Raw genomic sequence first — 57,671 nt, 5'->3', positions numbered from 1 at the left:
TAATCCGAGTCCACGCCGAACCCTCGAATACGCAGTCGCGATACATCGCGCAGATCCTGGCCGCTCTCACCCAAGCCGCCGTCGATCTGTTCCCAGCTTGGTTGCCCGAAGCGGAGAACGTGCAAGGCCACAGCTCACTCGACTACGCCGCGGTTCGGACACATGCACGACGCCTAGCGGCTCGGAGCGCTCACTACGGGCCGTTCCTAGCAGACCTCGCGCAGCGCTCGCTATCGGGCGATCCGACGTCACGCCATGGACGCTTCTCCGACGCCGAGGTAGCTGAAGGCGTGGCCGGTGTACTCGGCACTAGCTGGGAACGAGAGAAAGTGGCCCTGGTGATCAGCGCGGACGAGCTGACCACACCGCAACAGGGTGCCCTCGCGTCGGCCTCGGAATGGCTTGCGGCGCGCGGCTTTGCCGTCTGGCTCGTCGACAACCCGGTACCGACCGTGGAGCGAATGTCCGTCGTGTACGTGGCTTTACCCGAGTACCTGCAGGCCGTCGACGACACCGACGCCCGCAAACGGCCGGAATCGACCGTGGAGTTCCCGGCCGTTGCCGGAAGACCTCATCCCGGCAGCGCCATCGAAAAACAGGTCGAAAAGGAATTGTCCCGTCGCGCATGGGCCTCGGGCCGGCGGCTGAACCATCCGTTCCAGTTCAGCCTGATCGCGGAGAAATATTTTCTCGATATTGCCTGGCTCGACGACATGTTCGTCGTCGAGCTCGACGGGAACGAGCATTCGTCGCCGTGGCGTCGAGCGCGCGATCGGAGACGCGACGAGTTCCTGCGTGGTCTGGGCTACTACGTGCTCCGGATTCCGAACGAGCACGTGTTGGCAGACATGTGGCAAGTTATCGACGAGATAGAGGCCGCCCTCCACGAACATCGCTCCAACCGAACCTCCACGACGAACGCCCTCACCGCCGCGAAAGAAGGACAACACCCGTGACTACCGATCTGACATTCGTCGAACGGACCACACTGCTCGTACTGATGGCGGAATCCCGACCAGTAAAGAACACTGAGTTGTCCACATTGGGGTCTCGGCTCGAAGCAAAAGAACGTAAAAACCTGGTGTCACGTCAACTGATAACGGCTCCAAAGGTAGGCCGAGGGCTCGTCCTGGAGTTGACCGACGCAGGATGGCAACTCGCCGCCGAGGAATTCAAACGATTGTCCGTCACGTCCAAGTTGGGTGGTAAAGCATTTGCCACCCTTGTACTTGCCCTCATCCGTCATCTCGAACGCGTGGGCACAGAACCCAACGAAGTGTTCCTGCCCGTCGCGTCCGAGTCGATGCCGCCTGCGGGCGACTCCAAGCCCGTGATCACCGACCATGTCGAGCCCGAAGTGGTGGAGCCACCGGCACCGGCCGACGTCGAGACCCGCATCCGCTCCGCTTACCACCGGCTTGCTCGCGAGCCGAAGGCGTTCGTTTCGCTCACGCGACTTCGAGCCGATCTCGCCGGACTCGACCGACGCGCTGTCGATGACACTCTGAGCTCCCTTTACCGCGAACAGAAGATCAATTTGATTCCAGAAGCGAATCAGAAGACCCTCACCGACGAAGATCGTTCTGCTGCACTGCATATCGGCGGCCAGAACCGGCACATGGTGACAATCAAATGACGATGACTTCTGCAGAACACGACGCGCTGTCTTCGATTCAGCTGACGTGGGCACCCACACCCGACGATGTGTGGCGTACCAACGAGCTTCACGTCGACGGAATCAACGAGGCAGCCGTCGACAGCGTGATCAAGTCGTTCGACAGTGCGCGCACTCGCCCCGTGTCCAAGCCCTTGGGAGTCGTGATCCAGGGGGCTGCCGGGTCCGGAAAGACGCACATGCTCGGTCAGATTCGAGAGCGAGTTCAGCAGCGCGGCGGATACTTCTTTCTCATTGAATTGTTGGACGAGAAGGCATTCTGGGATTCGGTGCTGCACGGAATCCTGACCGACCTGGAGAGGCCCACACCGAACTTCGACAGCCAGCTCGAGAAGCTGCTGTGGGATCTCGGCACGTTGGCAGGCCTAGGTCGAGTCGAATGCCGGGCAATACAGGGCGAGCGAACGGTGACGCCCGATTTGATTGCGCAGTTCATCGAATCGCTACGTCGCAAGTACCCGAAAGTCAAAGATACACGCCACATTTTGCGGGCTCTGGTCCTGGCGGCCAGCGCGGATTTCGACCTCCAAGACCTCGGCGATGCATTCCTCAGATCGAACGACGCACTCGACCACCAGCAGCGCACGTATTGGGGACTGCCAAACGCGGTCCTGACCTCACAACAAGTAGCTCGAGACATTTCTTGGCTGCTGTCCCTGAGCGCGCCGACCATCGTTGCAGTCGATCAGATCGACACGCTGATTGCGCAGTCGCGCCAGCAGACCGACAGCGACACCGGCACATTCACCCCCGAGCAAGGAACGCAACTGGACAGTATTGCGCACGGACTCATGGGGTTACGTGAAAATCTGGTCAGCACTGTTCCGGTTGTCTCCTGCCTTCCCGCAGCGTGGACATTCATCGCAGACAACACCGTCGAGTCCGTGAAGGATCGATACCCCGTCAAGGAATCGCTGAGCCAAATTCCGACCAGGGAGATCGGCGTCGAAATCGTCGCAAAGCGGTTTGCTGCCCAGTATGCAGAAGCAAACTTCACTCCCCCGCATCCGACGTGGCCGATCGCGCCCGAGGCCTTCGACGACGTCATCACTTACAACCCTCGAACGCTCCTCCGGGCCGTAAACGACCACATACAATTCTGCCTCCGCAGCGACAAGATCACCGAGCTCTCCGATCTCTCGAAGAGCTCTGATGTACCCATTGGGCCGAAGCCAGGAACTACCGAAACGACCGACTTCGCAAAACTCGACGCCCGATTCGCCGATCTCAAGGCCGATGCGGATCTGGCCGCACTCGATGCAGATGACGAGGACGATGAGGTACCGGCGATTCTCGGTGCGGGGCTGGACGCCTGGATCGTCGAAGCGGGCACCGTCGAGCACAAGTTCACTCGCGATGCGGACCCCGGGCGTAAACCGGCCCTACACGGTCGAATCCGACGCATTCTCGATGACATCACGGACGATCAGGAACACTGGGGCTTTCGTGCGATCGCCGCAAGCCATCCAATTTCCGTTCAAAACCGTATTCAAAAGGCTTGCACTGCAGCAGGTTTAACTCAAGGAACCGAAAAGCGTCGGCTGGTGATTTTGAGGAATACGCCATGGCCGGGCGGGCCCAAGACAGCCAAAACGGTGAGCGCGTTCGAGGATGCAGGCGGGACCGTGGTCGAATTCAGCGAAACTGATCTTCGGGCCTTGTCCGCTCTGCGGACCATGAGGGACGAGAAGGATGAAAACCTACAGCAGTGGCTCGTCGCGCGACGACCCGCTCACCAGGTGGCGTTGTTGCGTGAGGTGCTGCCCGACCTGACCGACGATTCCAATCCGGCCGAACGTAAGGCGACGCGGCCGGCGACGACCGACCCCGGCCTCTTTCCCGTGAACGAGGTGGGGACGGCAAGCGCCGAGCCTGAGAAGGCATCCTCAGCTACACCAACGCGCACGCCCAACCTTTCGGACACCGCGATTCCTCTGGGCACCCCCGCAGGCGGTGGCGCAGAAGTGAGTGTCGAGTTGGAGACTCTACGCAAGCACACTGCGATCTTCGCCGGATCCGGCTCGGGCAAAACGGTTCTCATTCGCCGACTCCTCGAGGAATGCGCATTGAAGGGCGTTTCCGCCATCGTGCTCGACCCGAACAACGACCTGTCTCGATTAGGGGTCGAATGGCCCACCGGCGAACGAACGTGGCCCGATGGGGATGAGGCAAAGGCTCGCGACTACTTCGGCGGGAGTGAAGTAGTCGTGTGGACTCCGCGCCGAAATGCGGGTCGACCGTTGAGCTTTCAGCCACTGCCCAACTTTGCCGACGTCATCGACGACCCGGACGAGTTCGACTCGGCAGTCGAGAGCGCGCTTGCATCACTTGCACCTCAGGCAATGGCAATTGGCCGCACAGCCAAAGGACGGCAGATGATGGCCGTTCTGCGGCAGGCATTGGTCGACTTCGGCCGGCGATCACAAGGGAGCCTCGATGACTTCATCGACCTCCTCGAGAACTTCCCGGAGGATGCGAGCACGCTCAAAAACGGGGTCAAGATTGCCTCGGACCTGGCTGAGAACCTCAAGGCGTCCACGACGACGGACCCCCTGTTCGGCGGTGCAGGCGCATCGGCTGATCCGGGCATGCTGCTGACACCGAGCGCCGGTAAGAGGGCGCGGATTTCGGTGATCAACATGTCGGGATTGACCACGGCATCGCAGAAGGAGAACTTCGTCAACCAGCTTCAAATGGCGCTGTTTGCGTGGATCAAGAAGAACCCTGCCGGGGACAAGCCGCTGGGCGGACTCTTCGTTCTCGACGAGGCACAGAATTTTGCGCCATCCGACCGCACCACGATCTGCCTACACAGCACACTGGCGCTGGTGTCGCAGGCGCGGAAGTACGGCCTGGGAATGGTGTTCGCAACACAGGCTCCGAAGGGACTCAACAACAAGATCCCAGGTAATTGTGCGACGCAGTTCTACGGGCGACTGAACGCCCCTGTTCAGATCGAAGCCGCCAAAGAGGTAGCCCGAGTCAAGGGCGGGACCGTTCCTGATATCGGCAAACTTCCGGCCGGTGAGTTCTACACTGCCGTAGAGGAATCGGTGTTCGTTCGAACCAGGACACGGCTGTGCCTGTCGTACCACCCCAAGAGTCCTCCTACCGAGGAAGAAGTCATCGCCCTGGCCAAGCCTACGACTGGGGCTGGGGCTGGACGGATTCCAACGAACCCCAGGGACTGAGTTCAGCGACGGCGGCACGCGCGGCCGTCGCGGGATACACGTCATACGGACCATGTACGGTTTTCGTTGACAGGTTGCAGAGTCGAACGTCGCAACTTGGGGGCAATGATTGTGTCCGCTAGCGGCGGCCCACAGGCTGGTGGCGTACGTTCGAGCGCCTGTCGGACAACGGAGGGAGCTACTCATGGGCGACCGGCTTACCAACTCGGAGGCGGCTGTACTACTCGTGTTGATGGCAGAGGCGCGAGCCGTTTCCAACCCGGACCTCGCGCGCCTCGGACCACAACTCGGGAAAGCGTCTCGCGAGAAACTCGCGCATATGGGGCTCATCGAGGTCGGCGCGTCGAACAGACAGGTGAGCGTGGAGTTGACCGACCGAGGCTGGAAGTACTGCGCAGATCTCATGGGGACCGATCCGATCGATCGATCGAACGGATCCGATCGCGCGCTGTTCACCGTTCTTGCGGGCATACGGCGGTGGTTGGACCAGTCTGGGTCTCGGGCGTCCGAGATCTTCTCACCGCGGCCTGAGAACAAAGCAAGCGAGCAGGCCGAGAAGTCCGACGAGACCGTCGACATCGAAGCCTCGATTCGCACGGCTTACGCGCGGCTCGCACGTGAACCCGGCAGCACGGTTCGACTCTCACGACTGCGAAACGAGTTGCACGACATACCGAGAAGCGACCTCGACGACGCTCTCGCACGCCTGCGACGAGCGTCGGACGTTTCGTTGATCCCCGAAGAGAATCAGAAGACACTGACGGACGAGGACCGTGCTGCCGCCGTCGTCGTCGGTAATCAGCAGAACCACCTTCTCTCGATCGAAGCATGATGGGCGTTGAGTCGACGATGACGGACAACGAGCAGATCCGAGCCCTCGAATCGGTGCGTCTGAGCTGGGCACCGACACCCGACGACGTATGGCGTTCGCAATCGAACGTGCATGTGCCGGGGATGCACGAGCGGGTCTTCCTCGAGGTGATGAATGCGTACGACGACGCCGAAGTGTCCGATGACGCCAGCCCTCTCGGTGTCGTCGTGCGAGGGCCTGCCGGCTCGGGCAAGACGCACCTACTGGGCCAGGTGCGCGAGGAAGTACAGCTCAAGGGGGGTTACTTCTTTCTGATCCGGCTCCTCGACGCCGCCGGATTCTGGCGCTCGACCCTGATGGGAATGCTCGACGATCTGATGCGCCCGTCCGGTCGCGGATCCGACAGTCAGCTCGGTTTGCTGCTTCGACGCCTGTGCGAGATCGGCGACATGTCCGAGGATCAGCGCGCAAAGATCATGGGCGAGAACATGATCGATGCCGAGACGCTCGACGCCTTCGTCACCGCGGTGTACAAGGTGCATCCCCGCCATCGCCGGACGTCGCAGCACACACTGCGCGCGCTGGTGCTGTCCATTGCCCCGGACTCTGCGGTTCAGGACCTGGGCGATGCATACCTGCAGTCGATCGACGACGTCGATCCCGAGGAGTTCTCGGGGTGGGGAATTCGCCGCGCCGAGCTCGGCCATCAGGGCATCGCCGAGAACATTTCGCGACTGCTCGCGATCACCGGCCCGACGATTCTCGCGATCGACCAGATCGACACTCTCGTCGCCCAGTCGCGCACCGGATCCGATCAGGAGTTCGCCGACGCGCAGGAGGACAAGGTCGTCGAACAGCTGGCGCACGGGCTGATGTCTCTACGCGAGACACTCCCCCGCACCGCCTCGGTGCTGTCGGCTCTGTCGAGTGCGTGGGAACTGATCGCTGCCCGTGGAGTCGCTCCCATGCGAGACCGTTTCCGAGTCACTCAGTCGCTCAAGCCGATTCCGTCGTCGGACATCGGTCGGCTGCTGCTCGGACGACGCCTGGCAGCGTGCTTCCTCGAAGCGGGCTTCACTCCACCGCACCCAACGTGGCCGGTGGCCCCCGACGCGTTCGAGCAAGCCCCGGACTTCACTCCGCGCCAGCTGCTCATTGCCGTCGATCGCCACATCCGGCACTGCCTCGACACCGGCATCGCGTCGGAGCTGACGAGCTTCACCGACCGGTCCGGCCCGGCAGATGCGCCCGAACTCCCCACCGCGCGGGTCAACGAACTCGACATGCTCGACGATCGCTACAAGCAACTTCGCGAACAGGTGGACGTCTCCGTTCCGCTGCGTCCCGACAGTGAGGACTCGATCGTTCCCGCACTGCTGTCCGCGGGTCTGACGGCATGGATTCACGAACACCAGTCGTCCGATGACAGCCTCGCCCAGGACCCGCCCCCGAGCGGCAAGCCTGCCCTGCACGCCCGGCTACGCCACACCGTCGACACCGATACCGACGACGAGGAGCACTGGTGCTTCCGTGCGGTGACGTCCGGCAACGCTCGGGCCGCGCTGGCCCGGGTGGAGCGCGCAGTGACCACAGCGGGCCTCCGCGTCGACATGCCCAAACGGCGACTGATTCTGATCAGGAACGACCCGTGGCCCAACGGAGCGAAAACCGAGCAGACGATTGCAGCCCTGCGTCGCGCCGGAGGCGTCGTGGTGCCCTTGAGCGACGAGGACCGTCGGGCATTGGCAGCACTGTCGATCCTGCTGAGCGAGAACTCCCCCGCGCTCACCTCCTGGCTGCTCGCGCGCAAGCCGGCACACGACGTCGAACTGTTCGGCGCGGTGTTGCCTGCAGTGAGCGTCGTCGACGACGACACGGCGCTCATCGAACCCGAGACCCCGATCACCGCGGCCGCACCGGCCGCATCGCGTCGGCCGTCCATCGTGGTGGGTGCCGAATTGAGTACCGGTGCCGATGTCGCGGTTCCCCTCGAAGCGCTGCGCAAGCACACGGCGATCTTTGCCGGCTCCGGCTCGGGCAAGACGGTGCTGATCCGACGTTTGGTGGAAGAGTGTGCGCTGCAGGGTGTTTCGGCGATCGTACTCGACGTCAACAACGACCTGGCTCGGCTCGGCACTGCCTGGCCGGAGGACGAGCGAACCTGGCCGCCGGGTGACGAAGCCAAAGCAACGGCGTATCTGCGCGACACCGATGTCGTGGTCTGGACGCCGCGCAAGTCCGCCGGTCGGCCGCTGAGCTTTCAGCCCCTTCCCGATTTCGTCAGCGTCCTCGGTGACGCCGACGAGTTCGAGGCCTCCGTCGAGTCCGCACTGGCCTCGCTCGAACCGGCTGCGGGCGTTCTCGGTACCTCACAGAAGGCCAAACACGGTCGGGCCGTGCTGAAGTCGGCACTCGATCTGTTCGGTCGACGCCCGCACGGTGGCAATCTCACCGACTTCATCGACTTGCTCGAGGAATTCCCCGAGGACGCCAGCGAGATGCGCGACGCCGTCCGCATCGCCGCCGGCCTGGCCGAGAATCTCAAAGCCGCCGCCGCGAACGATCCGATGTTCGCCGGAGCAGGTACGCCGGTCGATCCGGCTGTTCTGCTGACGCCGGTCGAGGGCAAGAAGGCCAGGGTGTCGGTGATCAACCTCGCCGGCCTGACCACCGACGAGCAGAAGCAGAGCTTCGTCAACCAGCTGCAGATGGGGTTGTTCGCCTGGATAAAGAAGAATCCTGCGGGCGACCGGCCGTTGGGCGGACTGTTCGTCATGGACGAGGCGCAGAACTTCGCGCCGTCGGACAGGACGACCGCGGCGACCCACAGCACCCTGGCTCTGGCGTCGCAGGCACGCAAGTACGGGCTCGGTCTGGTGTTCGCCACCCAGGCTCCGAAGGGCCTGCACAACCGCATTGCCGGCAACGCGTCGACTCAGTTCTACGGTCTGTTGAACAGCCCGTCGCAGGTCGATGCGGCCAAGGAGATGGCGCGAGTCAAGGGCGGATCGGTTCCCGACGTAGGGCGCTTGCCCGCCGGTCAGTTCTATGCGGCCGTGGAAGGCGCAGAATTCCGGCGCACGGCCACTCCCCTGTGCCTGTCTTACCACCCCAAGAGTCCACCGACCGAGGAAGAAGTCATCGAACTCGCACGTTCCTGACGGCGGGCGACCAACCCTGGCACACTGGATTCGATGAAAAACCTCGCTCGCGGGGAGAACTGCCCCGCTCCGACCGGACCCCTGACGGTGACACTGGCCGCTTCGACCTCAGTCGACGTGTCCGCGCTGCTGTTGGGGCGGGACGGACGTGTGCGTTCGGACGCGGATCTGGTGTTCTACAACCAGCCCGCGGGTGCAGGCGTGGACTACCAACGCGCGCCGTCCGGCCATCTCGTCCGGGTGGATCCGTCTGCGATTCCGCCCGACATCGAGACCATTGCGATCGCAGCCTCGTTGGACGGAAGTGGTCCAGCAACATTTGCCGCCGCGGGCCCTACGTCGGTGACGGTCTCCGATGCGTCGGGCACGGCTCAGGTCGGGTTCGCTGCCGATGGTCTCGGGGACGAAAGCGCGCTGGTGTGCCTGGAGCTCTACCGGCGCGGTGAGCAGTGGAAGATCCGCGCTGTCGGCCAGGGATACGCGGACGGGTTGGCCGGTCTCGCCACCGCTTTCGGGATCAGCATCGACGACGACGAGCAGCCGCCCGCGGTCCCGACGGCAACCCCCTCACAAACGATCGAACCGCCCGTTGATTCACCTGTCCACCAAGGAGTTCTGGCCATGAGAAGCGAACTGTTCGCGCCTGCCCACGCCGAGGTTCCCGGGTCGGGCATTCAGAAGCAGGGCAGCAAGATGTGCCGCGTCGGCATGAACGGCGAGCTGATGGCCCGCGCGGGCTCGATGGTGGCGTACCAGGGAAACCTGCAGTTCGAGGCCAAGGGCTCAGGGGGTATCGGCCGGGCGTTGAAGCAGGCGCTGTCCGGCGAGGGTGTGCCACTGATGAAGGTCACCGGTCACGGTGACCTCTTCCTCGCCAATGCCGCACAGGACGTCCATCTGATCGACTTGGACGGCTCGGATGGACTGACCATCAACGGTGCCAACGTGCTGGCCTTCGAGTCCTCGCTGAGTTACGACGTCAAGCGAGTCCAGGGCGCGGCCGCAGGTGGAAACGCGGGCTTCTTCAACTGTGTGTTCACCGGGCGCGGGCGAATCGCCATCACGACCGACGGTGTGCCGGTGGTGTTGAACGTCGATCAGCCGACGTTCGCAGACCCGCAAGCTGCGGTCGCGTGGTCGTCGTCCCTGCAGACACGGGTGAAGAAGAACGATTCGTTCGGACTCGGGACCCTGATCGGCCGTTCGACCGGTGAGCGATTCACCCTCGAGTTCGCGGGTCAGGGATTCGTCGTCGTACAGCCGTCGGAACAACCGCCCGGCGGATTGATCGGTGGTGCCGGCAGCGGGGAGCAAGCCGGCGTCGGTGGGGCGCTCGGCGGCCTGCTGGGCAGGTGACCCCGGTCACAGGAACAGCGTGCGGTACCGGATCGATCCCTGGACATGACCGACGACCACAGCCACTGCTGCGATCCAGCGTTCTCGGGGCACCCGCGACACCCTCTGCGGCACCAGTGGATTGGTCACCAACAGTCGCAGCACATGCTTCGAGAAAACCCTGACCGACAGACCGGCGAACCCGTAGTCGCGATACGCGACATACAGCTGAACGTCGCCGACCGCGTATCGCCGCACCTGTGACCAGAACTCGCGCATCGTCGGTCTGAGGCGGTAGTCGACGGTCGCAGCTCCTGCATGAGCCATGCGGAACCCGGCCAGTTGTACACGCCAGGAGAAGTCGAGGTCCTCGCCGGCCTCGGTCATGGTCTCGTCGAAACCGCGCACGGCATGGAAGACATCGGCCCATACCGCGAAGTTGCAGCCTGGGGCGTACGGGAGAAAGTCGGTGTCGAGTCCCGTGGTCGAGGGGGTCATCGGGCGGCGACGGTACACCCTAGGAGAATTCACCCTCGACGTGTCCACCGAGCCACTCACCAGATCCGCCGTCGATGCGGCAGCCACCAGTTCGCTCAACCACTGGGGGCGGACGACGTCATCAGCGTCGCAGAACGCCAGCAGATCTGTTCGGGCAACTGATGCTCCCACATTGCGAGCGTGAGATACACCCGCGGAACCGGACGCATCGACGTACCGGACCTGTAGACCGTAGTCGTCAGGGCGCGTGCCGAGAAACTCCCGCAGCCCATCGGTCGACCCGTTGTCGCTGATGATCACCTCGAAGTCGATGCCGTGATCCTGTACCGCCAAGGCGTCCAGTTGGGCCCCCAGGGTCGCGACCGCATTGCGGACGGGGATGACGACAGTCACGCCCTTGCGTCTGTTCTCGTCCATCGAACGCTCTTCCTACCTCGGGTGAGAACACAGAAGAGCCCATCCCCGGTTGACCCGGGAATGGGCTCTTCCAGCACTCGGTGCTTACTTGGCCTTTTCGAGAACCTCGACCAGTCGCCAGTGCTTCGTGGCGGACAACGGACGGGTCTCCATGAGCTGAACGCGATCGCCTACGCCGGCGTCGCCCTTCTCGTCATGTGCCTTGACCTTGGTGGTACGACGGATGATCTTGCTGTAAAGGGGGTGCTTGACCCTGTCCTCTAGCTCGACCACGATCGTCTTTTCCATCTTGTCGGATACGACGTAGCCGATCCGGACCTTACGGTTGTTGCGCTCTTCAGTCACAGTGTTTTCCTCGCTCATGCTGCGTCACCTGCTGTGTCCTCGGAAGGACCAGAGGCCAAGCCGAGCTCACGTTCGCGGAGCACCGTGTAGATACGCGCGATCTCGTGGCGCACCACGCGCAGTCGACGGTTGTTGTCCAACTGGCCGGTAGCCATCTGGAAACGAAGGTTGAACAGCTCTTCCTTCGACTCACGCAGCTTGGTGACCAGCTCTTCACCGGTGAGCTCGCGGAGCTCTGCGGCTGGGGTTCCGGTAGCCATCAGAACTGCTCCTCCCTGGTGATGATGCGTGCCTTGATGGGCAGCTTGTGGATGGCGCGAGTCAGTGCCTCACGCGCGATGGTCTCGTCGGGGTACGACAGCTCGAAGAGCACGCGACCCGGCTTGACGTTCGCGATCCACCACTCGGGCGAACCCTTACCGGAACCCATGCGGGTCTCGGCAGGCTTCTTGGTGAGCGGGCGGTCCGGGAAGATGTTGATCCAGACCTTGCCGCCACGCTTGATGTGGCGAGTGATCGCGATACGAGCGGACTCGATCTGACGGTTGGTGATGTAGGCGGGCTCGAGAGCCTGGATGCCGTAGTCACCGAATGTCACCTGAGTTCCGCCCTTGGCGGCACCCGAACGCTTCGGGTGGTGCTGCTTGCGGTGCTTGACCCGGCGGGGGATCAACATGCGTCAGCCCTCCTGAGTGGGCTCGGTCGAGGCCGGAGCCTCGGTTGCGGATGCCGCGCGGCCGGCCTCGGTGCTGGTCGCCGTGGTGCCCGAGGCACCGCTGCGACGCGGACGAGTGGGACGCTCACGACGGGGACGGTCTGCACCGGCGGCCGGAGCCGCAGCGGCAGCGAGTTCACGCCGTCCGCCGACGATGTCGCCCTTGTAGATCCAGACCTTCACGCCGATGCGGCCGAAGGTGGTCTTGGCCTCGTACAGCCCGTAGTCGATGTCGGCGCGGAGCGTGTGCAGGGGAACGCGTCCCTCGCGGTAGAACTCCGAGCGAGACATTTCTGCGCCACCGAGACGGCCGGAGCACTGAACACGAATGCCCTTGACGTTCGGCTGACGCATGGCCGACTGGATGGCCTTACGCATTGCGCGACGGAATGCGACGCGGTTGCTGAGCTGCTCGGCAACACCCTGGGCCACGAGCTGAGCCTCGGACTCGGCGTTCTTGACCTCGAGGATGTTGAGCTGAACCTGCTTGCCGGTCAGCTTCTCGAGAGCTCCGCGGATGCGGTCGGCCTCGGCACCACGACGGCCGATGACGATGCCGGGACGTGCCGTGTGGATGTCCACGCGAACACGGTCACGGGTGCGCTCGATCTCGACCTTGGCGATACCCGCGCGCTCCATGCCGGTGGCAAGAAGCTTGCGGATCTCGACGTCTTCCTTGACGTACTCCGAGTACTGCTTGTCTGCGTACCAGCGCGACTTCCAGTCAGTGGTGATACCCAAGCGGAAGCCGTGCGGGTTGATTTTCTGACCCACTACTGAGCCCCTTCCTTGGACGCCTGGCCCTTACGACGGTTGCGAGACGTTCCGCCGGTCTTGGGCAGGCTTTCGACGATCACCGTGATGTGGCTGGTGCGCTTGCGGATCCGGAATGCCCGGCCCTGAGCGCGCGGCTGGAATCGCTTGAGGGTGGTGCCCTCGTCGACGAATGCAGTGGCGACGATCAGCGTGCTGGGATCGAGATCCAGGTTGTTCTCGGCGTTGGCGGCTGCGGACGCGATCACCTTGGCGACCGGCTCGCTCGCTGCCTGCGGCGCGAACTTGAGGATGTTGAGCGCGTCCTCGACGGAGCGCCCACGAACCAGATCCACGACGCGACGTGCCTTCATCGGCGTGACGCGAACGTGCTTCGCTACGGCCTTGGCAGTCGGATTGGCGGTGGGGGTGAAGTTGGTCATCGCCTCTTCGCCTTCCGGTCGTCCTTGATGTGACCCTTGAACGTGCGGGTCGGTGCGAACTCCCCGAGCTTGTGGCCGACCATGGAGTCGGACACGAACACCGGTACGTGCTTGCGACCGTCGTGGACGGCGAAAGTGTGACCGATGAAGTCGGGCAGGATTGTCGATCGACGGGACCAGGTCTTGATGACCTGCTTGGTTCCCTTGTCGTTCTGGACGTCAACCTTCGCGAGGAGGTGATCGTCTACGAACGGGCCTTTCTTCAGGCTGCGTGGCATTCTGAACTCCCTCCTAGCGCTTGTTCTTGCCGGTACGACGACGACGGACAATCAGCTTGTCGCTCGCCTTGTTCTTACGGGTACGGCCTTCCGGCTGTCCCCACGGGCTGACCGGGTGGCGTCCACCGGAGGTCTTGCCCTCGCCGCCACCGTGCGGGTGGTCGACCGGGTTCATCACGACACCACGAACGGTCGGGCGCTTGCCCTTCCAGCGCATGCGGCCGGCCTTGCCCCAGTTGATGTTCGACTGCTCGGCGTTGCCGACCTCGCCGACGGTTGCGCGGCAGCGCACGTCGACGCGACGGATCTCACCGGACGGCATACGCAGCGTGGCGTAGGGGCCTTCCTTGCCGAGCAGCTGAATGCTCGCTCCAGCGGAGCGGGCCATCTTCGCGCCACCACCCGGACGGAGTTCGACCGCGTGGATGGTCGTACCCGTCGGGATGTTGCGCAGGGGCAGGTTGTTGCCGGGCTTGATGTCGGCATTGGCACCCTGCTCGATCGGCGATCCCTGGGCGATGCCCTTGGGTGCGACGATGTAGCGCTTCTCGCCGTCTGCGAAGTGCAGCAGTGCGATGTTCGCGGTGCGGTTGGGGTCGTACTCGATGTGAGCGACCTTGGCCGGCACGCCGTCCTTGTCGTTGCGACGGAAATCGATGAGACGGTACGCACGCTTGTGACCGCCACCCTTGTGCCGGGTGGTGATGCGACCGTGTGCGTTACGTCCACCGCGACCGTGCAGCGGGCGGATCAGCGACTTCTCGGGGGTCGAACGCGTGATCTCAGCGAAATCGGACACGCTGGAGCCACGACGGCCCGGGGTTGTCGGCTTGTATTTACGGATTGCCATGAGTCTTCTCGTCCTCTATATCCGAAGAGTCCCAGTCGCTTACGCGACCGGACCTCCGAAGATCTCGATGGGCTTGCTGTCGGCGGAGAGCGTTACGAGCGCGCGCTTGGTGTCCTTGCGCTTGCCGTAACCGAACCGGGTCCGCTTACGCTTGCCCTGACGGTTCATCGTGTTGACGCTGGTCACGGTGACGTCGAAGATTTTCTCGACGGCAATCTTGATCTGCGTCTTGTTCGAGTCCGGGTGCACCAGGAACGTGTACGTGCCGTCTTCGATCAGTCCGTAGGACTTCTCGGAGATGACCGGTGCCAGCAAGATGTCGCGGGGATCGGCGATCGTGGTCACTTGCTTGCCTCCTCGTTCTTTGCAGGCCCAGCGATGAAGGTGTTCAGCGCTTCCACGCTGAAAACGACGTCATCGGCGTTGAGCACGTCGTACGTGTTGAGCTGGTCGGGTGCGATGGGGTGCACGCCGTCCAGGTTCTGGACGCTCTTCCACGCCGCGGTGTCTTCGCGTCCGACGACGAGCAGGACCTTCTTGCGGTCCGAGAGCTCGGCGAGGAATGTCTTCGCACCCTTGGTGGATGGAATCTGTCCGGCAACCAGTTCGGTGATCACGTGGATCCGCTCGCTGCGAGCCCGATCGGAGAGGGCACCGCGCAATGCGGCTGCCTTCATCTTCTTGGGAGTCCGCTGGCTGTAGTCGCGCGGCTGCGGACCGTGGACCGTGCCGCCGCCGACGAACTGAGGAGCGCGGGTCGAGCCCTGACGGGCGCGGCCGGTTCCCTTCTGGCGGTACGGCTTCTTGCCACCGCCGCGAACCTCGCCACGAGTCTTCGTGGAGTGCGTTCCCTGGCGTGCCGCTGCGAGCTGCGCAATGACGACCTGGTGGAGGAGCGCGATGTTCGCGGGTGCGTCGAAGATCGCCGACGGCAGATCGACGGTTCCGTTGGTCTTGCCACCGACCTCTTTGACGTCCAGCGTCAAGTTGGTTTCGGTCTTCTTGTCGAGGCTGGTCATGCCCGTGCACCACCCTTCAATGCAGACTTGACGATCACGACGTTGCCGCGACGGCCCGGGATAGCTCCCTTGATCAGCAGCAGACCGTTTTCGCTGTCCACCTTGTGGACCGAGAGGTTCTGCGTGGTTACGCGATCGCCACCCATACGTCCGGACATGCGCATTCCCTTGAACACGCGGCCCGGAGTTGCGCAGCCACCGATGGATCCGGGGCGACGGTGCACAGCCTGTGCACCGTGGCTCGCGCCCTGACCCTTGAAGCCGTGACGCTTCATGGTTCCGGCGAAGCCCTTGCCCTTGCTGGTGCCGGTGACGTCGACGTATGCGCCGTCCTCGAACACTGCAGCGGTGAGCTCCTGGCCGACCTCGAACTGCGAGGCGTCGGCAACGCGGATCTCCACGATGTGGCGACGCGGCGTGACACCTGCCTTCTCGAACTGGCCGGTGGTTGGCTTGTTCACCTTGCGCGGATCGATCGCACCGAATGCGACCTGGACGGCGCTGTAGCCGTCACGTTCCTGGGTGCGGATCTGGGTGACCACGTTGGGGCCTGCCTTGATCACGGTCACCGGAACGACGCGGTTGTTCTCGTCGAAGACCTGGGTCATTCCGAGCTTGGTGCCCAGAATTCCTGTCGCAGGCCGGTTCTTGTTATCAGTCATCGTTGTCTCCGCGCTCACTGGATGTTGACGTCGACACTGGCCGGGAGGTCGATGCGCATGAGCGCGTCCACCGTCTTCGGTGTCGGGTCGAGGATGTCAATGAGCCGCTTGTGAGTACGCATCTCGAAGTGTTCGCGCGAGTCCTTGTACTTGTGCGGCGAACGGATGACGCAGTACACGTTCTTTTCTGTCGGCAACGGCACCGGTCCGACGACGCGGGCACCCGTACGGGTGACCGTTTCGACGATCTTGCGCGCTGACGCGTCGATCGCCTCATGGTCGTAGGCCTTGAGCCTGATGCGGATCTTTTGTCCCGCCACGCTTAGTGTCCTTTTCTTGCCGCTTGGTCGTAGAACGGGCCGTTCGGCCTGCTCCACCTCGTCTGCACAGTCCCCGAGCCGGTGGAACCCACCGACCCGAACTGCCTTCGTGCACACACGACAGTGAAAAACGTTGACGACCCAGGCGTGGCCTGCATCCGTTGCCGCTCTTCATCTGTCATGGTTCTCCGGTCCACGCGGTCGGGCGTGTCGCGATTCCGCTCATTCGTCTGCGCTGAAACTTTCGCTTCAACCATCCGTACCGAACGAAACCCGCACCGATCGAGCTGGTGTTCCGGACGCGCTCACGTGGAGCGCTGGTCTCATGTCTTGCTCAGCCGGCTCTACAGCCGACTCACCTGGTTCAGGCCGCACGCAAGCGCGTCCCGTGTCCAGGCAACCCGACCAGTATGCCGCAGTCCGGGCGACAGATCAACTCGGGGTCCGTCGATCGTCGTCGCGCTACCTTACCGAGCAGTAAGGTAGCGCCATGACCTCAGTCCAGAGCACCACGGGCGCAACCTATCGCGCCTGGTCGAAGCTTCCCCACAACACTATCGGGTCCACCGTGTTCTCCGTCGGCATGTGTCTCCGGGTCCCCTACTTCGCTTCCGTGCTGCCGCGAGTGGTGGCCCTCGAACCGGGTCGCTGCGAGGTGACGGCTCCGAAATGGTTCGGAATTCGGAACCACCTGGGCACCTTCCACGCCATCGCCGCATGCAACCTCGCCGAGGTTGCGATGGGCATGCTCGCCGAGGCGACGGTGCCGACCTCGCACCGTTGGATCCCCAAATCGATGAACGTCCGATACCTGACGAAGGCAACCACCTCACTCCGTGCCGTCGCGCAACTCGATCCGATTCCCGACTTCTCCGCGGTGACCGACGGACTCGAAGTCGTCGTGCCCGTGTCGATCAGTGACACCGCAGGCGTCGAGGTGGTGCACGCAGACATCACGATCTGGGTGTCCGCCGCGGCCCGTTGACATACTCGAACGATGAACACGGTTCGGCAGTGGAAGTCCGATGACTCGGTGGTCGTGGTCGGCGGGTCAGGGGCTGTCGGCCGCCTGATCGTCGACCTGATGCGCGGCGATGGCGTACCCGTGACGGTCGTCGACGTGCACGAGAGCTCCGACGCCGCCTCGCCGGTCACGGTCGGAAACATCACCGCGCCCGACGCCCGGCTCACTTCGGTACTGACAGGTGCTGCGACGGTGATTCTGGCGGTGCCCGAATCCGTGGCGTTGGCAGCAGACCTCTCGGCCGTGCAGTCCGAAGCACTGGTGGTGGAGACCTTGTCGGTGAAATCCGGATTCGCGCGCCACGTGGATGCCACCGACCGCCTCGGTCCCACCGTCGGAATCAATCCGATGTTCGCCCCGTCGCTGGGAATGGCCGGCCGCCCGGTGGCCGCCGTCGTGCACCGCGAAGGCCCATCCGCGGACGCCTTTCTCGACACGGTCGCACGGTGGGGTGGCCGAGTCGTTCTGCTCGACGCCGCGCGCCACGATCGCCTCGCCGCCGCGACGCAGGCTCTGACGCACGCCAGTGTGCTGGCGTTCGGGTTGGCACTGGCAGAACTCGACCTGCCGTTCGGGGACATCGCTGCCGTTGCACCTCCCCCACACGCAACGATGCTGGCGGTGCTCGCTCGCATCACGGGCGGCGAACCCGAGGTCTATTGGGACGTACAAGCAGGCAATCCGCATGCCGCCGAGGCCAGAGCTGCACTGCGGCGCGCCACGCAAACACTGAACGAGGCGGTCGATTCCGGTTCCGAGGCCCAGTTCGCGCGACTGTTGACCGAGGCAGAGTCCGCGCTGGGCGGAAGCGGCGATCGCTATCGAGCTGTGTGTGCGGAGATGTTCGGTATCGTTCGAGGTAGCAGTGGGAACCGATGACCGCTGGTAACAGCGCGGAGGCGAGGCACGCAATGCTGGAACAGCCGTCGTTGCCGGAGTTCGACTCCGACGATGTCGTGGAGAGTGCGGTCGTCTCGCGGTTGGCCAAGAACTGGGCGCAGCGCGCGACAGTGAAAAAGCCCGAACCCGAGCTCGACGACCTGTTCGACACGTCCAAACAGGATTTTCCCGACGCCCTCATACCCTTCGGCGAGCACGACACCTTCACCGGTGCCACCCCCGAGCAGAAGGATCGCCTCCGAGCCTGGGGTTGGATCGCGTTCAACAAGAACGTGATGGATGTCGAGCAGCACGTCGTCCACCCAGGTTTCGCGCTTCTGGCGCAGGACGTGTTCGAGACCGGAATGGGCGACACCCTCGCGGTCGCGGTGACCCAGGCGATGGTGGACGAGCAGTACCACACGCTGATGCACCTGAACGCGAGCGCAGCGACGCGGCGAGGGCGTGGGTGGGCGCTGTCGGAGCGTTCCCTGCCCTTCAGCTCGACGGTGCGTCGGCAACGTACTGCGCAGGCAACCAGCGACGACTCGTGGTCCGCTGCGATCAGCTCACTGGCATTCATGACGGTTGCGGAGATCTCCATCACGTCCTACTTGGACCTGATCGAGGACGACGACGTCATCCAGCCCATCAATCGGGCGACCGTGAAACTGCACAATCGCGACGAGTACTGCCATGCGTCGATCGCCGACGACATGGCCGCGATCGTCTTCGATCGACTCGGAGCCAACGACCGACAGAAGTTCCTCGACGGTCTCGTCGACGGCATGGATGCGTTCTCGAGCAGCGATTTCTCCACCTGGCGACGCATTCTCGAGCTCGAGGGCATCCGCGGTGCCGACGAGATGCTGGCCGACGTCGAGCAGGACAAGAGTCGCCGCGCTCTGGTTCAGGACTACAGCGGGCTTCGATCTCTGTGCCGGAAGCTCGGCGTCGAAGACAGTATCGATATCGATTGGGGCTGACTGCGGAGGTCACCCGGTGTCGACCCGCAGGTAACATTCTCGGGGAATTCCGGTATCAAGTAGTGGCCCTCGACTCCACGGGGTCCTGCCCACCATTCACCCCGACAGCTCGGAGAATCGATGTCGTCAGCTCAACACGCAGCCGTACACGTGGAGGACGTACACAAGTCCTTCGGTGATGTGCATGCGCTGCGCGGCATCAGCTTCTCCGCCGAGCGCGGGACCGTCCTGGGCATTCTCGGTCCCAACGGTGCCGGAAAGACGACCACGGTCAAGGTGCTGTCGACCCTGATCGCACCGGACAGAGGCAGAGCTTTCGTCGCGGGACACGACGTTGCCGCGGACGCCCCGGCGGTACGACGCTCGATCATGATGACCGGACAGTATGCGGCCCTCGACGACACCCTGTCGGGCCGCGAGAACATAGAGTTGTTCGGCCGCCTGATGGGCCTGGACAAGAAGGCCGCCAAGGCGCGCGCCAAGGCTCTGCTCGACGAGTTCGACCTTTCGGATACCGGCAAGCGGCCCGTCCGTGGGTACTCCGGCGGCATGCGTCGCCGCATCGACATCGCGTGCGGATTGGTCGTGCGGCCGGAGGTCGTGTTCCTGGACGAGCCGACCACCGGACTCGACCCGCGCAGCCGCCAGGGCGTGTGGTCACTGGTCGAAGCACTCAAAGCACAGGGCATCACCGTGCTGTTGACGACGCAGTACCTCGAAGAAGCGGACGTCCTCAGCGACAACATCATCGTCATCGACAAGGGCACCGTGATCGCGGAGGGCACGTCCGATCAGCTCAAGGCCATGACCGGTGGCAGCTACTGCGAAGTGGTGCCGCTCGATCCCGGTCAGCTCCGAGCGGCCGCGCAGGCATTGGGGGACATGGTCCCTGCTGCGGTACACGCCGAGATCACCGCTACCTCCGACCGGCTCTCGGTGCCTGCACCCGACGGCGCAGCGACGCTGTCCGAGATCCTGCGCCGCGTCGACGCGGAGGGAATCGTGTTGGCCGACATCGCACTGCGACGACCCTCGCTGGACGACGTGTTCCTCACGCTCACCGGGCACTCGCAGACGAGCTCGAGCTCGTGACGGCCACGACGCGGGGCTTACCCAAAACACACTCGAGGTTTGTCGAGCGGACCGGTGCCGGCTCCACCACACAGCAGCCGAAGCGGCGGTCACGAACGCGGCCGTCCGGATTCGTCCAGTGGCAGGCGCTGACCGGACGTGCTCTGTGGACGATGCTCACCAAGGGCGAGTTGCTGATCGCGGTCATCGCTCCGCTGATCTTCACCATCGGCTTCTACCTGCCGTTGAAGTTCGTGATGGGCCTACAGGGCATCAACTACGCGCAGTTCCTGATGCCGATCATCGTGCTGCAGGCTATGGCCTTCACCGCAATTTCCGCCGCCCAGAGAGCCTCGACGGAGGCGATGAGCGGACTCAATTCTCGTTTGAAGACGATGCCCGTAGTACGTGGTGTCCCCTTGGTGGCACGGATCTCGAGCGGTGTGGTCCGTTCGTTGGTGTCGTTGGTATCGGCCCTCGGTTTCGGTTACGTCATAGGTTTTCGCTTCACTGCAGGATTCGGTCAGGCCCTGTTGTTCTGTGCACTTGCCATGCTGATCAGCACCACGTTGTCGATCGGTGCCGATGCGATCGGGACGCTGTCGAAAAGTCCGGAAGCCACCAGCCAGGTATTGACCCTCCCCCAGCTCATCCTCGGTATGGCCTCGTGCGGGTTCGTTCCGGAAAGTGGCTTCCCGGAACTCATCCGACCGTTCGTACGCAACCAGCCGATCTCGCAGTTCTCCTTCGCAATGCGCGACATGGCCGAAGGCGGAGTCAGCTTCCAGGTGTTGTGGCCGTCGCTCGCATGGGTGGCCGGCTTGATCGTGTTCTTCGTACCGCTCGCCATCTGGGCGAGCTCCAGGCCAGAGTGACGAGTCCGAGATGACAATGTCCGAAGCGTCGGTGAACACAACCCGCCGCGTGTCCAGCTTGACCTTCCCCGAACCCACTATGGTCCTGGGCGAAAGGTCTGTTCGTGCGCTCTGGACCCACAGTCTGATCCAGGCCAAGCGACTGTTGATGCGATGGATGCGCGATCCGTCGACGATGATTCAAGCGTTGCTGTACCCCGCGTTGATGTTGGTCATGTTCCGTGTCGTACTCGGTAACTCGATTTCCGCGGCCACCGGAGCGCCGGCGATCTACGGTCAGGTGCCGATGATCGCTCTTGTCGGAGCCATGTTCGGGTCCATCGTCAGCGCTGTCGGCCTCAAGGGCGAGCGGAAATCAGGCTTGTTGTCCAGGTTCTGGACGACACCCACTCACCGCGCCGCCGGCCTGCTGGGCAGAATGATCGCCGAAGCAGTTCGAGTGCTCGTCACCACCTCCGTCATCATCTGTGCGGGTGTCGCGATGGGATTCAGATTCTCCCAGGGAATTCAGGCCGGCATCTTGTTGATCCTGATTCCGGTTGTGTTCGGTATCGGGTTCGCGGTGATGGTGACATTCCTGGCCACGGTCGCCGGAGACGCACCACTGGTCGAACTGGTATCGATCTTCTGCACCCTGTTGATGTTCTTCAATGCGGGATTCGTCCCTGTGCTCGCCTATCCGCTCTGGCTGCAACCGGTGGTTGCGGCGCAGCCTATGTCCGTTGCAGTCAATGCGATGCGGAATCTGGCTATGGGTGGTCCAGTCCTGACCCCGGTGTTGCAAACTCTGGCGTGGTCACTCGGAATGGCAGTCGTGTTTCTGATACCGGCAATCCGCGGTTACAAGAAGGCATCTTCGGACGGCTGACGAACAGGCGCACGACCGCATTCGGACCGGCCCCTTCCGCTCGAGCCACGTCCTTGCGTACCGTGAACCGCCGTGACCTCTTCGAGCGTGCCCACCGTATCGGTGATCATTCCTGTCGGCTCGTTCGATCGACATCTCGAGGCACAGCTGAGGGCTCTAGCAACGCAGGATTTTGCCAATGAGTTCCAGGTCGTCATTGCAGACAATTCCGACTGCGCCGAGCTTCGGAAGTACCTCGACACATGCGAAGTCCGTGAGGGCGTGTCGATCCTGTACGTCGACGCATCCCAGGCGACGGGGGCCGCGCATGCTCGCAATCGTGGAGCCGAAGCGGCGACCGGTGAGCTGCTCGCCTTTTGCGACGCCGATGACGTGGTGCATCCCGACTGGTTGAACAGCCTCGCCCGGCTGGCGACGAATTACGATGTGGTCGGTACCGCAGTCGAGACGTCGACGCTCAACGACGAACGGGCGTTGTCGTGGACGACCGGCCCTGCTCCGGAACAACAAGGGCGAACTTCGTTTCGCCCGTTCGCAATCGGTGCCAGCATGGCGTGCCGCGCGGAGGTCTATCGCGCTCTCGGCGGCATGGACAACCAGTTCGCAGCCAGCCAGGACGTGGAGTTCAGTTGGCGCGCACAGCTGGCGGGTCACAGTTTTTGCTTCGATCCACAGCCTAAGGTCTCGTACCGTCTTCGCGACCGACTCCGACCGCTCCTGCGCCAGTCGTACCGGGCCGGTTACGGCACCACGAAGCTCATCGGTGTGTACCGCCCACTCGGTTGCCCTCCCCTGAGCATTCGGACCGTACTGCTCAGATGGGGCGTGTTGATCCTGCGCAATCCACTGTTCCCAACATCGCTGACGAAACTGTCGCGAGGGCACTGGTTGCGTGCCCTGTACATCCGCGTCGGGGAACTGCGCGCCGGTATCGAACACCGAGCGTTCAGCTGGTAGCAAATCGGGCTTACCTGTGAGCATCGTCACAGTGGGGATCGAGCACAACCCGCGGACCAGTAGTTCTGCAATTGCCCAAAAGGGTACTCGCACTATGAATGTTACGGTTGTGTCACCCACATGCTATCGCCGACGTCGTCCGACGCGGTGAGCTGAACCCGAAAGAGGCCATGGCGATTACAACACGAGCCGCGCGAATTCTCTGTGCGCTCGCGGCAATCTTCGCCGTGACCCTCTCCGGACAAGCCACCGCCTCCGCCGATCCTGCCCCCACGCAGTTTCCTACCGTGGAGGGGACCAACGACTTCGGCTGCGTTCCCAGCCCCGAACATCCACGACCTGTCGTGTTGATCCACGGCACCAAGATGGATGCCACGACGTGGACCGTTCTGGCTCCGCAGCTCATCGAACAGGGCTACTGCGTGTTCGCACCCAATTACGGTGCAGTCGGCCTGCTGTTCGAGCCTGGCAAGGTCGTGTGGGGCTCGGGCGACATTCCCGAATCGGCGCGTGAGATCGGCGGTTTCATCGATCGAGTTCTCACCGGGACCGGTGCCTCGCAGGTCGACATCGTCGGACACTCGCAGGGCGGAATCGTAGCTCGGCAGTACATGAAGTTCGACGGTGGTACCGATCCCGCCGACCCCCCACGAAACAAGGTCCACAGCCTCGTCACCCTGGGTGCCACCAACCACGGCACAACATTCGGTGGACTGCAGGAATTGGCGAAGCTGGTCGCCTCGTTGGGGCTTCCCGGTGACGCGATCACACCGTTGACCTGGAACATGGCCGGAGCCCAGCAATTGGTGGGTTCGCCGGTACTGGTCAATCTCAATGCCGGCGGTGACGCCCTTCCCGGCGTCGACTACACGGTGATCGCCACTCGGGACGACACGATCTCTACGCCCCCGGAGCAGACCTTTCTTCGTACCGGTGACACGGAGTCGGTGCACAACGTATGGGTCCAGGACGTCTGCCCTGCCGCAACCACTACTCACGTCGGGCTCGTCACGGATCCGGGCCCGAATTACATGGTGCTCTCCGCACTCGATCCCGAATACGCCTCGACTCACACCGCACCCTGCTGACCTGACGGTCCGGTCTCTCGGACCGAGCGGTCCTACGGCGCTGGTCGACTCCGGGGCCGCCCATCACGGCCTCCGGCTCGACCGACATTCACCCTTCGGCGGCGTCCATCGCTGTGTCGAGTGCCCGCCCGACCACCACCAGCGACTCCGCTGAAGTCATGTTCGCGTGCGTGGTCTCGACATCGACGTTCTCGATGGTCCCGCCCACGTACGGCGACCAGAGCAGCGCCGCATCGCCTGCGGACGGGTGATCTCGAGCTGCAGAGAAGAACAGCAGATCTCCCTCGAGTGCCACCGGCGAGTAGCCGTTGATCTTCGTCGCGCTCGCGAGAGCGTCCTCGTACAGCGTCGACACCTGTGACTCGTCGAACATGTCCAGTTCGGCCAGCACGAGATCGACGACCTGCCGGCGAGTGGCCTCGCTGCGCAAGTCGGTGAACTCCCCCGCCCCACCGATCCCGAGCGCGCGCAGATTGTCCGCGAACTCTTCGGCGAACACCGCCTCGTCGACGGTGGGGAGACTGTCGAGCATCGCTACGACGCCGACTTCGTGACCTGCAGCTCGCAGTGCAACAGCGACCGCGTGAGCAAGGACGCCACCGAAGGACCACCCCAGAAGATGGATGGGTCCGGTCGGCTGCACGCGAACGATCTCCCGTGCGTACAGCTCGGCCTGCTCCACCATGGTGCGCATCGAGTCCGATGCGTCGCGCAACTGCGGAAGCTGCACGCCGTAGATGGGGCGTCCCGGTGCAGTGGTCTCGGCCAACGCGGCATAGTTCCACGCCAGCCCGATCATCGGATGAATACAGAACAACGCCGCACGGTCGCCACCGGCTCGGATGGGAAGTATCGCCGCCAGCGAATCTGCGGCAGCACCGCCCGCCGCCGAACCCGCCGCCTCGTGGATCCGACGCGCGAGCAGCTCGACGGTGGGCTCGGTCAAGACCCACTGCACCTGCACCGCCGACCCGCACCGCGATCGGATCCGAGCCGCGAGCTTCGCAGCGAGCAACGAATTACCGCCCAGCTCGAAGAATCTGTCGTCGAGCCCGACGTCGTCGAGCCCGAGCACGTCGGCCACCGAGGCAGCCACATCGGCTTCGAGATCTGTTGTCGGCGCACGAAACTCGATCCGGCGCACCTGCGGGTCCGGTAGTGCGCGACGATCGAGCTTGCCGTTGACCGTCAACGGCAACGACTCGAGGACCATCAGGGCGTCGGGAACCATGTACGACGCCAGGCTCCGCGCCGCGTGCCCGCGCACATGATCGAGATCCACGGACCCGTTGTCGGGCACCACGTATCCGACGAGCCGGGATCCGAGGTGCTCGTCCTCGCGGACGATGGCGACAGCCTGCGCCACACCGGGTGCGGACCGAAGCGCTGCTTCGACCTCGCCGAGCTCGATCCTGAAGCCTCGCAACTGCACCTGCGAGTCCGCCCGGCCGACGTAGTCGAGGGCGCCCTGCGGCGTCCACTGCGCCAGGTCGCCGGTGCGGTACATACGCGCGCCGCCGCCCTGGAACGGATTCGCGACGAAGCGTCCCACCGTCAGTCCTGCACGTCCGAGGTACCCGCGCGCGAGCTGCACACCGAAGACGTAGACCTCGCCCACCACTCCGACGGGGACCGGGCGCAGACCTTGATCGAGGACGTACGTCCCGAGGCCGTCGATCGCGGTACCGATCGGGTGTCGGACGCTCTCGTCGACACCACGGACCTCGTGATGTGTCACGTGCACCGTGGTCTCGGTGATCCCGTACATGTTGCTCAGCAGCGGCGCATCGACTCCGTGCGCGTCGAACCATCCGGTGAGCTTGCTCGGATCGAGGGCCTCGCCGCCGAACACGATGTGCCGCAACGACGTCGGAGACGAGGACGCGACCCGCTCGGCGTCGACGAACTGATAGAACGCCGATGGCGTCTGGCTGAGCATCGTCACGCCCTCGCGCGCCACGAGCTCGACGAACTCCCGAGGCGACCGGGACGTGGCATGATCCACCACCACCAGAGTGCCGCCGTGCAGCAACGGTCCCCAGATCTCCCACACGGAGAAGTCGAACGCGAACGAGTGGAACATCGTCCACACGTCACTCGGTCCGAAGTCGAATATCCGATCGGTGTTGCGGAACAGCCTCACGACGTTCTCGTTGGGTATCGCAACGCCCTTCGGCGTGCCGGTGGACCCGGAGGTGTAGATGACGTACGCGAGATCGGCACCACTGCGCGCCGTATCGGTTCGGGTCACCGAACCCTGCTCGGTCGCACCCGCACCCTCCCACGCGATGACCGGCACACCGAATTCGGCGTACGACGCCCCGCCGTCGCGGTCCGTCAGTACACACGTCGGACGTGCATCCTCGATCATGAAACGCGCCCGGTCGAGCGGCAGCGACGTGTCGACGGGGAGGTAGCCGGCACCGGACTTCAGCACGGCCAGCAAGCCGACGATCAGCTCGATACCGCGGGGAAGCGCTATGGCAACCAAGGTTTCCCGTCCCGCACCGGCGTCCACGAGCGTGCCGACCAGCTTCTCGGCTCGTACGTCGAGCTCGCGGTAGGTCACGCGTTCGTCACCGAAGACCACGGCGACAGCGTCGGGTGCGGCCGATACCTGCTTCTCGAACAGGGAGATCAGCGACTCGTCCTCCGCCTCGGAATCGAGCTCGGCTGCAACGGTTTCCGTCACACCGTTCCAGGTCTGCAGCACCTGCGCCCGCTCGGCACCGTCGAGGATGTCGACGGAACCTGCCTTGTCGGCTCCGTTCGATCCGTCGGCGACGGAGTCCAGTACCCGAGCAAATCTCGTCGTCATCGATTCCGCGGCGTCGGCGTCGACCAGATCGGCCCGATACTTCAGCGTGAAGGTGATCTCGGCGTCGGCTACGACCACCAGGGTCAACGGGTAGTGAGTTGCGTCCTTGGTGTCGACACCGAGGACGCTCATCCCGTCGATCGAGCTCGCCGCGGACAAACCCGACTTGTCGATCGGGTACGACTCGAACACCACCAGGGTGTCGAACACCGCTCCCGAGCCGACCGCCTGCTGGATGTCGGTCAGACCCACGTAATGATGATCGAGAAGTTCCGCCTGCTCCCTCTGCGTGCGGTGCACCAGATCCTCGATGCTCGAGTTCGCGTCCTGGGTGAATCGGACCGGAACGGTGTTGATGAACAGACCGACCATCGATTCGATGCCGTCGAGCTCGGCCGGACGACCGGACACCGTGGTTCCGAACACGACATCGTCGCGAGTCAGCAAGCGCGAGAGCAGAACTCCCCACGCCACCTGAACCAGAGTGTTCATCGTGACGCCCAGTTCCGACGCGCGGTCCGACAACCGAGCGGCGTCCGCACCGCTGAGGACGAATCTCTTCTCGGCGATAGCAGGAGAGTCGGAATCCGCGGAGCCGTGCTGCGAGATCAGCGTCGGGTCGTCCAGTCCTGCGAACGCCCGTCGCCACGCGTCCAGCGAGTCGTCGAGGTCACGCGTGGACAGCCACGCGAGGAAATTGCGGTATGGACGGACCCTCGGCAGAACGGATGTCTCACCACGGGTCGCGTACAGGACCAGGAGATCCTTCATCAAGATGGGCATCGACCAGCCGTCGAGCAGAATGTGGTGGCTGGTCACGCCGAGCGTCCACCGATCGGCGGCCGTGCGGATCAACAGGAACCTGATCAGCGGCGGCGCGGTCATATCGAATCCGAGCGCCTGTTCAGTGGTCAGCAACTCGTCCGCAGACGTCGAATCATGTTCGGCAACAGTGAGATCGATGGTTCGCCACGGCACGCGAACCGACTCGACGACGACCTGTACGGCATTGCCGGTCTCGTCGCGCAGGTATGCGGTGCGCAGGTTGGAATACCGTTCGAGAATCCGATCCGCCGCTCCGTGCAGCCTCTCCGCGTCGACGTCGCCGCCGAGGTGCAGCTGGATCTGCGTGGTGTACACGTCGGTCGTGGCCTCGGAGATCGACGCGTGGAACAGCAGTCCGTTCTGCAGCGGCGACAGCGGCCAGATGTCGCGCACCGACGGCAGCTGTGCCTCTACCCGCTCGATGTCGCGCTGAGTCAGCTGCACGAGCGGCAGATCCGACGGGGTCAGACCTCCGGCACCGTCGTGTCGGCCGTGCTCGACGATGGACGTCAGCGCATCTCGCCAGTGCTCGGCCAAGGCGCGAACGTCCGACTCCGACAACAGGGTCGTCGGGAAGCCGAAGTCTGCGGTGAGGCGTCCACCGACCACAACGGCGTTGATGTCGATCGGAGCCATCGCGGGGGCGTCCACGTCCGGCGTCCCGGTGAGGTCACCGAGGTCGCCGGCCGGAATCCACCCGACCTTCTCCATGCCCTCGGGTATGTCGGCCGCCGACACTCGGCCCAGGTAGTTGAAGCTGATCTGCGCGTGCGCTGCCGAGGGTGGTGCGAACGCCGGGTCGCCCATGTACCGCAGCAATCCGTAGCCCAGCCCCTTGTCCGGAATCGATCGCAGCTGCTCCTTGACCGACTTCACGACGGCACCGGCAGCGATGCCACCCGAGTAGGCGTCGCCCACGTCGATGGTCTCGAGTTCGAGTCGAACGGGGTAGATGCCGGTGAACCAGCCGACCGTACGGGACAGATCGGCCCCTGGGGCCAGCGACTCCTCGCGCCCGTGACCCTCGAGTCTGATCAGAACCGACGAAGACTGCACACCCCGCTCGTCACGCCAGCGGGCCACCGCGAGCGAGAGCGCGGCGAGGAGAACATCGTCCACACCGGCGTTGAAGGCAGTCGGGATCGCCGTCGTCACGGCCTCGGTCGTGGCTTCGTCCACCTCGATGCGCACCTTGCGCACAGTCGATGCCAAGTCCACCGCGGGGTCGAAGTGGCGCGTACCGACGGGCAGCTCGATCCGGTCCAGAACCGAAGTCCAGTAGGGCAATTCGGCTCGACGATTGTCGGAACTCGCATTGTCGACCAGCGCGTGCGCCCACCGCCGGAACGACGTGCCGACCGCATCGAGTGTCGGTACCGACCCCGCAGACACCTGCAGCCAGGCAGAAATCAGATCGGGAACGATGATGCGCCAGGACACGCCGTCGACGACGAGGTGGTGGGCCGCGACGATGAGCCTGCCCGTGACGTCGGTTCGTTCTCCGGAGGGTGACGTCGGATCGAGCCACGCGAACTCGACGACTCGTCCGGCCGCTGGGTCCAGACGACTCAGCGCACCCTCGAGTGCCGACGCAGCGAGGGTCAGACGACCATCGTCATCAAGGGCCGGATCGACGGCCGTGCGCGTGACGGCCGCCGCGACATCGACACCGCCCTGCTCGCGCGTGCGCAACACCCACGCACCGTCGACGTCGCGTTGCAGCACCGCACGCAACATGTCGTGGCGATCGATCACGGCGGTGAGGGTGGCGACTATCTGGCTCTCGGTGATGCCGGCAGGGAGCTCGAGAGCGAGGTTCTGGGTGAACCGATCGAAGCCACCGGCGCGCTCGACCATGAAGCCGACGGCCGGGGTCAGCGGAATCGTCCCCACTCCGCCGCCGGGAAGTTCCTCGAGTACCTCGGCGGCACCGGATTCCACGATCTCGGCCAGTGCGGCAACGGTTCTGAGCTCGAACACGTCCCGCGGTCCGAAGTTCAGGCCGCGAGCCCGGGCGCGCGAGACCAGCTGGATGGACACGATGCTGTCACCGCCGAGGGCGAAGAACGAGTCGTCCACGCCCACGGTGTCGACACCGAGTACCTCCGCGAACACCTCGCTCAGGGCGCGCTCGGTGTCGGTGGTCGGTTCGCGACCTGCAGTGGTCTCGAACACCGGTTCCGGCAACGCGTTTCGGTCGAGTTTGCCCACCGGGGTCAGCGGCACTTCGTCCACCACGACGACGGCCGAGGGCACCATGTGTGCAGGAAGCGATTTCCCGACGTGCTCACGAACGTCGGCGGCATCGATGTGAGCTCCCGGCTGCAAGCGCACGTAGGACACGAGGGCGGTGCCGCCGGAGGCAAGCGTCCGCCCGAGGGTGGCCACGAAGTCGACGCCAGGGTAGGTCGCGACGACGGAGTCGATCTCACCGAGCTCGATGCGGAATCCGCGGATCTTGACCTGGAAGTCCGAGCGGCCCACGTACTCGATCACGTTGCTGCCGTTGCTCTTTCGCCAGCGTACGACGTCACCCGTTCGGTACATCCGGTCTCCGGCGTCGCCGAACGGATTCGCGACGAAACGCTCGGCCGTCAGCCCGTGCCGCCGAAGGTATCCCCGAGAGAGCTGCACACCGGCGAGGTAGAGCTCGCCGGTGACGCCGAGCGGTACCGGACGCAGGCGCGAATCCAGGACGTACGACGCCATTCCCCGGATGGGCCCGCCGATCGACAACAGGTCGCCGGGGCTCAGAGCGTCGCTGATGTTGGTCATGATGGTGGTCTCGGTCGGGCCGTAGCCGTTGAAGAACCGAACGTGAGTGGACCAGCGCTGCACCAGCTCCGGCGAGCACTGCTCGCCGCCTGCGATCACGACCTCGAGACCGGTCACCGCGTCGGGATCGATCGAGGCCAGAACCGTCGGAGTCAGGAACGTGTGCGTTACCGACTCCCGCGTGATCAGTGCCTCCAGCTCGCCGCCGCCGTATGTGCGCGGTGGCGCGATCACCAGGGTGGACGCGGAGGCAACCGCGAGAAGCAGTTCGAGAACCGACGCGTCGAAACTGGGCGACGCGAAGTGCAACGCGCGGGATTGCTCTGTCAGCCTGTATCGCGCTCTCTGCTCGGCCGCGAAGTTGGCCAAGCCGCGATGCGTGACGACCACGCCCTTGGGCTTTCCGGTGGAGCCGGAGGTGTAGATCACGTACGCGGCGTCGTCGGCCTTCGCACGGTCGATCGAATCAGGCTGCACCACTGTCGTATTCGACTGCACGACGGCATCGACGACGATCCAGTCCACCTCGGTCGGCAGTGACTCGACGACATCCGATGTCGTCAGCCCGATCCGTACGCCGGAGTCGCTGAGCATGAAGCGAACTCGATCGTCCGGGTAGTCGGGATCGACGGGCACGAAGGCCGCGCCGGATGCAGTCACAGCCCACACCGCGGTCACCGACGAGATGCCGCGGCGGGTGGCGACAGCCACCGTGGTGCCCGGTCCGACACCGCGACCCCGCAGAATCTCCGCGATCGCGGCGGACGTCTCGTCGAGCTCGCGATAGGTCACCTGGTTGCTGCCCTGCGCCAGCGCAGTTCCGTCCGGGTTCGCCGCGACGGCATCGGCCATCAGATCCGCGAGGGTTCGTGGGGCGACGGTTCCCACCGGCCCGCGCAGCAGATCCTGCACCTCGCTGGGTGCCGACAACTCGATATCTCCCACCACCGTCTCGGGATCGGCCGCAACGGCGGCCAGCACCCGTACGAGCCGCGCCGAGATCTCGTCGACGGTGTCGGCATCGAACAAGTCTGTGGCGTAGGTGATCACGCCTGCCATGCCGTCGGCGGTGCCGTCGGGTCGGGCTTGTTCGGACAGCGTGAACTGCATGTCGAACTTTGCGCTCGTGTCCTCGATGTCGACACCGGCGATCGTCAGTTCGGGCAGCGTCAGAGAACTCGTAGCCGGGTTCTGGAACGAGAGCGCAATCTGGAACAGGGGATGCCGGGACTGCGAACGTTCGGGGTTCAGCTGTTCCACCAGACGCTCGAACGGCACATCGGCGTGCGCGAAGGCCTCGAGGTCCGCGTGCCGCACGGTGTTCAGAACGGTCGCGAACCGGCTGCTCGGCTGCACGTCGGTCCGCAGCACGAGCGTGTTGACGAACATCCCGACGAGGTCGTCGAGGGCGGCGTCCCCGCGGCCTGCGATCGGCGTACCGATCACGACGTCGTCGGTGGCTGCCAATCGTGCCAACAGCACGGCGAGCGCTGCGTGGACCACCATGAACAGCGTCGAACCACTCTCGCGTGCGACCCGGCCGAGGGAGGCGTGCAGGGAGGCGTCGATCTCGAAACGAGCCGCCGCTCCCCTGTTGCTGATCACCGGTGGACGAGGTCGGTCCGTGGGTAGATCCACTCGATCGGGAATTCCGGCCAGCGTCCGAGTCCAGAAGTCCAACTGCTTCGAGAGCACCGACTCCGGGTCGGTCTCCTCGCCCAGTACGCGACGCTGCCACAGGGTGTAGTCCGCGTACTGCACGGCCAGATCCGACCAGCCCGGGGCGGATCCCGCCGTGCGAGCCGAATACGCCACCGCAAGATCCCGCGCGAGCGGCCCCATCGAGAATGCGTCACCGCTGATGTGGTGCACCACCACGGCCAGTACGTGCTCGCGCTTACCCAGCCGATAGAGCCACGCTCTCAGCGGTACCTGGATCGTCACATCGAACGGCATGCTCATGGCGTCGGTCAGAACCGCGACGAGTTCGTTCGGCGCGACGGCGATGGGCGTGAGATCGGGCACCTCGATGCCGTCGGTCACCACCGATTGCCGTGCTCGACCGTCGGTTTCGGGATACAGCGTCCGCAGCGACTCGTGTCGATGCACGATGTCGGATACCGCACCCTGTAGCGCAGCCACATCCAGATCACCGGTCAGCGAAATCGCCAACGGCAGATTGTCGGCGGCCGAGGTGGTGTCGAACTGGTTGAGGAACCACATCCGCTGCTGTGCGTACGACAGCGGAATCTCCGCCGGACGCTCGACCGGCGCGAGCCTCGGAACGGATCGTTCGGACGACAACGCCGAGACCGCCGCAGCGAAGGCGGCGACAGTGGAGGCCTCGAACAGCGCTCGAACCGGAACGCGCCATCCGGCGGCAACCCCCACCCGAGCGACGAGACGGGTGGCGATGAGAGAGTTCCCGCCCAGATCGAAGAAGTCGTCGTCGAGTCCGACGCGCTCGACGCCGAGAACATCGCCGAACGATGCCGCGACGATTTCCTCCACCGGTGTCGACGGTGCGCGGTACTGCCGGGTATCGATCGACGGGGACGGTAGTGCGCGACGGTCCAACTTGCCGCTCGAGTTCAACGGCAGTTCGCCGAGGACAACGACGGCACTCGGAATCATGTACGCGGGCAACAAGTTCTTGGCGAACTCGGACACAGATGCACGATCGAGTGCGGCACCGACCGTCGGCACCACGTAGGCCACGAGCTGATCACCGGTGGCCGTCGGCACCACCAGCACCACGGCCTGGTTGACATCGGCAGAGGTGAGCAACGCAGATTCGATGTCGCCGAGTTCGATGCGCTGGCCGCGGAACTTCACCTGGAAATCGCTGCGCCCGATGTAGTCGAGCACGCCGTCGGGTCGACGGCGAACCAGGTCGCCGGTGCGATACATCCGAGTGCCGGAACCGCTGACGTCGGCGACGAACCGGTCCGATGTCAGATCCGGGCGGGCGACGTAGCCCCGAGCGAGTTGGTCGCCGACCAGATACAGCTCGCCCTGCACACCTGCCGGCACAGGGTGAAGGCGTCGGTCGAGTACCAGTGCGCCGACGTTCCATTCGGCGACACCGATGGGTATCGAGCCACGCGAATCCGGCTCCGCGCGATGCTGAGTCACCGATACCGCGGCCTCGGTAGGCCCGTAGAGATTGTGGACGCGAGCAGTGCTGACGCGACCGAAATCGGTCACGGTCTCCGGCGGCAACGCCTCACCGATGACGAAGATGTCACGCAGCGTGGCGCATTCGGCGGCGCGTGCGTGCGCAGCGAACACGGTGAGCATCGACGGCACGAAGTCCGTGAGTGTCACCCCGTGCCGGGCGATCGAGGCCGAGATGTACTCGGGATCGCGATGCCCGTCCGGCGTCGCGAGAACGATGCGGCCCCCGGTACGCAACGGCAAGAAGAAGCCCCACACCGACACATCGAAGGTGGTTGCGGTCTTCTGGAAATAGACGTCGGTGTCCGCCACGTCGTACTGTGCCGTCATCCACGCCAGCTGGTTCTCGACCGCGCGGTGGGACACCGCGACGCCCTTGGGGTTTCCGGTCGAGCCGGAGGTGAAGATGACATAGGCGGGACTGGCTGTGTGCAGGGGGCGCAGCTCGTTCGCGCGGAGCGGAGAACCGTCGAGCGCCGGGTCGAGGGTGTCGATCGCGATGGATTCCGGCACCGTCTCGTGCCCGCTGGTCTCGTCGGGTTCGATGTCGGCGGCGCTGGTGAGCAGACACAACGGCGCCGCCGTGCCGAGGATGTGGGCTCGGCGTTCGCTCGGGAGATCAGGATCGATCGGCACGTAGGCGCCGCCCGCTCGAACCACGGCGTAGATCGCCACCAGCAGGTCGATCGAGCGCCTGATGGACACGGCGACGAGCACCTCGGGGCCGACACCGCGCGAGATCAGATGCCGCGCAAGCGCATTGACTCGGTGGTCGAACTCCGCGTAGGTCAGCGTGACGTCCTCGAACGTCACCGCCGGCGAATCGGGTGTCGCGGATACCTGCCGCACGTAGGCGTCCAGGATCGACCGGTCCGGCACCGCGACTGCATCGACGGCGGCATGTTGGGTGGACAGTGCCCGCTCGGCGGCGTCGAGCAGATCCACATCGCCGACCGGAAGTGTCGGCGCATCGACGAGTCGAGCGAGCAGCAGGACGAAGCGGTGGGCGATTCCACGTACCGTCGCCTCGTCGAACAGATCCGCCGCATAGGTGAACGTGCCCGCGAGCGCGTGCTCCTCGGTACCGGCGGCGCGATCCTCCAGGACCAGTTGCAGGTCGAACTTCGCGACCACCTCACCGAAGTCCAGCGGGGACACCGTCAGCTCCGGCAGCTCTAGTGTGCCTGTGGGCTGGTTCTGGAAGAACAGAGCCACCTGGAACAGCGGGTGGCGGTCGCCGGAGCGAACGGGGTCGAGCACCTCGACCAAACGCTCGAACGGAAGGTCCGCGTGCGCGAACGCCTGCAGATCGGCTTCGCGAACCTGGGAAAGCAGGTCCGAGAATGTGCGCGACGCGTCGACGGCGGTACGCAGAACGAGGGTGTTGACGAACATTCCGATCACGTCGTCGAGCGCCTGCTCACCTCGACCGGCGATCGGCGATCCGACGACGACGTCCGTGGAATCGGACAAGCGGGCGAGCAGCACCGCGAAGGCGGTGTGTACCACCATGAACGGCGTGGCCCCGTGCTCGCGGGCCAGACGCCCGATCGCCGCCGTCGACGCCGCGTCGATGTCGAATCCGAGTACCCGACCGACTCCGCTCGGATCGAGTGGACGGCTACGGTCGGTCGGCAGGTCGAGCTGATCGGGCAACCCCTCGAGGTTGTCTTTCCAGAACGAAATCTGCTGATGCGCAACGGAGTCGGGATCGTCGTCGGATCCGAGCACCTCGTGCTGCCACAGCGTGTAATCGGCATACTGCACTGCCAGTGGTTCCCAGCCGGGTGCAGTCCCCGCGCTGCGAGCGGCGTAGGCGGTCATGATGTCTCGCACCATCGGTGCAACGGACGAGCCGTCGGCGGTGATGTGGTGGGCCACCAGCACGAAAACGTAGTGATCGGTGCCCAGATGCAACAGGTGCAACCGCACCGGGACCTGCTGGGTCACATCGAAGCCCGCGAAAGCCAGCTCCTGAACCCGACGCGCGACCGCATCGGCCCCGATCGTTTCGACCTCGAGCGTGACTCCACTCTCGACCGCGTCCCGCACCATCTGGTACCCGATCCCGTCGACCTCGGGGTAGTACGTGCGCAGCGATTCGTGACGATCGACGACATCGTCGATCGCGGAGGACAGCGCCGAGACGTCGAGAATTCCGCGCAGTTCGATGGCGGCCGGAATGTTGTTCGCTCCCGACGCGGTGTCGAAGCGGTTGAGGAACCACATCCGCCGCTGAGCCAACGACAGCGGGATCCGCTCGGGCCGCTCCCTTTTCGCCAACATCGGCTGCGGTCGGCTTGCGGCGTTGTCGCCCTCGGACGAGGCAATCTCCACGCGGGCGGCGAGGGATTGCACCGTCGAGAACTCGAAGACGGTGCGTGCCGGCACTCGGGTTCCGGTCGCAGCGCCGAGACGTGCGGCCAATTGCGTTGCGATCAGGGAGTTTCCACCGAGCTCGAAGAAGTCGTCGTCGGCACCGATCCGATCCATGCCGAGCAGCTCGCCGAAGATCTGTGCGACGGTGATTTCGAAGGGCGTCGACGGGGAACGGAACTCTGCCGCGGCGAAGACCGGAGCGGGCAACGCGGCCCGATCCAGCTTGCCGACCGGCGTCAACGGGATCGAGTCGAGTGCGATGATCATCGACGGAACCATATGTCTCGGAAGATGTTGTGCCGCAACCGAAAGAAGTGCTCGCTCGTCGAATTCCGACGTCGCCGCGGGCAGTACGTACGAGACGAGGGCGGTGGACTTCGACGGTGTCTCGCGGCCGACCGTCACGGCGAATTCGACGCTCTCGTCGGCCGCCAGAACGGCGTCGATCTCACCGAGTTCGACGCGGAAGCCGCGAATCTTGACCTGAAAGTCGTTGCGGCCGATGTATTCGACCACTCGCTCACCCTCGACCACCCGCCAGCGCACGACGTCTCCGGTGCGGTACATCCGCGCACCGTCCTCACCGAACGGACAGGCGAGGAAGCGATCCGAGGTCAGTCCACGTCGCTGGTGATAGCCGCGGGCAAGTCCCGGCCCGGCCAGGTACAGCTCTCCTGCCACCCCGTCGGGAACCGGGTTCAGGGATGCGTCGAGCACATATGCGCTGACACCGCGGATGGGCCCGCCGATCGTCACGCGCTCGTTCTCGGCGATCGGTCCGCCGATGTTGGTCATGATCGTCGTCTCGGTCGGCCCGTACCCGTTGAAGAAACGGCGCCCCGGTGCCCATCGGTTCGCCAGCTCGGGCGGGCAGGCTTCGCCGCCGACGACGACGGTGTGCAGGGTGTCCGTGTCGGCCGGGTTCACCGACGCCAGTGCTGCTGGGGTGATGAAGGCGTGACTCACGTTCTGCGCGCGGATGAGCGCAGCCAGATCGTCCCCACCGAGAATCGTCGGAGAGGCGACGACCATCGTCGAACCCCGGCCGATGCTCATCAGGAGTTCGAGTACGGACGCGTCGAAGCTCGGTGATGCGAAGTGCAGCACTCGCGACTGCTCGGTCAGCAAGTAGCGATCGATCTGCTCCTCGCAGAAGTTGCTCAGTCCGGCGTGAGTGACGACGACGCCCTTCGGCAGACCGGTCGATCCGGAGGTGTAGATCATGTATGCCGGATGCGTCGGCTCCAGGGCTCGCACCCGATCCTCCGCCGTGACGGGCTCGCTGGACAGTTCGTCGAGACGCCGAGTCATGTCACTGTCGTCGATCACCAGCCATTCGACCTCCGCGGGCAGATCGTCGCGCACCGCGCCGACGGACAACCCCAGCAGCACGCCGGAGTCGGACACCATGTGCCGCACCCGGTCGGCCGGGTAGGTCGGATCGATCGGCACGAATGCCGCGCCGGTCTTGGCCACCGCCCACAGCGCCATGACCGACAGGTCGGAGCGCGGAATCGACAGTGCGACGAAGTCCTCGGGACCGACGCCACGCGCGATCAGCACGCGGGCGAGGGCAGCCGATCGAGCATCGAGCTCGGCGTAGGTCCAGATTCGGCCGTCGAACACGAGGGCATCCGAGTCGGGTCCGAGTTCGACTGCCGAGGCCAGCAGCTGAGGCAGAAGCGGCGTGCGGGGGCGTCGACGGCGCACGGGACGCTCACGTCGTGCCGGCCGCTCCCTGGTTCGTGTTTCCCGGCCCCGCTCTCGCGAACCGTTCTCCACCGGGTTACCGCCGCCGGTCGTTCCTGCTGTCCCCGACGTCTCGGTACCCATGAACTGTCGTGCTCCTCACACTCGAACGACACTCGGGCGTCCGCCGCTCGCCCGATCCAGCCCGGCGGACTATTGACGTCCGACGGTACGCATCACTCGAGATATCGGGTACTTTGCTGGATTCGTTACCCTCGAACTGACGTTGCGTTCGGATGTGAGCTGCCAGCGATACGACGGCAGGCGGTGCCGCTCTCCGTCAGCGAGATATCCATTCGTCGAGGACAGGTCCGATCTCGGCGAGCGCCGACGCCGACGCCATCTGCCAGTGCGTCGAATGAACTTGCGTCACGGTCGGTTTCCCGTCGACGAACTCGGTCCACGTCGATGCACCGGCAACACCTGTCGGGTCGTCGACGACGGACGCGAAATAGAGCAGCTCACCGTCGAACCGCTCAGGCTCGTGGGCCTGCAGCATCGTGGCCGACCGTTCGATTCCGTCGACGATGCCCTGCACCCGATCTCTGGACAACGCATCGAACGGAGCGGGCATCGTGCGGAGTAGCGCCATGGCGGAATCGACGGACAGTTCGGACACGTCCGAGTCGTGTTCGGAGTCGATGCCCAACCCGCCGAGCACCTCCCCCGCAGTCACTGTCCGTTCGACGAGATGTGTGGTTCGGGACAGCACGAACGAATCCATCATTGCCAGCGTCGACACCATCTCCCCGAGCCCTCGCAACTGCACGGCGACCGCATGAGCGATGACGCCGCCCATCGACCACCCCAGCAGGTGGTAGGGCCCGCTGGGCTGAATCTCGCGGATGCGATCGACGAAGATCGATGCCCACTCGTCGATCGAGGCGGGCATCGGGTCGCCGGCCAGCACCGGAGATTGCAGACCGTAGAGGGGCCGGGTGCTGTCGACGTACGGCGCCAATCCGCCGAACGCCCAGGACAGTCCCACGATCGGATGTACACAGAACAGTGGCGTGCCGCTTCCCCCACGCAGTTCGACGACGGTGTCCAGTCCGGTCTCTTCGGCGATCGGAGTATCGGAACGACGCGCCGCATCGATCCGCGACGCCAATGCTGCGACCGAGGAATCGGAGAACAACCACGACACCGGCACCGTCACGCCTCCGAGGGAGCGGCCCAACCGGGACACGAGCTTCATCGCCGACAGCGAGTTTCCGCCCAGCGAAAAGAAATCGTCGTCCGACCCGACTCGCTCGACGCCCAGTACATCCGCGAACACCGACGCCACTGCCTCCTCCACCGCGGTGGCAGGAGAACGGAATTCGCGCGCCTCGAACACCGGATCCGGCAGCGCACGGCGATCGAGCTTGCCCGCCGGATTCAGCGGAAGTGAATGCAGAACAACAAAAGCCGACGGCACCATGTACGTCGGAACCAGCGAGCCGAGCCTGGAGCGAATATCCTCGGTGTCGAGAACCGCATCGGCTACCGGCACGAGGTACGCAGCGAGAAGGTCACCGGCGACCGAGCCGGAGACCACGACCACCGCCTGACCGACTCCAGGTAACGATGTCAGAGCGGTTTCGATCTCCCCGAGCTCGATGCGCTGACCGCGGAACTTGACCTGGAAGTCGGTACGTCCGATGTACTCGATTCGGCCGTCGCCGAGCATCGACCATTGCACCAGGTCGCCCGTTCGGTACATGCGGTCACCGGCGCTACCGAACGGATCGGCCACGAACCTCTCGGACGTCAGATCCGGTCGTGCGACATAACCACGGGCCAACTGCACACCCGCCAGATACAGCTCACCGGGCACCCCGGCAGGAACCGGATTCAATCGCGAATCCAGAACTCGCACAGCGGTGTTCCATTCCGGAACACCGATCGACACCGAACCGTCGCCGGACGCGGCAACGAGGTCGGCTGCGTCATCGGAGACATCACGGTAGGTCACCGACACGGCCGCCTCGGTGGGACCGTAGAGATTGTGCACTCGTGCGTTCGACACGCTGCGGCAGGCCGCTACCGTCCGAGAGGGCAGAGCCTCTCCGATCACGAATACGTGCCGCAGTGTAGATATCGCTTCCGCAGCAACGGATTCCGCGAATACGGTCAACATCGACGGTACGAAATCGGTCACGGTCACTCGATGTCGGGAGATCAAGTTGCCGACGACATCGACCTCGCGCTGCGCACCCGGCGGCGCGATGATCAACTGCCCGCCGGTCCGTAGAGGAAGAAAGAAGCCCCACAGTGACACGTCGAACGTCGTCGCCGTTTTCTGTAGATACACGTCCGATTCGTCGAGTCCGTACTCCTCGGCCATCCAGACCATCTGGTTGACGATGGCCCGATGCTCGACCGCGACACCTTTGGGCCTGCCCGTCGAACCCGAGGTGAACAGGACGTAGGCGAGATCGGCGGAGTGGGGACGTCCGAACGTGGGCACAGCATCGATCCGCTCCACCCCGTCGATCAGCAGGACCGAGACATCACTGGTCGTCGCGAATTCGTCTCTGCTGGTGGACAGTACGACCATCGGATCTGCTGTGGACAGAATGTGATCGTTTCGCTCGATCGGTTGATCGGGATCGAGGGGAACGTAGGCCGCACCGGTGCGCAACACCGCGTACATCCCGACGACCAGCTCGATGGACCGTTTCATGGCCAACCCGACGAGAGCGCCGGGACCGGAGCCGTCCTGATGCAACCGCTGCGCTACGGCATCCACCCGAGCCGAGAACTGGGCATAGGTGAGCACATCGTCTCCGAAGACAACGGCCACGGCATCCGGCGTCGCGGCGACCTGTCGATCGAATCCGTCGAGCAGCAGTTCGTCACCGGGCACCTCCGCGTGATGGGTGTCGTTCCACCGCTGCAGGATTCGGTATCGCTCGTTCTCCGGCAGTATCTCATGGTCGCCGATCGGAACCTCGGGATTCTCGGTGACAGCATCGAGCAACGCCACCAGCCGTTTCCCGAAGGCAACGACGGTGCCCTCGTCGAACAGGTCGGTCGCATAGAGCAGTTCGCCGGCGAGTCCACCCGCCGATTCCGTGACCGTGACCTGCAGATCGAACTTGGCCGAGAACGCTGCGGCCCCGAACCGCGAGACCGTCAACCCGGGAAGCTCGAACGTCCCCTCGGAGAAGTTCTGAAAGAACAGTGCAACCTGCACCAGGGGGTGTCGGCTCTGCGATCGCACCGGATCGAGCACCTCGACCAGACGCTCGAACGGCACCTCTGCGTTCTCGAAGGCATCCATGTCGGAGATCCGCACCTGGTCGAGAAGCTGCGCAATCGATCGATCTCCGTCGACCCGCGTCCGCAGGATCACCGTATTGACGAACATACCGACCAGATCGTCGAGACCGGCATCGCCGCGACCACCGACCGGCGCACCGACGGCGACGTCGGGGGAACCGGACATCCGCGCAAGCAGAACCGCCAACGCCGCGTGCACCACCATGAACGGCGTCGCGTCATGCCTGTGCGCCAGTTCGACGATGCGCTCGTACGTCTCGGGCTCGACGGCGAACCGTGTCAGTCCACCTCGCCCGGACGCCACCCGAGGACGTGGTCGATTCCACGGCAACTGCAGTTGCTCCTGGGTGCCTGCCAATGCAGCTTCCCAGAAGGCGATCTGTTTGGACACCAACGAATTCGGGTCGTCCTCGGAACCGAGCATCTCGCGCTGCCACAGTGTGTAGTCGGCGTACTGCACAGCCAGCGGAGGCCAGTTCGGTGCGTCTCCCGCCGCACGAGCCACGTAGGCAGTCATCACATCTCGCGACAGCGGCCCCATGGACAGCCCGTCGGCGGAGATGTGGTGGGCGACGAAAGCCAACACGAATTCCGGCTCGGAACCGTCCGGGTCCGTGATCTCGAACAGCCGCACCCGAAACGGAATCTCCGTGGTCACGTCGAATCCCCTCGACAGGAACTCACCCACCGCCTCGGCTGCCGACTCGCGTGACGCCGGAACGACTTCCATGGTGACGTCGACACCGGACACGTCGAGAATCTGCTGGAACCCCGTTCCGTCGAGTTCGGGATACACGGTGCGCAGCGACTCGTGCCGAGCGATCACATCGTCTATCGCCGCGCGCATCGCATCGACGTCGAGCGCGCCGGTCAGAGCCAGAGCCACCGGCACGTTGTTCATCGCCGATGCGGTGTCGAACCGGTTGAGGAACCACATGCGCTGCTGCGCCGGAGAAAGCGGAACATGATGCGGGCGAGGCCTGGACGAGTCCAGTACGGTCAGCGCGTCGGCCTCGGCCGCGTCGATCGACGCGGCCAACGACTCGACGGTGGCATTGTCGAACAGAGCCCGCGGTCGCACTCGGCGCCCGAGCGCTGCGCCGATGCGCGCAGCGGCCTGCGTCGCAAGGAGCGAGTTGCCGCCCAGCGAGAAGAACTCGTCGTTGGACCCCACCTCGTCCACACCGAGCAAGTCGGCGAAGACGTCGGCCACGACGATCTCGGTCGGAGTCGTCGGAGCGCGGAACTCGCGCACCGCGAACACCGGTTCCGGTAGGGCACTTCGATCGAGCTTGCCCGCCGGTGTCAGCGGAATCGACTCGAGTATCGTCAGCGTCGTCGGCACCATGTGCGCAGGCAAGTACCGCTTCGCTGCGTCCAGCACCTCATCGACGACGAGATCCACTCCCGTGTTCGGCAGGACGTAGCCGACCAGTTCGGTTGCACCGGAATCGCGTCGGTGTCCTACGGTCACGGCGAAGTCGACCCCGTCCACGGCGGCGAGCACCGCGTCGATCTCCCCGAGTTCGATGCGAAAGCCTCGCAGCTGAATCTGCGCGTCGTTGCGACCGACGTACTCCACCACAGGTCCGCTGTCGCCCTGTCGCCACCGAACCAGGTCGCCGGTTCGGTACATCCGCGAGTGCGACGGATCACCCTCTACTGCAAAGGGATTGGCTACGAACCGTTGTGCGGTGAGCCCCATGCGCTCGAGATAGCCGCGGGCCAGTCCCGGCCCACTCATGTACAACTCCCCCACCACGCCCACCGGAACCGGCCGGAGTCGGTCGTCGAGCACATGACTGGCCATACTCTGTGTGGGCGAGCCGATGTCGACCGCTCCGCCGGAGACGAGCGGGGCGGACAGACTGCAGATGACGGTCGTTTCGGTGGGACCGTAGGCGTTGTGGAACTGCCGACCACGGGCCCACCGTCCCATCAGCTCCGCGGTGAACGTCTCCCCACCGACGGCGAGCGCACGAAGTTCGGGAAGGTCGCCGGAATCCATGGTCGTCAGCGCGGCAGGCGTGATGATCGCGTGAGTGACTCGATGCTTCGCCATGATCTCGGTCAATTCCGTGCCGCCGTAGACACCCGACGGAACGATCACCATCATCGACCCGTTCACGATGGAGATCAGCAGTTCCAACACGGAGGCGTCGAAACTGGGTGAGGCGAAATGCATTGTGCGAGAGTCACCGGAGGTCTCGAACGTGTCGTTGACGGTAGCGGCGAGCGGGGCAAGTCCGGCGTGCGTGACCGCGACCCCTTTCGGCCTTCCGGTCGACCCGGACGTGTAGATCACATAGGCCAGATTGGTGGGAACCGGCTGAGCCAGACGGTCCTGCGGTGCGATCGGCTCTGCCGACAACTGCTCGAGTTGCCGCATTTCGTCGGTCCCGTCCAGTGCGATCCAGGACACTCCGTCGGGCAGCTCGGCCACCCGGTCGGACGTCGTCAGTCCCCATCGAACACCGGAGTCGGTCACCATGTGCTCGATCCGCCCGGGCGGATACCGCAGATCGATCGGCAGGAAGGCTCCGCCGGACTTCGTGACCGCCCATACCGAGGCCACCGACTCGATGGATCTATCGAGCGCGATCGCCACCAGGTCGTCCGGTCCGACGCCGTGAGAGATCAACAGCCGAGCCAACTTCGACGACTGCCCGTCGAGTTCTTCGTACGTAACCGACGTTTCGCCGAAAACGAGCGCGGTACCCGTCGGATTCTTCTCGACCGCTGCCGACAGCAATGCCGGCAAGGTAGGAACCCGTGCGGGTCGGCTACGGCCCGGTTTCGGACGCCTGACACGTCCCTTCGGTCGCACTGCCTTACCGGACGTACCGGTCCCCGACCACTCCGAACTCACTGAACACTCCTCATCGGCGGCGCTCCCACACAACCGCCTCAGTGACGCGTGCCGAGAACGCTCACCGTCTCTACGGACGGTTGTTGTTCAGGGCCGAAGTCTATCGACCCGATCGGTTCAGCCGAACTCCGGCGCGCCGTGTACCGACACACCGACCGGTCGTTCGGCCGCCTCCACATCACCGGCCACGATCACCAGAGCCACCAGGTCCTCGAGATCGTCCGACTCCAATTCGGCGACCGCCGCGGCTTCCGCCGTAGTCACGAACGCGTGCGTCATCCATTCGGCGACGACGAGATCGGCAGAATCCTCGGGTGATTCGGCCCGATCGACCACCAGCACAGCACCGACCGAAGCAGCCATCACCCCGGCGAACCACGCTGACGGAGAGGTGATCGCCGTGGGCACGCCCAGTCGCGACTCGTAGTCGATCCCGTACTCCCCGACCGCACGAACGGCCATGGCAGCAAGGGCACCATGGCTCACCGTAGCGCCGGTCGACACGTCCACCACAAGAGCCGGGCTGTCTGCGGAGAGCACAGCGACACGGTCGGTGTACGTGATCGGACGAGCCGATCGGGCTGTCACCGACCTCGAGGTCGCCTCGTCACCGAGATCGACGACCGTGGACACTCGATCCCAGTCCTGCGCCTCACCGGTATCGATGACCACTACGCTCGCGCCCACCCCGACGGCACTGTCGATGTGGTCCACCAGGGCCAGAGCGCCGCCCGCCTTGACCACCGCCCACCGGGCCACGACGGATTCGACTGCGTCGTCGACGACGACGGCAACCGTGACGTCGGGACCGACGTTGCGGTCGATCAGTTCGCGGGCCAGGCGTGACGAACGTCGGTCGAGCTCGAGGTACGTGGTGTCCTCACCTGCGGAGGACAACGCCGGTGCGTCGGGATCCGCTTCCACGGTCGCAGCGAGCAGTTGTGGCAACGTTCGACCGGCCACCGCACCCACGGCGTCGGCGACCGGTGTCGGGGATGCGGTCAACGCGGCCCGCTCGTCGTCACCGAGATCGTCGATCGCACCGACCTTGATACCCGGAGCCGCCGCGACGGCGTCGGCGATCCGGACGAAACGCTCGACCATCGCCGATACGGTCGTCTCGTCGAACAGGTCTGCGGCGTAGGCGAATTCGACCGCCAGGTCTGGTTCGCCATCGGCACCGACGACGGGCCGAGTCTGCACCGTCACCTGGAGATCGAACTTGGCGGTCGGCTCGAATCCTTCGACGGGCTCGACGGTCAGGGCAGGCAGTTCGAAGCGAGCCTCGCCCAATGGTTCGACGGACAGCACGGTCTGGAACAGCGGGCTGATTCCGGGGGTTCGGTCCTGCCCGATGACGTCGACGACGTGCTCGAACGGTACGTCCGCGTTGCCGAATGCCCGCAGGTCGCTCTCCCGAATGCTGCGCACGAGATCCTCGAACGTCGCGTCCGGATCGACGCTGGTCCGAAGCGCCAGCGTATTGACGAACATTCCGACGATGTCGTCGAGTTGTTCGTCTCCCCTGCCGGCAATCGGAGTTCCGACAGCGAAGTCCCGTGCACCGCTGGTTCTCGCGAGCAATACCGCGAGGACGCTGTGCAACACCATGAACAGAGTCGCGTTGTTCGATCGTGCGATGCCGGCGAACGCCTCGTGGGTCTGCGCGTCGAGATGTGCGCGGACACTTCCACCGTGTAGCGAGGGCTCTGCCGGTCTCGGTCGATCCCACGGCAGGGCGATGACCGGGGTGATACCGCTCAGCTCGGTGCGCCAGAAGTCGACCTGCCGATTCGCTGCGGAACCCGGGTCGTTCGTCGAACCCAGCACCTCACGCTGCCACAGCGTGTAATCGGCGTACTGGATCGACAGCGGTGCCACCGACGGAACCGTGCCTGCTGTCGCGGCGAGATACGCGGTCATCACGTCGCGAGCGAGCGGTGCCATCGACGCTCCGTCGCCGCTGATGTGGTGCATCACGATGACGAACACGTACTGGATGTCGCCGTCGCTCGTTCCGGCGAGTCGGAACAGTGCCCCGCGCACCGGAGGCGCGGCGGTGACATCGAAGCCGTCGTACACCAGTCGACGCACCCGGTCGGCGATGTCGGCTTCACCCGTGGCGTCGATCGGATCGAGGTCGAGAGTGGTGGCCCGGGCGTCGAGGACCTCCTGGAACGCAGTGCCGTCGGCATCCTCTGGATAGCGGGTTCGCAAGGTCTCGTGCCGCTCGATCGCCCACGCCGCGGCCGCCTGCAATGCGGCCACGTCCAAGTCACCGGTGAGCCGCAGGGCGAGCGGCATGTTGTACGCACCCGACCCGGGGTCGAGTCGATTCAGCACCCACATCCGCTGCTGTGCGAGCGAGAGCGGTACCCGCTCGCCGCCTGTCCTGGGTCGAAGCGGCACGCGATGCACCGTTCCCTGGAGATCCGTGCGCGCTGCGAGCGCTGCGACCGTCGAGTTCTCGAACAGCTCGCGAACACCCACCTGCTTGCCCAGACCAGCGGTGATGCGCGCCGCTGCACGGGTGGCCGCGAGCGAATTTCCACCGAGGGCGAAGAAGTCGTCGTCCGATCCCACCCGATCGACACCGAGCACGTCGGCGAAGACGTCGGCGATGGCAATCTCGGTCGCGGTCACCGGTGCACGGAACTCACGCGCCTCGAACACCGGTTCCGGCAATGCTTTTCGATCGAGCTTGCCACTGGCGTTCAGCGGGAACTCGGCGAGCACCATGATCTGGGTCGGCACCATGTAGCCGGGGAGTCGGCTGCCTGCGAACGAGGTCAGCTCGCCCACGTCCACCGACGCACCGATACGAGGAACGACGTAGCCGACGAGGATTTCGCCCGACGCCGTCGACGTCACCAGCACGGTCGATCGGTCGATGTCGGAGTGAGCGGTCAACGCCGCCTCGATCTCACCGAGCTCGATGCGCAGGCCGCGCAGTTTCACCTGGAAGTCGGTGCGGCCGATGTAGTCGAGCTCGCCGTCGACGTTCCACCGGACCAGGTCGCCGGTCCGGTACATCCGAGTACCCGGTGCACCGTACGGATCGGCAACGAACCGGTCTGCGGTCAGATCCACTCGCCCGAGGTAGCCGCGGGCCAACTGGACTCCCGCGAGGTAGAGCTCACCCGCGACGCCGACCGGCACCGGTCGAAGCCGTGCGTCGAGCACGGTCACCCGGGTGTTGGCCACCGGCACACCGATCGGTACACCGGCGACGTCGGCGGCGGTGACGCGGTGGTAGGTCACGTCCACCGCAGCTTCGGTGGGTCCGTACAGGTTGTGCAGGCTCGTGTTCGGCAGTGCCGTACCGATTGCCGAGGCGACCGACACCGGCAGCGCCTCTCCCGACGCGAAGAGCATGCGCAGGCTCGAACACCGCGAGACTCCGTCCGCTGTCGCGAACACGGCCAGCATCGACGGCACGAAGTGTGCGACGGTGACCGACCGCTCGGTGACGATCTCGACCAGGTAGGCCGGATCGCGATGTCCGTCCGGCTTCGCTATCGCCAGTTCTGCACCGATCTGCAACGGCCAGAACAACTCCCACACCGACACGTCGAACGTCACCGGAGTCTTCTGCAGCACCACATCGTCGACGGTCAGCCCGTACTCGTCCTGCATCCACACGAGCCGGTTGACGATGGCGGCGTGCGTCACGGCGACACCCTTGGGCTTGCCCGTCGAGCCCGAGGTGAAGATCACGTACGCGACGTCGCCGGAGAGCAGCGCGGCGCGCCGCTCGTCGGCGCGAACGGCATCGGTGGCGAATCCGCCGAGATCGACGGAATCGACCTCGATCCGCGGCGCGACGGACGAGACCGGTTCCACAGCAAACGAATCCGCTGCCGTGGTCAGAATCGCAACGGGATCGGCCGTCGCCAGGATGTACTCGACGCGCTCGGCCGGCTGGTCGGGATCGATCGGGACGTATGCCCCACCCGCGGTCAGCACCGCGTAGACACCGACGAGCATGTCCACCGATCTACGCATGGCGATCGCGACCATCGTTTCCGGGCCGACGCCCTCGCGGATGAGCAGTCGCGCAAGCGCGTTCACTCGACCCGCGAATTCCGCGTACGTCACTCGATCACCCTCGAAGGAGACCGCGATCCGGTCCGGGGACTGCGCCACCCGCTCCTCGAACATCGACACGAGCGTTGCCGCGGAGTCGATCTCGCGGGCAGTGTCGTTCCACTCGTCGAGTATCCGTGTGCGCTCCACGGGGTCGAGCAGGTCGATGTCGAGAACCCGACGCGTGGGGTCCGCCGCGAACGTAGCGAGCAGCGAGACGATGCGCGCCAGGATCGATTCGACCGCACGGGTGTCGAAGAGGTCGCTGATGTACTTCGCCGTCAGCGTCACTTCCTCGTTCGCCACCACGAGCAGAGTCAGCGGGTAGTGGGTGTTGTCGTTGGAGCCGACACCCTCGACGGTCATGCCGTCGATCGATGCGGCCTGCTGCGCCAACTCCGCCTCGTTCACCGGGTACGACTCGAACACCGTCAGCGTGTCGAACAGGTTGCCCAGCCCCGCATCCCGCTGGATGTCCGCCAATCCCACGTGGTGGTGATCGAGCAGATCGGCCTGCTCACCCTGGAGCCGCGTGAGGTACTGCTCCACTGTGTCGTGAGCATCGAGGCGAACTCGTACCGGAATGGTGTTGATGAACAAACCGATCATCGATTCGACTCCGGGAAGGTCCGCGGGACGACCCGACACCGTTGCCCCGAAGATCACGTCGTCGCGGCCCGTCATCTGAGCCAACAGCATTCCGTACGCGGCCTGTACCAACGTGTTCACGGTGACGCCGAGGCGTCCACCGAGCGCGATCAACGCTGCGGTGGCCTCCGCGTCGATCCGCACCTCGGTCTCCGCCGATCGGGTGGAGATCTCGCGGCCCAGGGTCGGTGGAGTCAGCAGTGTCGGTTCGTCGACGCCGTCGAGCGAACGGGCCCACGCCTGCCGGGAGGTCTCCGGGTCGCGCTGACCGAGCCACTGCAGGAACGAGCGATACGAGCGCGGACGCGGCATCGACGAGGTGTCGCTACGGACGGCGTAGAGGTAGAGCAGCTCCTTCATCACCAGCGGCAGCGACCAGCCGTCCAGCAGCACGTGATGGTTGGTCATCGCCAGTCGGTACGTCGTGGGCCCGAGGCGAATCAGCAAGAACCGCAACAACGGGGCGGTGGTGATGTCGAAATGCTCCCGCTGATCCTCGTCCAGTGCCGCCGCGACCGCGGCGGCGCGCGCGTTCTCCTCGACACCACTGAGATCGACTGTGCGCCAAGGCAACCGCACACCCTGCTGAACTATCTGCACGCTGTCGCCGTCCGCGGTCACCGCGAACACTGCGCGTAGGTTCTCGTACCGATCCAGTAGGGCCTGCGCGGCATCGCGCAGACGGTCCTGATCGACCTCGCCTGCCAGGTCGAGAACGACCTGCATCGTGTAGACGTCGAGCGAGGTGTCGGCGAACAGAGCGTGGAACAGCAAGCCCTGTTGCAACGGTGCCAGCGGCCACACGTCGGTCAGTGCCGGATACCGCTGCTCGAAGCCGAGAATGTCGGTCTGACTCACACGCGCCAACGGAAGGTCCGACGGAGTGAGGCCACCGGCACCGGGTGTACGTGCGTGGGCCGCGAGCGAGTCGAGCAGCTCCGACCACAGTTGCGCCAGACGCGCCACGGTCGCCTCGGAGATCGCGCCCCGCGGGAACGCCAGCGAAGCACTCAGGGCGCTGCCGTCGTCGGTGTCCACCACGATGGCGTTGATGTCGATCGTCTTGTTCGCGGCCATGTCCGGATCACCGGCTGCAGACAGACCTGCGGTGTCCTCGGCAGGCAACCAGCCGAGAGACTTCATGTCCTCCGGTACCTCACCGGTACCGACCCGACCGAGATAGTTGAAGCTGATCTGCCCGGTGGACAGCGCCGCCAGCTCCGTCTCGCTCGCGGGATCGATGTAGCGCAGCAGCCCCCAGCCCATTCCTCGGTCGGGCAACGCCAGCATCTGCTCTTTGACGGCCTTCACGGCGTCGCCGAGGGCAGAGCCGCCGCCGAGGGCGTCGTCGACGTCGATTCCGGTCAGGTCGAGCCGAACCGGGAAGAGGCTGGTGAACCAGCCCACGGTCCGGCCGAGGTCTGCTCCGGGGACCACGGCCTCTTCGCGGCCGTGGCCTTCGAGCTGAAGCAGTGTTGCGGGGGCATCGATCCCCTGTTCCTTGCGCAGGGCAGTGACTGCCAGCGCGAGTGCGGCGAGCAGTCCGTCCGCGACTCCGCCGTGGTAGATCTCGGGAACCGTGGTCAGCAACGTGCGCGTCGCATCCGACGACAGGGACATCTCGACTCGCTCGAGGGTGTCCACCACGTCGACGGCCGGCTCGAAGGCCCGCTCCCCCAGGACCGGGTCCGGGGTCCGGGCGATGCTGCGCCACTGCGGCAACTCGTCCGTCCGGCGCGCCGCTTCCTCCACGAGTGCGTGTGTCCAGCGCCGCATCGAAGTACCCACATCCGGCAGCACCGGGCCGGCACCGCCGGCGATCTGCGCCCACGCGGACACGAAGTCGGGCACCAGGATTCGCCACGACACGCCGTCGACGACGAGGTGATGCGCTACGACGGTCAGCGTATTCGGCGCACTGTCGACCCACACGAACGCGAGCATGCGCCCGTTCTCCGGATCGAGCGATCCGACCGCCGCATCCACCGCGGCGGCTCCACCGTCCGCCGACGCGGTCGTCAGCAGCGCGTCGACGTCCACCGAACCGGACTCGCCCACCTCGAGGCCCCAGCCACGATCGTCGTGCACGAGGGTGGACCGAAGAACGTCGTGGTGGTCGACGACAGCAGTGAGCGTGGCCACGACACCGTCGCGGTCGATCCCTGCCGGGAGCTCGAGTGTGAGCGCCTGATGGAAGCGACGGTACCCACCGCCGCGCTGGAGCAGTGCCGCACCGAACGGTGGCAGCGGCAGCCAACCGACTCCACCGCCGTCGAGTTCGTCGAGGACGACCGTGTCCGCACCCTCGCCGACCATGACGGCCACCTCGGCCAGCCCGGCAACGGTCTTGCGCTCGAACACATCTCGTGGGCCGAACTGGATTCCTCTCGCCTTGGCGCGCGAGACCAACTGAATGGACACGATGCTGTCGCCACCGAGCGCGAAGAAGGAGTCGTCGACGCCCACCGTCTCGAGTCCCAGAACGTCTGCGAACACGTCGGCGATGATGCGCTCGGTATCGGTGCTCGCAGTGCGGAACTCGGCGTCGCTACCGAACTCGGGATCCGGTAGTCCGCGTCGGTCCAGCTTGCCGTTCGGTCCGAGCGGAAGTGATTCGAGAACCACCACCGACGCCGGAACCATGTATTCGGGCACCGTCCGCGCCGCGACCGCCGTCAGGGCCGCCGGATCGACGGCCGCGCCGGAGGCGGGTACCACGTAGCCCACCAGAATTTCGCCCGACGACGGCGTCTGCCGCACGAGCACAACGGCCTGATCGACGGTCGGGTCGGCGATGAGGGCCGACTCGATCTCACCGAGCTCGATGCGAAGCCCGCGGAGCTTGACCTGGAAGTCGGTGCGCCCCAGGTACTCCAGCTCTCCCCCGGTGTTCCAGCGTACGAGGTCGCCGGTGCGGTACATCCGGCTCCCGGCCGGCCCGTACGGATCTGCGACGAATCGATCTGCCGTCAGGTCGGGTCGTCCCAGATAGCCTCGGGCCAGCTGGGTTCCGGCCAGGTACAGCTCGCCCGGCACACCGATCGGCACCGGGCGCAGCCGAGCATCCAGCACGGTGACCCGGGTGTTCCAGACCGGCACGCCGATCGGCACCGACACGGTGTCTACGTCGGTGACCCTATGGAACGTCACGTCCACTGCGGCCTCGGTCGGCCCGTACAGGTTGTGCAGTTCCACGGCGGGCAGTGCCCGGCGGATGCCTGCGGCTACCGAAACCGGTAGGGCCTCACCCGATGCGAACAGCGTCCGCAGGGCGCTGCATCGCTCGATTCCGTCGGTGGCAGCGAACACGGCGAGCAAGGAGGGGACGAAGTGTGCGGTGGTGACACCGCGGCGTTCGATCGTCTCCACCAGATATGTGGGGTCCCGATGACCGTCCGGCTCGGCGATGTAGAGCTGGGCACCGATCTGCAACGGCCAGAACAACTCCCACACCGAGACGTCGAACGTCACAGGAGTCTTCTGCAGCACCACGTCGTCGACGGTGAGCCCGTACTCGTGCTGCATCCACAGCAGCCGGTTGACGATGGCGGCGTGCGTGACGGCCACACCCTTGGGCTTGCCTGTCGAGCCCGAGGTGAAGATGACGTAAGCGGTGTCCGACGGCCTCAGCGGTGCCAGTCGCTCCGAATCCTCGACCGGTCGGGTCGCGGACGCATCGGTGTCCACGGTGTCCAACCGGATCTGCGGAACGGACGAACCGGCGACGCCGCCGTCGCGAGTGGTGGTCAGCACCGCGACCGGTGCTGCCGTCTCGAGGATGTACTCGATCCGATCGGACGGCTGGTCCGGGTCGACCGGCACGTAGGCACCGCCTGCAGCGAGGACGGCATAGATGCCGACGAGCATGTCCGGCGAACGGCGCATCGCGATCGCGACCACGGTCTCGGGGCCTACGCCCTCCCCGATGAGCACTCGGGCAAGCGAATTCACCCGTCCGGAGAACTCCGCGTAGTCGATCTGCTCGTCGCCGAAGCCCAGGGCCACGTTGTTCGGTGCTGCTGCTACCCGCTCGGCGAACAGGGAGACCAGGGTGTGCCGATCGTCGATCCCGTGGTCGGTCGCGTTCCACTGTTCGAGGACGGCGGTGCGCTCGGCAGGCTCGAGGAGATCGACGTCGCCGACGGGCCGGTCGATCTCGGCCGTCATCGACTCGAGAACCCGGACGAGCCTGCGTGCGAAGGCTGCCATCGACGATTCGTCGAACAGATCTGTGGCGTAATCGAATTGGACGTCGACGCCATCGGGCGCGCCTGCGGAGTCGAACTTCTCCCACAGTGTCACCTGCAGATCGAACTTCGCGATCGCACTCGACAGATCGACACCGTCGATGTCGAGACCGGGAAGCGCGAACGACTGTTCGGTGAGGTTCTGGAACGTGAGCATCACCTGAAAGATCGGGTGCCTCGCCTGCGACCGTTCCGGCGCGATCGCGTCGACGAGTCGCTCGAACGGTATGTCGGAGTGCGAGAACGCCCCGAGGTCCACCTCTCGCACCAGGGCGAGCTGATCGCGCAATGTCGTGCCCGGCTCGACGGATGTGCGCAGTGCGAGGGTGTTGACGAACATACCCACGAGGTCGTCGAGGTTGGAATCTCCACGCCCGGCCACCGGCGTCCCGATCACCACGTCGTCGGTTCCCGCCAGCGCAGCCAACAGCACCGCGAGAGCGGTGTGCGCGGTCATGAACACCGTCGCGTTGTTCTCCCGAGACGCTCGGGCGATGCTCTCGTGCAGTTCGGCGTCGAGCGAGAAGTTGTAGGCCGCTCCTCTGTTGGTCGCCACCGCCGGCCGCGGTCGATCGGTCGCCAGATCGAGTTGTGCAGGCGCGCCGCGCAGTACCGAACGCCAGTAGCCGAGCTGCTGAGCCATGGGCGATTCCGGATCACCCTCGGTGCCGAGCAACTCGTGCTGCCACAGCGTGAAATCTGCGTACTGGACGGGCAACGGTGCCCACTGCGGATCCTCGCCCGCCGCACGGGCGGTGTAGGCGACCATGATGTCGCGGGTCAACGGTCCCATGGAGAACCCGTCCGCGGCGATGTGGTGGGCCACGAAAGCCAGGACGTGCTCACGCTCGTCGATGCGCAGGATCGTCACCCGCACCGGAACGGCGCTGGTGACGTCGAAGCCCTCGGACACGAACCGCCGCAACGTCTCGGGCACATCGGCGGCTGCCGTGTCGATGACGTCGACGGACGGTGCGCCCTCGGTGAGGCCGAGCACGACCTGGCTGCCTCGCCCGTCGACCTCGGGGTACACGGTGCGCAGAATCTCGTGCCGCGAGACCACATCCGACACCGCTCGCACCAGTGCGGGCACGTCGAGATCGCCGGACAGTCGAATCGCCACCGGAATGTTGTTCACTGCCGAGGTGGGATCGAACTGGCTCAGGAACCACATCCGCTGCTGTGCCAGCGACAGCGGAACCTGCTCGGGCCGCCTGCGCTGCACCAGAGCACGGCGCGCACCGGCACCGACGGTGGATTCGATGGCGCGGGCAAGTCCCAGCACCGTCGGCGACTCGAAGATCGCCCGCACCGGAACCACGGTGTCGAGCGCGGAGCCCAGCCGTGAGACCACCTGGGTGGCGATCAGCGAGTTTCCGCCGAGCGCGAAGAAGTCGTCGTCCAGACCCACGCGCTCGACGCCGAGGATGTCCGCGAACACACCGGCGACCGTCACCTCGACGAGATCGGTGGGGGCCCGGAACTCCGCGGCCTCGAACACCGGTTCCGGCAGGGCCTTTCGGTCCAGCTTGCCGTTGGCGTTGAGTGGCAGGACATCGAGGATCACGAAAGCGGACGGCACCATGTAGGACGGCACCGACGACGCCATCGACGCGCGTACGGTCTCGGGATCGACCGATACGCCGTCGACGGGCACCACGTAGGCGACCAGTCGATCCCCGAGGCGTTCGTCGTTCGAGGCGACCACGGCCGCATCGCGTACCGATTCGATCGAGCGCAGCGCGGCGTCGATGTCGCCGAGCTCGATGCGGAAGCCGCGGATCTTGACCTGGAAGTCCGAACGACCCACGTACTCCAGTTCACCGTCGCTACGCCATGCTGCGAGATCGCCTGTGCGATAGAGCCGTCGGCCCGGCGCGAACGGGTTGGCCACGAACCGCTCCGCGGTGAGATCCGGCCTCCCGACATAACCGTCGGCCAACTGCGTGCCCGCGAGATAGAGCTCTCCCGTGACACCGACCGGGACCGGCGACAGACGTGAATCCAGCACGTAGACACGTGTGTTCCATTCGGGAGCACCGATGGGAACCGGCCCCGTCCCGGAGTCGTGCACCCGGTGCGCGGTGACCGACACCGCTGCCTCGGTGGGGCCGTACAGATTGTCCAGGCGTGCCCGCGTAGCGCGGAGCGCACGCTGAGCGGTGGTAGGCGGCAGTGTTTCGCCGATGGCCAGGATTCGACGCAGGCCGGACGGCAGCGTGCCGCCGGACGCCGCGATCAATGCGTCGAGCATCGACGGCACCGTGTGCAGCGTCGTCACGTTCGCCTCGGTCATCAGGTTCAGCAGGTAGCTCGGGTCGCGGTGTCCACCGGCCTCGGCGACCACGGTGCAACCGCCGGCGATCGACGCCGTCCAGAATTCCCATACCGACAGATCGAAGGTCGCCGCGGTCTTGAGCAACACCGCGTCGTCGACGCCGATGCCGTATTCCGCACGCGCCCAGAGCAACTGGTTGACAATGGCGCGATGACTGACGGCGACCCCCTTGGGTCGACCGGTCGAGCCGGACGTGAAGATCACGTACGCCGTGTTCGCGGCACGCAGCGGCGCACGTCGTTCGTCGTCCGTGATCGGTGCATCCGAGATGTCTGAGTACTCGTCCGAATCCGCGTCGACCATCACGACGGGCACGGACCGACCGTTGCCCTCGGGAGCCGAGAACCCGTCACGGGTCGAGCTCAGGATCAACAGTGGCGATGCGTCGTCGACGATGTCGGCGATGCGGGCGGCCGGCTGATCCGGATCGAGCGGCACATAGATTCCGCCTGCTTTGCTCACCGCGTACATCGCGACGAGCAACTCGACCGAACGCCCGAGCGCGAGCGCCACCGTCACCTGCGGGGCCACCCCCGCGGTGATCAACCGCCGCGCCAGACGGTTGATCCGACCGTCGAACTCGCGGTAGGTCAGTGTCCGGCCGGCGTACCTGACCGCCGGAGCCTCGGGGCGGGCGTCGACCTGAGCGTCGAACAGCGACACCAGGGTCTGCGACAGATCGACATCGTGATCGGTGTCGTTCCACGTGTCCAGGATCGTCGTTCGCTCCGACTCGTCGAGCAGGTCCAGATCTCCGACGACTGCACTCGGGTCCGCAGCCACCGCGGCCAGCACCGCGACGAATCTACGGGCGAAGGCCTCGACCGTCGATCTGTCGAACAGGTCGGTGGCGAAGGTGAATTCGGCGTCCATGTCCGCAGGCGTGCCGTCGGCGGCGTAGCGATCGGACACCGTCAGTTGGAGGTCGGTCTTGGCGAGGGTCGACTCGGCGTCGACACCGCGGACGGTCAGCCCCGGCAACTCGAAGCTGAGATCGGCCAGATTCTGGAACGACAGGCCGATCTGGAACAGCGGATTTCGCGCGGTGGAACGCACCGGGTTGAGTACCTCGACCAGACGCTCGAACGGTATGTCCGCGTGGGCGAATGCCGACAGGTCGCGCTCGCGAGCCTGCGCCAGCAACTCCTCGAACGTCATGGAGGGGTGCACCGTGGACCGGAACACCAACGTGTTGACGAACATGCCGATCATGGGATCGAGCGCTCTCTCGCCGCGGCCGGCGATGGGAGTCCCGATGGCGACGTCCTCGGTTCCTGCCACACGTGCCAGGAACGCGGCGAAGGCCGAGTGGACGACCATGAAGACGCTGGCCTGACGTGCCCGCGCGAGGTCGGCGACGGCAGCGTGCACCACGGCATCCACGGTGAAGCGCACCGTCTCGCCCCGGAAGCTCTGGGTCGGGGGGCGGGGTCGGTCGGTGGGCAGCACCAGCTGGTCGGGCAGACCGTCCAGCGCTTCTTTCCAGTACCGAACCTGTTGCGACGCAACAGAATTCTCGTCGTCGTCGGAGCCGAGAACGGTGCGCTGCCACAGCGCGAAATCCGCGTACTGCACCGGCAGGGGTTCCCAGTCCGGAGCCGAGCCTGCCGCTCTCGCGGTGTATGCGGTCATCACATCCGTTGCCAACGGTCCCATCGATGCACCGTCGGCGGAAACGTGATGGACGACGAAAGCAAGGACGTGCTCGACGGCCTCCCCGTCGATTCGCACCAGCATCGCGTCCACCGGAACCTCGCGGGTCACGTCGAAGCCGCGCAGGAAGAAGCGGCTCACCGTCTCCGGTACGTCGGCCGCTGCAACTGTCCGCACCGACAGGTCCAGAGTGGCCTCGTCAGCCGGAAGTACCCGTTGGAACGGTCCGTGTTCGGAGTCCGGGTAGAGCGAGCGCAGCGATTCGTGGCGCTCCACCACATCGCCGACGGCGGCAGCCAATGCCGCCGTGTCGAGCGCACCGGTCAGACGTACCGCGAACGGAATGTTGTCCACGGCCGACGAGGTGTCGAACTGATTGAGGAACCAGTAGCGCTGCTGTGCCAGCGACAGTGGTGGACGCTCGGGCCGAGGTCCGGCCACGAGCGGCGCACGCGAGCCCGAACCGACGCCGGACTCGAGGCGATCCGCCAGCGCTGCGACGGTGGACACCTCGAACAGCATGCGTACGGGCACGATGGTGTCCAGAATCGCACCGAGACGCGAGACCACCTGCGTCGCGATGAGCGAGTTGCCACCGAGCTCGAAGAAGTCGTCCTGG

29 protein-coding genes (2 of these 29 only partly in view) are annotated in these 57,671 nt (G+C 65.0%); 14 read left to right on the top strand and 15 right to left on the bottom strand.

Annotated elements, in window-relative coordinates:
- The 6 genes from ACQR3T_RS03145 to ACQR3T_RS03120 form a co-directional block, all read left to right on the top strand.
- Positions 1–956, top strand: the 3' portion of a protein-coding gene (locus ACQR3T_RS03145) for a DUF559 domain-containing protein (RefSeq protein ID WP_428692510.1). Its footprint begins 121 nt before the window's first position; only the last 956 of its 1,077 coding nucleotides appear in the window; its start codon lies off the left edge, out of view; the stop codon is at positions 954–956.
- A complete protein-coding gene (locus ACQR3T_RS03140; protein WP_032376639.1) occupies positions 953–1,636 on the top strand; it encodes a hypothetical protein in 684 nt (227 codons plus the stop codon). The genes ACQR3T_RS03145 and ACQR3T_RS03140 overlap by 4 nt, the downstream gene beginning before the upstream one ends.
- Positions 1,637–1,638: 2 nt before the next feature.
- On the top strand, positions 1,639–4,866 hold the full coding sequence (locus ACQR3T_RS03135; RefSeq protein ID WP_428692509.1) for a helicase HerA domain-containing protein: 3,228 nt from the start codon (positions 1,639–1,641) through the stop codon (positions 4,864–4,866).
- Between the two features lie 184 nt (positions 4,867–5,050).
- On the top strand, positions 5,051–5,698 hold the full coding sequence (locus tag ACQR3T_RS03130) for a hypothetical protein (RefSeq protein ID WP_428692508.1): 648 nt from the start codon (positions 5,051–5,053) through the stop codon (positions 5,696–5,698).
- Positions 5,699–5,715: 17 nt separating this feature from the next.
- Entirely contained in the window at positions 5,716–8,838 is a 3,123-nt protein-coding gene (locus ACQR3T_RS03125; RefSeq protein WP_428692507.1) for an ATP-binding protein, read from the top strand.
- A 33-nt stretch (positions 8,839–8,871) separates the two neighbouring features.
- A complete protein-coding gene (locus ACQR3T_RS03120) occupies positions 8,872–10,194 on the top strand; it encodes an AIM24 family protein (RefSeq protein ID WP_428692506.1) in 1,323 nt (440 codons plus the stop codon).
- Positions 10,195–10,200: 6 nt separating this feature from the next.
- Here ACQR3T_RS03120 and ACQR3T_RS03115 read toward each other — a convergent pair whose 3' ends face one another.
- From ACQR3T_RS03115 to rpsJ, 12 genes are all read right to left on the bottom strand, one after another.
- Entirely contained in the window at positions 10,201–11,088 is an 888-nt protein-coding gene (locus ACQR3T_RS03115) for a glycosyltransferase (protein ID WP_428692505.1), read from the bottom strand.
- An 84-nt stretch (positions 11,089–11,172) separates the two neighbouring features.
- Positions 11,173–11,451, bottom strand: a complete 279-nt coding sequence (gene rpsQ / locus ACQR3T_RS03110) for a 30S ribosomal protein S17 (protein ID WP_032376635.1) — start codon at positions 11,449–11,451, stop codon at positions 11,173–11,175.
- On the bottom strand, positions 11,448–11,693 hold the full coding sequence (rpmC, locus tag ACQR3T_RS03105; RefSeq protein ID WP_032376634.1) for a 50S ribosomal protein L29: 246 nt from the start codon (positions 11,691–11,693) through the stop codon (positions 11,448–11,450). Before rpmC ends, rpsQ begins: the two co-directional genes overlap by 4 nt.
- On the bottom strand, positions 11,693–12,109 hold the full coding sequence (gene rplP, locus ACQR3T_RS03100) for a 50S ribosomal protein L16 (RefSeq protein ID WP_027496313.1): 417 nt from the start codon (positions 12,107–12,109) through the stop codon (positions 11,693–11,695). Before rplP ends, rpmC begins: the two co-directional genes overlap by 1 nt.
- A gap of 3 nt (positions 12,110–12,112) precedes the next feature.
- Positions 12,113–12,922 (bottom strand): 30S ribosomal protein S3, encoded by an 810-nt coding sequence (gene rpsC / locus ACQR3T_RS03095; protein WP_027496312.1) that lies wholly within the window; start codon positions 12,920–12,922, stop codon positions 12,113–12,115.
- Positions 12,922–13,344 carry a 50S ribosomal protein L22 gene (gene rplV / locus ACQR3T_RS03090; protein WP_027496311.1) on the bottom strand — a complete coding sequence of 141 codons (423 nt, stop codon included), beginning with the start codon at positions 13,342–13,344 and terminating at the stop codon, positions 12,922–12,924. Before rplV ends, rpsC begins: the two co-directional genes overlap by 1 nt.
- Positions 13,341–13,622, bottom strand: a complete 282-nt coding sequence (rpsS, locus tag ACQR3T_RS03085) for a 30S ribosomal protein S19 (RefSeq protein WP_008718309.1) — start codon at positions 13,620–13,622, stop codon at positions 13,341–13,343. Before rpsS ends, rplV begins: the two co-directional genes overlap by 4 nt.
- A gap of 13 nt (positions 13,623–13,635) precedes the next feature.
- Complete coding sequence (gene rplB / locus ACQR3T_RS03080; protein ID WP_008718311.1) at positions 13,636–14,472, bottom strand: 50S ribosomal protein L2; 837 nt, start codon at positions 14,470–14,472, stop codon at positions 13,636–13,638.
- Positions 14,473–14,511: 39 nt separating this feature from the next.
- Positions 14,512–14,817 (bottom strand): 50S ribosomal protein L23, encoded by a 306-nt coding sequence (rplW, locus tag ACQR3T_RS03075; RefSeq protein WP_008718314.1) that lies wholly within the window; start codon positions 14,815–14,817, stop codon positions 14,512–14,514.
- Positions 14,814–15,491: a 50S ribosomal protein L4 gene (rplD, locus tag ACQR3T_RS03070; protein ID WP_032376633.1), complete on the bottom strand. Its 678-nt coding sequence runs from the start codon at positions 15,489–15,491 to the stop codon at positions 14,814–14,816. The genes rplW and rplD overlap by 4 nt, the downstream gene beginning before the upstream one ends.
- Positions 15,488–16,153: a 50S ribosomal protein L3 gene (gene rplC, locus ACQR3T_RS03065; protein ID WP_027496309.1), complete on the bottom strand. Its 666-nt coding sequence runs from the start codon at positions 16,151–16,153 to the stop codon at positions 15,488–15,490. Before rplC ends, rplD begins: the two co-directional genes overlap by 4 nt.
- 14 nt (positions 16,154–16,167) lie before the next feature.
- Positions 16,168–16,473: a 30S ribosomal protein S10 gene (gene rpsJ / locus ACQR3T_RS03060; protein WP_003938093.1), complete on the bottom strand. Its 306-nt coding sequence runs from the start codon at positions 16,471–16,473 to the stop codon at positions 16,168–16,170.
- A gap of 490 nt (positions 16,474–16,963) precedes the next feature.
- Here rpsJ and ACQR3T_RS03055 point away from each other — a divergent pair, with 490 nt between their 5' ends.
- The 8 genes from ACQR3T_RS03055 (at position 16,964) to ACQR3T_RS03020 (ending at position 24,221) form a co-directional block, all read left to right on the top strand.
- Entirely contained in the window at positions 16,964–17,458 is a 495-nt protein-coding gene (locus ACQR3T_RS03055; protein ID WP_428692504.1) for a hotdog fold domain-containing protein, read from the top strand.
- 12 nt (positions 17,459–17,470) lie between these two features.
- Positions 17,471–18,376 carry a prephenate dehydrogenase dimerization domain-containing protein gene (locus ACQR3T_RS03050; protein ID WP_428692503.1) on the top strand — a complete coding sequence of 302 codons (906 nt, stop codon included), beginning with the start codon at positions 17,471–17,473 and terminating at the stop codon, positions 18,374–18,376.
- 32 nt (positions 18,377–18,408) lie between these two features.
- Entirely contained in the window at positions 18,409–19,362 is a 954-nt protein-coding gene (locus ACQR3T_RS03045) for an AurF N-oxygenase family protein (RefSeq protein ID WP_428693041.1), read from the top strand.
- Positions 19,363–19,482: 120 nt separating this feature from the next.
- Complete coding sequence (locus ACQR3T_RS03040; RefSeq protein ID WP_032376628.1) at positions 19,483–20,454, top strand: daunorubicin resistance protein DrrA family ABC transporter ATP-binding protein; 972 nt, start codon at positions 19,483–19,485, stop codon at positions 20,452–20,454.
- On the top strand, positions 20,451–21,308 hold the full coding sequence (locus ACQR3T_RS03035; protein WP_032376627.1) for an ABC transporter permease: 858 nt from the start codon (positions 20,451–20,453) through the stop codon (positions 21,306–21,308). The genes ACQR3T_RS03040 and ACQR3T_RS03035 overlap by 4 nt, the downstream gene beginning before the upstream one ends.
- Positions 21,309–21,318: 10 nt before the next feature.
- Complete coding sequence (locus ACQR3T_RS03030; protein WP_428692502.1) at positions 21,319–22,176, top strand: ABC transporter permease; 858 nt, start codon at positions 21,319–21,321, stop codon at positions 22,174–22,176.
- 72 nt (positions 22,177–22,248) lie between these two features.
- Complete coding sequence (locus ACQR3T_RS03025; RefSeq protein ID WP_428692501.1) at positions 22,249–23,133, top strand: glycosyltransferase; 885 nt, start codon at positions 22,249–22,251, stop codon at positions 23,131–23,133.
- Positions 23,134–23,303: 170 nt separating this feature from the next.
- Positions 23,304–24,221 carry an esterase/lipase family protein gene (locus ACQR3T_RS03020; RefSeq protein ID WP_428692500.1) on the top strand — a complete coding sequence of 306 codons (918 nt, stop codon included), beginning with the start codon at positions 23,304–23,306 and terminating at the stop codon, positions 24,219–24,221.
- 88 nt (positions 24,222–24,309) lie between these two features.
- Here the strand turns inward: ACQR3T_RS03020 and ACQR3T_RS03015 are convergent, their stop codons facing one another.
- The 3 genes from ACQR3T_RS03015 to ACQR3T_RS03005 form a co-directional block, all read right to left on the bottom strand.
- Complete coding sequence (locus ACQR3T_RS03015) at positions 24,310–38,028, bottom strand: amino acid adenylation domain-containing protein (RefSeq protein ID WP_428692499.1); 13,719 nt, start codon at positions 38,026–38,028, stop codon at positions 24,310–24,312.
- A 196-nt stretch (positions 38,029–38,224) separates the two neighbouring features.
- Positions 38,225–44,080: an amino acid adenylation domain-containing protein gene (locus ACQR3T_RS03010; protein WP_428692498.1), complete on the bottom strand. Its 5,856-nt coding sequence runs from the start codon at positions 44,078–44,080 to the stop codon at positions 38,225–38,227.
- Between the two features lie 117 nt (positions 44,081–44,197).
- Positions 44,198–57,671: the 3' portion of a non-ribosomal peptide synthase/polyketide synthase gene (locus ACQR3T_RS03005; protein WP_428692497.1), read on the bottom strand. The gene runs 8,297 nt beyond the window's last position; 13,474 of the gene's 21,771 nt are visible here — the last part of the coding sequence; its start codon lies beyond the right edge, outside the window; the stop codon is at positions 44,198–44,200.

The sequence above is a fragment of the Rhodococcus sp. IEGM1428 genome (genome assembly GCF_050321865.1).
Taxonomy (GTDB): domain Bacteria; phylum Actinomycetota; class Actinomycetes; order Mycobacteriales; family Mycobacteriaceae; genus Rhodococcoides.
Note: the sequence above shows the minus strand (reverse complement) of the source record. Positions and strands in the feature narration are given on the sequence as shown.

What these genes read in the sequence shown, in the direction of transcription:
- ACQR3T_RS03135 (WP_428692509.1), top strand. Translation starts at nt 1,639, where the DNA reads ATGACTTCTGCAGAACACGACGCGCTGTCTTCGATTCAGCTGACGTGG.
- ACQR3T_RS03130 (WP_428692508.1), top strand. Translation starts at nt 5,051, where the DNA reads ATGGGCGACCGGCTTACCAACTCGGAGGCGGCTGTACTACTCGTGTTG.
- ACQR3T_RS03125 (WP_428692507.1), top strand. Translation starts at nt 5,716, where the DNA reads ATGACGGACAACGAGCAGATCCGAGCCCTCGAATCGGTGCGTCTGAGC.
- ACQR3T_RS03120 (WP_428692506.1), top strand. Translation starts at nt 8,872, where the DNA reads ATGAAAAACCTCGCTCGCGGGGAGAACTGCCCCGCTCCGACCGGACCC.
- ACQR3T_RS03115 (WP_428692505.1), bottom strand. Translation starts at nt 11,088, where the DNA reads ATGGACGAGAACAGACGCAAGGGCGTGACTGTCGTCATCCCCGTCCGC.
- rpsQ (WP_032376635.1), bottom strand. Translation starts at nt 11,451, where the DNA reads ATGAGCGAGGAAAACACTGTGACTGAAGAGCGCAACAACCGTAAGGTC.
- rpmC (WP_032376634.1), bottom strand. Translation starts at nt 11,693, where the DNA reads ATGGCTACCGGAACCCCAGCCGCAGAGCTCCGCGAGCTCACCGGTGAA.
- rplP (WP_027496313.1), bottom strand. Translation starts at nt 12,109, where the DNA reads ATGTTGATCCCCCGCCGGGTCAAGCACCGCAAGCAGCACCACCCGAAG.
- rplV (WP_027496311.1), bottom strand. Translation starts at nt 13,344, where the DNA reads ATGACCAACTTCACCCCCACCGCCAATCCGACTGCCAAGGCCGTAGCG.
- rpsS (WP_008718309.1), bottom strand. Translation starts at nt 13,622, where the DNA reads ATGCCACGCAGCCTGAAGAAAGGCCCGTTCGTAGACGATCACCTCCTC.
- rplB (WP_008718311.1), bottom strand. Translation starts at nt 14,472, where the DNA reads ATGGCAATCCGTAAATACAAGCCGACAACCCCGGGCCGTCGTGGCTCC.
- rplD (WP_032376633.1), bottom strand. Translation starts at nt 15,491, where the DNA reads ATGACCAGCCTCGACAAGAAGACCGAAACCAACTTGACGCTGGACGTC.
- rplC (WP_027496309.1), bottom strand. Translation starts at nt 16,153, where the DNA reads ATGACTGATAACAAGAACCGGCCTGCGACAGGAATTCTGGGCACCAAG.
- ACQR3T_RS03055 (WP_428692504.1), top strand. Translation starts at nt 16,964, where the DNA reads ATGACCTCAGTCCAGAGCACCACGGGCGCAACCTATCGCGCCTGGTCG.
- ACQR3T_RS03050 (WP_428692503.1), top strand. Translation starts at nt 17,471, where the DNA reads ATGAACACGGTTCGGCAGTGGAAGTCCGATGACTCGGTGGTCGTGGTC.
- ACQR3T_RS03045 (WP_428693041.1), top strand. Translation starts at nt 18,409, where the DNA reads ATGCTGGAACAGCCGTCGTTGCCGGAGTTCGACTCCGACGATGTCGTG.
- ACQR3T_RS03040 (WP_032376628.1), top strand. Translation starts at nt 19,483, where the DNA reads ATGTCGTCAGCTCAACACGCAGCCGTACACGTGGAGGACGTACACAAG.
- ACQR3T_RS03030 (WP_428692502.1), top strand. Translation starts at nt 21,319, where the DNA reads ATGACAATGTCCGAAGCGTCGGTGAACACAACCCGCCGCGTGTCCAGC.
- ACQR3T_RS03020 (WP_428692500.1), top strand. Translation starts at nt 23,304, where the DNA reads ATGGCGATTACAACACGAGCCGCGCGAATTCTCTGTGCGCTCGCGGCA.
- ACQR3T_RS03015 (WP_428692499.1), bottom strand. Translation starts at nt 38,028, where the DNA reads ATGGGTACCGAGACGTCGGGGACAGCAGGAACGACCGGCGGCGGTAAC.